General features: G+C 72.2%; 44 protein-coding genes and 4 pseudogenes (1 of these 48 running past the window's edge). 15 read left to right on the top strand and 33 right to left on the bottom strand.

Going from position 1 to position 57,671, the window contains the following annotated elements:
- Positions 1-897: the final stretch of an esterase-like activity of phytase family protein gene (locus tag AB0I77_RS21960; protein ID WP_363284331.1), read on the top strand. The gene continues 2,091 nt to the left of window position 1, outside the view; the window shows 897 of its 2,988 coding nt (coding positions 2,092-2,988); the start codon falls outside the window, past its left edge; it ends in the stop codon at positions 895-897.
- Between the two features lie 14 nt (positions 898-911).
- Here AB0I77_RS21960 and AB0I77_RS21955 read toward each other — a convergent pair whose 3' ends face one another.
- Positions 912-1,475 carry a GNAT family N-acetyltransferase gene (locus AB0I77_RS21955; RefSeq protein WP_363284330.1) on the bottom strand — a complete coding sequence of 188 codons (564 nt, stop codon included), beginning with the start codon at positions 1,473-1,475 and terminating at the stop codon, positions 912-914.
- Between the two features lie 92 nt (positions 1,476-1,567).
- Positions 1,568-1,993 (bottom strand): hypothetical protein, encoded by a 426-nt coding sequence (locus AB0I77_RS21950; RefSeq protein WP_363284328.1) that lies wholly within the window; start codon positions 1,991-1,993, stop codon positions 1,568-1,570.
- Positions 1,994-2,264: 271 nt separating this feature from the next.
- Here AB0I77_RS21950 and AB0I77_RS21945 point away from each other — a divergent pair, with 271 nt between their 5' ends.
- The 5 genes and pseudogenes from AB0I77_RS21945 (at position 2,265) to AB0I77_RS21925 (ending at position 7,568) form a co-directional block, all read left to right on the top strand.
- Entirely contained in the window at positions 2,265-4,100 is a 1,836-nt protein-coding gene (locus AB0I77_RS21945) for an asparagine synthetase B (RefSeq protein WP_363284326.1), read from the top strand.
- Between the two features lie 69 nt (positions 4,101-4,169).
- On the top strand, positions 4,170-5,234 hold the full coding sequence (locus tag AB0I77_RS21940; RefSeq protein WP_363284325.1) for a cysteine synthase family protein: 1,065 nt from the start codon (positions 4,170-4,172) through the stop codon (positions 5,232-5,234).
- Positions 5,228-5,371: pseudogene (locus AB0I77_RS21935) on the top strand (aminopeptidase P family N-terminal domain-containing protein); the annotation flags it as partial. The gene AB0I77_RS21940 and the pseudogene AB0I77_RS21935, both read left to right, overlap by 7 nt.
- Before the next feature lie 211 nt (positions 5,372-5,582).
- Entirely contained in the window at positions 5,583-6,449 is an 867-nt protein-coding gene (locus tag AB0I77_RS21930) for a Xaa-Pro peptidase family protein (RefSeq protein ID WP_363284324.1), read from the top strand.
- Between the two features lie 15 nt (positions 6,450-6,464).
- On the top strand, positions 6,465-7,568 hold the full coding sequence (locus AB0I77_RS21925; protein WP_363284323.1) for a pyridoxal-phosphate dependent enzyme: 1,104 nt from the start codon (positions 6,465-6,467) through the stop codon (positions 7,566-7,568).
- A gap of 157 nt (positions 7,569-7,725) precedes the next feature.
- Here AB0I77_RS21925 and AB0I77_RS21920 read toward each other — a convergent pair whose 3' ends face one another.
- Entirely contained in the window at positions 7,726-8,568 is an 843-nt protein-coding gene (locus AB0I77_RS21920; RefSeq protein ID WP_363284322.1) for an AfsR/SARP family transcriptional regulator, read from the bottom strand.
- 1,200 nt (positions 8,569-9,768) lie between these two features.
- Positions 9,769-11,778: an MMPL family transporter gene (locus AB0I77_RS21915; protein WP_363284529.1), complete on the bottom strand. Its 2,010-nt coding sequence runs from the start codon at positions 11,776-11,778 to the stop codon at positions 9,769-9,771.
- A 246-nt stretch (positions 11,779-12,024) separates the two neighbouring features.
- On the opposite strand from AB0I77_RS21915, the gene AB0I77_RS21910 reads away from it, so the two are divergent.
- A complete protein-coding gene (locus AB0I77_RS21910; RefSeq protein ID WP_363284321.1) occupies positions 12,025-12,357 on the top strand; it encodes a PadR family transcriptional regulator in 333 nt (110 codons plus the stop codon).
- Between the two features lie 352 nt (positions 12,358-12,709).
- Here the strand turns inward: AB0I77_RS21910 and AB0I77_RS21905 are convergent, their stop codons facing one another.
- The 20 genes from AB0I77_RS21905 to asnB form a co-directional block, all read right to left on the bottom strand.
- The gene (locus AB0I77_RS21905) at positions 12,710-13,351 is read right to left on the bottom strand and encodes a permease prefix domain 1-containing protein (protein ID WP_363284320.1); all 642 of its coding nucleotides are present in this window, start codon (positions 13,349-13,351) and stop codon (positions 12,710-12,712) included.
- 260 nt (positions 13,352-13,611) lie between these two features.
- Positions 13,612-20,112, bottom strand: a complete 6,501-nt coding sequence (locus AB0I77_RS21900; protein ID WP_363284319.1) for a type I polyketide synthase — start codon at positions 20,110-20,112, stop codon at positions 13,612-13,614.
- Entirely contained in the window at positions 20,069-23,401 is a 3,333-nt protein-coding gene (locus AB0I77_RS21895; RefSeq protein WP_363284317.1) for a beta-ketoacyl synthase N-terminal-like domain-containing protein, read from the bottom strand. Before AB0I77_RS21895 ends, AB0I77_RS21900 begins: the two co-directional genes overlap by 44 nt.
- Before the next feature lie 103 nt (positions 23,402-23,504).
- Positions 23,505-25,115, bottom strand: coding sequence for an FAD-dependent monooxygenase (locus AB0I77_RS21890; RefSeq protein ID WP_363284316.1), 1,611 nt, complete (start codon positions 25,113-25,115; stop codon positions 23,505-23,507).
- A gap of 134 nt (positions 25,116-25,249) precedes the next feature.
- Complete coding sequence (locus tag AB0I77_RS21885) at positions 25,250-26,791, bottom strand: multicopper oxidase family protein (RefSeq protein WP_363284315.1); 1,542 nt, start codon at positions 26,789-26,791, stop codon at positions 25,250-25,252.
- A gap of 154 nt (positions 26,792-26,945) precedes the next feature.
- Positions 26,946-28,436 (bottom strand): oligopeptide:H+ symporter, encoded by a 1,491-nt coding sequence (locus tag AB0I77_RS21880; protein ID WP_363284314.1) that lies wholly within the window; start codon positions 28,434-28,436, stop codon positions 26,946-26,948.
- On the bottom strand, positions 28,433-29,473 hold the full coding sequence (locus tag AB0I77_RS21875; RefSeq protein ID WP_363284313.1) for a ketoacyl-ACP synthase III family protein: 1,041 nt from the start codon (positions 29,471-29,473) through the stop codon (positions 28,433-28,435). Before AB0I77_RS21875 ends, AB0I77_RS21880 begins: the two co-directional genes overlap by 4 nt.
- A complete protein-coding gene (locus tag AB0I77_RS21870) occupies positions 29,470-29,793 on the bottom strand; it encodes an antibiotic biosynthesis monooxygenase (RefSeq protein ID WP_363284312.1) in 324 nt (107 codons plus the stop codon). Before AB0I77_RS21870 ends, AB0I77_RS21875 begins: the two co-directional genes overlap by 4 nt.
- Positions 29,790-30,134 (bottom strand): antibiotic biosynthesis monooxygenase family protein, encoded by a 345-nt coding sequence (locus tag AB0I77_RS21865; protein WP_363284311.1) that lies wholly within the window; start codon positions 30,132-30,134, stop codon positions 29,790-29,792. Before AB0I77_RS21865 ends, AB0I77_RS21870 begins: the two co-directional genes overlap by 4 nt.
- A gap of 2 nt (positions 30,135-30,136) precedes the next feature.
- On the bottom strand, positions 30,137-30,889 hold the full coding sequence (locus AB0I77_RS21860; protein ID WP_363284310.1) for an SDR family NAD(P)-dependent oxidoreductase: 753 nt from the start codon (positions 30,887-30,889) through the stop codon (positions 30,137-30,139).
- Positions 30,886-31,368 carry an SRPBCC family protein gene (locus tag AB0I77_RS21855; protein WP_363284309.1) on the bottom strand — a complete coding sequence of 161 codons (483 nt, stop codon included), beginning with the start codon at positions 31,366-31,368 and terminating at the stop codon, positions 30,886-30,888. Before AB0I77_RS21855 ends, AB0I77_RS21860 begins: the two co-directional genes overlap by 4 nt.
- Positions 31,365-31,628 (bottom strand): acyl carrier protein, encoded by a 264-nt coding sequence (locus AB0I77_RS21850; protein WP_363284308.1) that lies wholly within the window; start codon positions 31,626-31,628, stop codon positions 31,365-31,367. The genes AB0I77_RS21855 and AB0I77_RS21850 overlap by 4 nt, the downstream gene beginning before the upstream one ends.
- 41 nt (positions 31,629-31,669) lie before the next feature.
- Positions 31,670-32,884: a ketosynthase chain-length factor gene (locus AB0I77_RS21845; protein WP_363284307.1), complete on the bottom strand. Its 1,215-nt coding sequence runs from the start codon at positions 32,882-32,884 to the stop codon at positions 31,670-31,672.
- A complete protein-coding gene (locus AB0I77_RS21840; RefSeq protein WP_363284306.1) occupies positions 32,881-34,152 on the bottom strand; it encodes a beta-ketoacyl-[acyl-carrier-protein] synthase family protein in 1,272 nt (423 codons plus the stop codon). The genes AB0I77_RS21845 and AB0I77_RS21840 overlap by 4 nt, the downstream gene beginning before the upstream one ends.
- Positions 34,149-34,580, bottom strand: a complete 432-nt coding sequence (locus tag AB0I77_RS21835; protein WP_363284305.1) for a cupin domain-containing protein — start codon at positions 34,578-34,580, stop codon at positions 34,149-34,151. The genes AB0I77_RS21840 and AB0I77_RS21835 overlap by 4 nt, the downstream gene beginning before the upstream one ends.
- A gap of 41 nt (positions 34,581-34,621) precedes the next feature.
- On the bottom strand, positions 34,622-34,948 hold the full coding sequence (locus AB0I77_RS21830; protein ID WP_351057945.1) for a TcmI family type II polyketide cyclase: 327 nt from the start codon (positions 34,946-34,948) through the stop codon (positions 34,622-34,624).
- A gap of 82 nt (positions 34,949-35,030) precedes the next feature.
- A complete protein-coding gene (locus tag AB0I77_RS21825; RefSeq protein ID WP_363284304.1) occupies positions 35,031-35,522 on the bottom strand; it encodes a hypothetical protein in 492 nt (163 codons plus the stop codon).
- Positions 35,519-36,454, bottom strand: a complete 936-nt coding sequence (locus AB0I77_RS21820) for a hypothetical protein (RefSeq protein WP_363284303.1) — start codon at positions 36,452-36,454, stop codon at positions 35,519-35,521. The genes AB0I77_RS21825 and AB0I77_RS21820 overlap by 4 nt, the downstream gene beginning before the upstream one ends.
- An 83-nt stretch (positions 36,455-36,537) precedes the next feature.
- Positions 36,538-37,581: a methyltransferase gene (locus AB0I77_RS21815; protein WP_363284302.1), complete on the bottom strand. Its 1,044-nt coding sequence runs from the start codon at positions 37,579-37,581 to the stop codon at positions 36,538-36,540.
- 82 nt (positions 37,582-37,663) lie between these two features.
- Positions 37,664-39,526, bottom strand: coding sequence for an asparagine synthase (glutamine-hydrolyzing) (gene asnB, locus AB0I77_RS21810; protein WP_363284301.1), 1,863 nt, complete (start codon positions 39,524-39,526; stop codon positions 37,664-37,666).
- Positions 39,527-39,833: 307 nt separating this feature from the next.
- Between asnB and AB0I77_RS21805 the strand changes: the two genes are divergently transcribed.
- Both AB0I77_RS21805 and AB0I77_RS21800 read left to right on the top strand, forming a co-directional pair.
- Positions 39,834-40,289, top strand: a complete 456-nt coding sequence (locus AB0I77_RS21805; RefSeq protein ID WP_363284300.1) for a DUF1772 domain-containing protein — start codon at positions 39,834-39,836, stop codon at positions 40,287-40,289.
- The gene (locus AB0I77_RS21800) at positions 40,286-41,764 is read left to right on the top strand and encodes an MFS transporter (RefSeq protein ID WP_363284299.1); all 1,479 of its coding nucleotides are present in this window, start codon (positions 40,286-40,288) and stop codon (positions 41,762-41,764) included. The genes AB0I77_RS21805 and AB0I77_RS21800 overlap by 4 nt, the downstream gene beginning before the upstream one ends.
- Before the next feature lie 92 nt (positions 41,765-41,856).
- Here AB0I77_RS21800 and AB0I77_RS21795 read toward each other — a convergent pair whose 3' ends face one another.
- Together AB0I77_RS21795 and AB0I77_RS21790 are read right to left on the bottom strand one after the other, a co-directional pair.
- The gene (locus AB0I77_RS21795) at positions 41,857-42,753 is read right to left on the bottom strand and encodes a DUF6410 domain-containing protein (RefSeq protein ID WP_363284298.1); all 897 of its coding nucleotides are present in this window, start codon (positions 42,751-42,753) and stop codon (positions 41,857-41,859) included.
- Positions 42,754-42,856: 103 nt separating this feature from the next.
- The gene (locus AB0I77_RS21790; RefSeq protein WP_363284297.1) at positions 42,857-43,327 is read right to left on the bottom strand and encodes a DUF1772 domain-containing protein; all 471 of its coding nucleotides are present in this window, start codon (positions 43,325-43,327) and stop codon (positions 42,857-42,859) included.
- Positions 43,328-43,520: 193 nt separating this feature from the next.
- On the opposite strand from AB0I77_RS21790, the gene AB0I77_RS21785 reads away from it, so the two are divergent.
- The 4 genes from AB0I77_RS21785 to AB0I77_RS21770 all read left to right on the top strand — a co-directional run bounded on the left by AB0I77_RS21785 (position 43,521) and on the right by AB0I77_RS21770 (position 49,023).
- A complete protein-coding gene (locus AB0I77_RS21785) occupies positions 43,521-44,780 on the top strand; it encodes an acyltransferase domain-containing protein (RefSeq protein ID WP_363284296.1) in 1,260 nt (419 codons plus the stop codon).
- Between the two features lie 256 nt (positions 44,781-45,036).
- On the top strand, positions 45,037-47,091 hold the full coding sequence (locus AB0I77_RS21780) for a multicopper oxidase family protein (RefSeq protein ID WP_363284528.1): 2,055 nt from the start codon (positions 45,037-45,039) through the stop codon (positions 47,089-47,091).
- Positions 47,092-47,175: 84 nt separating this feature from the next.
- Positions 47,176-48,174 carry a methyltransferase gene (locus AB0I77_RS21775; protein ID WP_363284295.1) on the top strand — a complete coding sequence of 333 codons (999 nt, stop codon included), beginning with the start codon at positions 47,176-47,178 and terminating at the stop codon, positions 48,172-48,174.
- A 96-nt stretch (positions 48,175-48,270) separates the two neighbouring features.
- Complete coding sequence (locus AB0I77_RS21770; RefSeq protein WP_363284294.1) at positions 48,271-49,023, top strand: TetR/AcrR family transcriptional regulator; 753 nt, start codon at positions 48,271-48,273, stop codon at positions 49,021-49,023.
- 57 nt (positions 49,024-49,080) lie between these two features.
- Here AB0I77_RS21770 and AB0I77_RS21765 read toward each other — a convergent pair.
- The 6 genes and pseudogenes from AB0I77_RS21765 to AB0I77_RS21740 all read right to left on the bottom strand — a co-directional run.
- Positions 49,081-49,920: pseudogene (locus AB0I77_RS21765) on the bottom strand (acetoacetate--CoA ligase); the annotation flags it as partial.
- A 31-nt stretch (positions 49,921-49,951) separates the two neighbouring features.
- Positions 49,952-50,902 (bottom strand): zinc-binding alcohol dehydrogenase family protein, encoded by a 951-nt coding sequence (locus AB0I77_RS21760; protein ID WP_363284293.1) that lies wholly within the window; start codon positions 50,900-50,902, stop codon positions 49,952-49,954.
- Positions 50,903-51,408: 506 nt separating this feature from the next.
- Complete coding sequence (locus AB0I77_RS21755) at positions 51,409-51,543, bottom strand: hypothetical protein (RefSeq protein WP_363284292.1); 135 nt, start codon at positions 51,541-51,543, stop codon at positions 51,409-51,411.
- A gap of 14 nt (positions 51,544-51,557) precedes the next feature.
- Complete coding sequence (locus AB0I77_RS21750; RefSeq protein WP_363284291.1) at positions 51,558-52,409, bottom strand: arylamine N-acetyltransferase; 852 nt, start codon at positions 52,407-52,409, stop codon at positions 51,558-51,560.
- Between the two features lie 64 nt (positions 52,410-52,473).
- Complete coding sequence (locus tag AB0I77_RS21745; RefSeq protein ID WP_363284290.1) at positions 52,474-53,694, bottom strand: metallophosphoesterase; 1,221 nt, start codon at positions 53,692-53,694, stop codon at positions 52,474-52,476.
- Positions 53,695-53,891: 197 nt separating this feature from the next.
- Positions 53,892-55,358 (bottom strand): non-reducing end alpha-L-arabinofuranosidase family hydrolase, encoded by a 1,467-nt coding sequence (locus AB0I77_RS21740; protein ID WP_363284289.1) that lies wholly within the window; start codon positions 55,356-55,358, stop codon positions 53,892-53,894.
- Between the two features lie 97 nt (positions 55,359-55,455).
- Between AB0I77_RS21740 and AB0I77_RS21735 the strand changes: the two are divergent.
- Positions 55,456-55,706, top strand: a pseudogene (locus AB0I77_RS21735) (hypothetical protein); the annotation flags it as partial.
- 238 nt (positions 55,707-55,944) lie between these two features.
- Positions 55,945-56,808, top strand: a complete 864-nt coding sequence (locus AB0I77_RS21730) for a DUF3592 domain-containing protein (RefSeq protein ID WP_363284287.1) — start codon at positions 55,945-55,947, stop codon at positions 56,806-56,808.
- Here AB0I77_RS21730 and AB0I77_RS21725 read toward each other — a convergent pair.
- Positions 56,805-57,671: pseudogene (locus AB0I77_RS21725) on the bottom strand (IS200/IS605 family accessory protein TnpB-related protein); the annotation flags it as partial. The gene AB0I77_RS21730 and the pseudogene AB0I77_RS21725 sit on opposite strands and share 4 nt — an antisense overlap.

Raw genomic sequence — 57,671 nt, 5'->3', positions numbered from 1 at the left:
ATCGACACCGTGGTGACCGGCCACACCCACCAGCCGTACATCTGCTCCCTGCCCGACCCGGCCGGTCATCCCCGTCTGGTCACCTCGGCCTCGTCGTTCGGCCGGGTGGTCACCGAGACCCGGCTGCCGGTGGACCGCCGTACCGGGGATGTCGTACGGGACCAGGTCGCGGCGATGAACCACCTCGTCACGCGCACCGGCGCCAAGGACGCCGACCAGAGCGCCGTCATCGACAAGTGGAAGGCCCTGTCGGCGCCGCTGGCCAACCGGGTCGTCGGCAGTGTCACCGCCGACATCACCCGTTCCGAGACCCGCGACGCCGAGTCCGACCTGGCGAACCTCGTCGCCGACGCCCAACTCGCCGCCACCTCGGCACCGGAGCGCGGCGGGGCCCAGATCGCCCTGATGAATCCGGGCGGTGTGCGGGCGGACCTGGTGTACGCGTCGTCGACGGGCGGTGAGGCGCCCGGGGAGATCACGTATGCGGAGGCTTTCGCCGTACAGCCCTTCGCCGGGTCCCTGGTCTCCGTCGACCTGACGGGCGCGCAGATCGAGAAGATCCTGGAACAGCAGTTCAACGACTCCGGCACCCGGGCACCCACCCTCATGCTCGGCGTCTCCAAGGGCCTGACGTACTCCTTCTCACGCACTGGCCCGGTCGGCGACCGCATCGACCCGGCGTCGATCACGCTGAACGGCGAACCACTGAAGCCGGACGCCACCTACCGGGTGACCGCGAACACCTTCCTCGCCGCGGGCGGCGACGGATTCACCACCTTCGCCGAGGGCACCGGCACCGTCGGCGGCGGGGACGACATCGCGGCCCTCACCGACTACCTCACCGCCCACAGCCCGGTCGCCCCACCCGGCACCGACCGGGTGACCGAGCTGCCCTGACAGCGCTCGCGGCCCTATGCCGCTCCGCCCGGACCCGGACGAGTCGGCACCTTCGGACGGCTCTGGAGGATTCCGCCCGGCGCCCTCGCGGCGTCGGGCGGAATGCGGAACTCCAGCTCGGGGCGGTCCCACACCACGGCGGGCGGGTTCGCGGACGCGGTCCCGGTGTGCACCGCGCCCACGCTGCGGTAGAAGCCCTCGGCGGGAGGATGCGACACCACCCGGACCCGGTCGAGCCCGGCGGCGCGGGCCTCGGACCTCATGTGCGCGACGAGCAGCCGTCCGATACCGCGTCCCTGTGCTCCGTCGGCGACGAACAGCAGGTCGAGTTCCGGTGGGAAGAGGACGAGCGAGTAGAACCCGAGTACCCGGCTCTCGTGCTCGTCGGCGGCGACGGCCAGGAAGACGCGGTGGGTCTCGATGTAGTCGGGACCCACCCGATAGCCCGCGACCATGGCCGCGTACTGCCCCTCGTAGGCGCGTGAGCCACGCACGAGCCGCGTGAGCCGCTTGGCGTCCCGCGCGACGGCCCGCCGTATGGTGGTCGGCCCGCTCCTGGGCGTAACGCTTGCGTTCATTCAGTGAGTATTACGCACCAGGAAGCACCTCAGCCACACCCGCCCGCACGCCCGCCCGCAGGTCCGGGAGCGGCCCCGATCCTGGAGCGTCGTCACGCCCCGCCGGAGCGTGCCCGCAGGCGCAGCAGCCCCAGGGCGACCAGACCGCAGACGGCGCCCTGTGCGGCGTTGAAGACGAGGATGCCGATCATGCCGGGCACCGGAGGCACCTCCGCGCTGTCCAGGAACGGCTGAAGCGAGAGGTTCAGCAGCAGCGCCAGCACGCCGTAGGCCAGGCCGGCGAACGTCAGCGTCGGCACCGGGCGGGGGAACCGGCGCACCATGGCGGTGGCGATCCACACGACGATGATCAGCGTGGTGAAGATCAACGGGCCCACCGGTTTTTTCAGCGGCCCGTCGTCATACGCCCCCACGATGCTCAGCACGGGGCGGACGAGCGCGAAGACGCCCAGCGCGACGATCGTCACCCAAGGTAGTTCGCGCAGGTCATTCCGGGTCATTGTCTCCTTGATGGCCATGCGCTTGCTCCCCTTTCTGGCGCTCGCTACGAGCGCCGAGTCGGCCGACATCCGGACGGGCCGGAAGGGGCCGCCTTCCCCTCGAATATAGACAGCCTACATGTAGGCAATCAAGATGATCACCGGGTGGCCGCCGCGCGGTCCACCGCTCCAGCGGCCCACGACCCGATTTCGAGACCCCGCCGCAAGCGTGAGGAACCGATCCGGTGCCGGCCCCGTCGGCGGCGGACGACGGTGCGGGGACTACGGACGGACGTCGGAGGGCGAACACATGTCAGGTCTGGTCGGCTGGATCGACTTCTCGCGCAACCTGGTCCTGCAACGGCCGGTGATCACCGCGATGACCGCCTCCCTCGCTCACCGGGGACCGGACGGCGAGCGGGTGTGGACCTCGACCCGGGCGGCCTTCGGGCACCGGGCGCTGTCGGTGGAACCCGGGGACACGCGGCAGCCCGTCGTGACCGAGGCCGACGGCCACACGGTCGTCGTCTGCCTCACCGGCGCCCCCGGTGGGCTCCCCGCACTGCGCGAGCGGCTGCGCGGCGTGGGCCGGCCGGCCGCCCCGGACGCCGGTGCGGCCGAGCTCTTCACCCAGGCGTACCTTCAGTGGCGTACCGACTTCGTGCCGTGGCTCAGCGGCGCGTTCGCCCTCGCCGTCTGGGACGGCCGCACCGAGGAACTGGTGCTTGCCCGGGACCAACTCGGCGGGCAGACGCTCTTCTTCACCGAGACCCCCACCGGCGTGGTCTTCGGCTCGGAGCGCAAGGCCCTGCTGGCCCACCCCGAAGTGCAGCCCGTGGTGCACGCGGCCGGGCTGCGCGAGGTGATCTGCCACGCCGTGCCGACCGGACCGCTGTTCTCCGGTTTCTCCCAGGTGGAGGGCGGCGAGATCGCCGTGTTCGGCCGCTCGGGCTGGACCCGTCGGCAGTACTGGCGGCTGGAGAGCCGCCCGCACACCGACGACCTGCCGACCACCGTGGCCAAGATCAGGGCCATGCTGGAGGACAGCGCCCGGGCCACCACGCCGTCCGACCCCGAGCGGGCGGCCGTCACGCTCTCCGGGGGCGTCGACTCGTCCTGCGTCACGGCGCTGATCGCGGCCGAACTGCGGCGCCGCGACCTGGGCCGGCTGAACACGTACACCATCGACTACGCCTACGACGCCTTCCGCTCGGACGCCATGCGCACCAGCAAGGACGAGCCGTACGCCCGCATGGTCGCCGAGCACGTCGCCGCGCGGCACCACGTGGTGCGGCTCGAAGCGGCCGACATCCTCGATCCGGTCGTCCGCCTGGCCATGCTGCGCGCCAAGGACTGCCCGACCCGCATCTACGACATGGACGCCTGGCAGCAGCTCTTCCTCCAGCGGGTGGCGGCCGACGGGCACAAGGTGGTGTTCACCGGGCTCGGCGCGGACAACGCGTTCCTCGGCGCCACCTGGTGCAACGACCGCGGACTCGTCGAGTCCGGCACCTTCCCGTGGGTCGCCCTGGCCCAGCGGCACGGGGCGCGGAACGGTTTCGGCACGGGGCTCGTCAACAAGGACCTGCTGGCGGGACTCGACCTGCCCACCTACTACGCGGACACCTACGCCACCGCCGTCGCCGACGTCGAGCACCTGCCGGAGGAGGACGACTGGGCCCGCAAGATGCGTACGGTCGCCTACCTGGTGCTGACCCAGTTCCGCGGCGACTCCTCGATCTTCGCGGCCACCGGGCTCCAGGTCCGCTCGCCCGTGAACACCCACGAGCTCCTTCAGTACACGTACAACATCCCGGCCGCCCTGCACCGGCACGGCGACATCGAGAAGGGACTGCTGCGCGAGGCGATCGCCGACCTGCTGCCGCAGGAAGTGGTGCGCAGGCCCCGCAGCGCCACCCCGATCAGCCATGACCCCGGCTACCCGGCGCGGCTCCAGGAGGAGTTCAAGGCGATGCTCGCCGATCCCGAGGCGCCGGCCCGGCCGCTGACGGACCTCGCGGCGGCCACCGAACTCGTCGCCCAGCCGGACCGGTTGGTGAAGGACCGGATGGCCCGCGCGAGCGTCGAACTCATCCTCCAGCTCAACCTGTGGCTGGACCACTACCGGGTGCGGCTCGCCCTGTGACGGGCGGATACGCCGCCCCGCCGACCGGAGGACACCCGTGACGGACACCGAACTCTGCGAGGTCAAACCGTGATCCGAGACAGCCTCCTGGAAACCATCGGGCACACGCCGGTGGTCCGGCTGCCGCGCTGGTCGGTCGGCGGATCGGAGATCCTGATCAAGCTGGAGGGCTGGAACCCCGGCCGCAGCATCAAGGACCGCTCGACGCTGTCGATGGTCACCCACGCCGAACGCGACGGGCTGCTCCGCCCGGGCGGCACCATCATCGAGTCCACTTCGGGCAACGTCGGCAAGGCGCTCGCGCTGATCGGCGTGGTCAGGGGCTACCGGATCGTCCTCGTGACCGACCGCAAGGCACCGCGGTCGATGCTGAGTTACGCCACCGCTCTCGGCGCCGAGATCGAGGTCGTCGACAAACCGGATGCCCAGGGGTCCATGCAGGGCGCCCGCATCCAGCGGGTCAAGGAACTGGTCGCGGACATCCCCGGCTCGTTCTGGCCCGACCAGTACAACAACCCCGCCAACCCGCTCGCGCACGCCGAGACCACCGGCCGCGAACTGCTCGACGACGACCCCGACTTCGACACCCTGGTCACCGTGGTCGGCACCGGCGGACACATCAGCGGCATCTCCGCCACCGTGAAAGGCGCCAGGCCCGAGGTGGTCACCGTCGGAGTGGACGTGATCGGCTCCGCGACCTTCGGCTACCCGCACGGCACCTGGGCCACCCGGGGCATCGGACTCGGCTGGCACCCCGGCTGCCTGGACCGGTCGGTCATCGACCGGGTGCACATGGTCGCCGACCACGAGGGGACGGCCACCTGCCGGCTGCTGGCCCGCACCGAGGGCGTCCTGGTGGGGGAGTCCGCGGGCCTCGCCCTGTTCGGGGCGCTGCACCACGCCCACCACCACCCCGGCAGCCGCATCATCGTGGTCGCGGCGGACGACGGCGCGAACTACCTCGGGGAGACCTTCGACGACGACTGGCTCTGGTCGCGAGGCCTGCTCCAGACCATCGAGGAGGCCGGACTCACCACGCTCGACGCACTGGTCGAGGCCGCCCGCAATCCGGTCAGCCCGGCCGTGCCCGAGGTCCGGGCGGGCAACGACGATCTGCCCGCACCGACATGGTGACCGGCCGGAAGGGAGCATCGATGCCGGCGAACCTGGAGCGGCTGACCGCGCGGATGGACGAACTGGGCCTGGACGCCGTGGTCGCCACCACGTACGAGAACGTGTACTACCTCACCGGTGTCTCGAGCGTGGCACTGGAGGTGTTCCCGCACTCCGGGCAGTTCTACGCCGTGGTCACCCGTGACCGGCCCGGGCACGTGCGCCTGGTCACCTCCCGGTGCGACGCCGATCAGGTGCAGGACGTCCTGCCTCCCGTGGCGTCCGCCGTCGGCTACGGGACCTTCTACCGGGAGAAGGGGCGAGGACGTCGTCCTGACCGACGAGGAGGAGGCACTGTGGCGCATCGCGGTGGACGGGCCGGCCCCCGCCACCGCCCTCGACGGCCTGGTGCACACCTTGCGGCAGGCCGGCCTGGCCCGGGCGCGGATCGCCGTCGACGAGGAGGGCGTACCGCACGGTCTCCTCGACGCCCTGCGGGAGGCGGTGCCGGGGGCCGACGTACGGCTCGGATCCCATGTCCTGCGCTGGACCCGCAAGGTCAAGACCGCCGAGGAGATCCGCCGGCTGACGGCGGTCGCCGCCCTGACCGAGCAGGGCATCCGCGCGGTCACGGCCGCGGCCCTCCCCGGCATCACCCAACGTGAACTCGTGCGGGCGTTCGAGGAGACAGTGGTCTGTGCGGGGGCCCGGCCGAAGTTCGCCATGATCCGCTTCGGCCGCGGCGGTGTCGCGGGCCAGGCTGCCTCCCGCGAGCCGCTGCGCCGCGGTGACTCCCTCTGGCTCGACGTCGGCTGCGTCCTCGACGGCTACTGGTCCGACATCGCTCGCCTCTACAGCCTGGGCGAGCCCTCCGAGCGGCTCGCTCGCTGTCACGCGGCGATGGTGGCCGGGGAGGAGCGGGCGCTGGCCGAGGCCCGCCCCGGCATGGCCGGAAAAGAGCTGTTCGATGTGACCGTGGAAGCGGTCCGCGAGGCGGGTGTGCCGCACTACCGTCGGCATCATGTCGGGCACGGCATCGGGGTCGAGATCTACGACCCCGTCCTGATCACGCCCGACAACGACGACCGCCTCGAGGAGGGGACCGTGGTCAACTTCGAAACGCCCTACTACGAGTTCGGGCTCGGCGCGGTACAGATAGAGGACCCGTTCGTGGTGACCTCGCGGGGCAACCGGCTGCTGACCACCCTGGAACGACGCCTGACGGTGATCGACTGACCAGGGGGCGAATCGATGTCCCGGACCGTCACGCAGAACCCGGACCTGCGCTCCCTGGAGTGCGTCCGCTGCGGCGGCCACCAGCCCGTCGGGGACCACCCGAGAGGCTGCCCCTCCTGCCTCGGGAACGGCACGCCGGCCAACTTGGCCTGCGCGTACGCCCCGCGCAACGGCACCGGCGGCGTGCTGCTGCCCTACCAGGGGGCGCCCTCCCTGGGCGAGGGCGGCACGCCACTGCTGTGCGCGGACAACGGCGGTGACGTCGATCTGCGGCTGAAGTGGGAGGGCGCCAACCCCACGGGCTCGCACAAGGACCGATTCAGCGCGGTCGCGGTCGCCCGGGCCCTGTACGCCGGGTACGAGACCGTGGCGGCGGCGTCCTCCGGCAACGCGGGCGTGTCACTCGCCGCCTACTGCGCGCGTGCCGGGCTGGGCTGCGAGATCGCCGTCGCGGACGACACCCCCGCACACGTCGTGACCCTGATGCGCGATCTCGGGGCCGAGGTCGTGTCCTTCCCGGAGGCGGGCCTGCGCTGGCGGCATCTCGCGAGGTACCTGGGCTCCCGGACGGTGCTGCCGGTCACCAACGTGCCCGTGCCGCCGGTCGGCAGCAGCGCCTTCGGGATCGAGGGCTACAAGCCGCTCGCCACGGAGATCCTCGCCGATCTGGCGGACCGCGTCCCCGACTGGGTCGTCGTACCCGCCTCCCGCGGGGACCTGGCGTGGGGCCTGTATCTCGGCTTCCGCGAGGTGTGCGGGACGCGGCGCGTGCCGCGGCTGTGCCTGGTGGAGCCGTTCCCCCGGGTCGCCGCCGTGCTGCGCGGCGACGACCCGCACGGTCGCTTCCCGGGCGCCACCGCCGTGATGCCCTCGCTCGCGGGCAACACCGTGGCGTTGCAGGCCGTGGAGGCCGTACGGCGCTCCGGCGGCCGGGCGGAAGTGGTGGACGACGCCGCGGCGACCGCCGGGACGCGTCGGCTGTGGCGGTCCGGTCTGCCGCTCGAACCGAGCAGCGCGGCCGCCGTGGTCGCGGTCGGCCAGGCCCGCGGATCGGGCGCCATCGCTCCCGGGTCCGTCGTGGTGGCACTGGCCACGGCCCACGGCCTGAAGGGGATGTGAGCGGCACGCTCGTGCCTGCCGGGTACTTCCTGGTCCTGTGATCCGGGGGTATCTGAAGCGCGGCCGCCACGGCAAGGCCCCGGGTGATGTCTCGGGTCCCTGCCATGAGCGCGGTCCCGCGAGTACCCCAACTCACGGATGTGTTCGACCTCTTGGATCAGGATCTGGCCTCGTCCATGTCACGCGCCGCCTGCGGCAGCCACGACGCCTCGAGCGTCGCGTCCCGCGCCGCACCGGATTCCAGGTCACCGGTGAGGATCGCGTGGTGCAGCCGCTGGAGCATCCCGCAGGGGTCCACGCCCAGTTCCTTCACCAGGCTTTCTCTGGTTTGGTGATACACCTGTAAGGCCTCCGAGCGCCGCCCGGCACGGTAGAGGGCGATCATCAGCTTGGCCTGGAATCCCTCGTGGGTGGGCTGGGAGGCCGCCAGTTTGATCAGCTCCGCGAGCAACTCGTGGTGGTAGCCCAGCCGCAGGTCCACCGCGATGCGCAGTTCCAGCACGCTCTTGCGTAACTCCTCCAGCCGCAGTGCCTCCGACACCAGCACGGGGCCCGGGTTCATGTCGACCATCGCCGGCCCGCGCCACAGTTGCAGGGCCTCCCGCAGGGTGTGCGCGGCCCGATCGACCTCGCCGACCGAGAGCTGGGCCCGGCCCTGCTGCGCTCGTTCCTCGAAGCGAAGGGAGTCCAGATCCTGGGGCGGCAGCGTCAGCATGTAACCGCCCGTGTACGTCCGCAGCTCCTCAGGAGCCTGCCCCAGAGCGGGACCGGCTGTCAGGCGCAGGGACTTGCGCAGTTGGTAGATGTACGTCTGCAGTGTCGTCGCCACACTGCAGGGCGGCCGGTCCTCCCACACCTCTTCGATCAGCTGCTCGTTGCGAACCACCTGGTTCGCCGAGGCGGCGAGCAGCGCGAGGATTCGCCGTGGTTTGGGCGCTGTAGGGGTGACGTCCGTTCCGTTCAGCGTGACTGAAAGCGGCCCCAACAGGCTGATCTGCATGGCCTCCACACCCTTCGTGTCAATACGAAATCACTGTCTGTCGCCGGCCGGACGGACGCCCGGTCGGCCCCTTCGGCATGTTCGTCAGTGTGAAATGAGGGAGGTGGTGGTGTGTTGTGGCGAGGCCGGTCGTGCCTGTGGCCGAGCTGCACCCCAGCTGAACGCGCGCACGGCGATCCCGGTGGAACCGGGTGGCTGAATTCACCTGCGCGGCGGGCGGAGTGAGGACGAGGTGGCACCCGCGTGGTGCAGTGCCCGTCCGGACTCCGCTTGCGCGGCCGTCGACCGGCGCTCGGTCTCCTGTGCGTGGTCCCTGGTGTCGGACGCTGCCGGCCCGTGCAGGGGCCGAACGTTCCGTCAGGGCCGGCTCCGCTATGCGGGCAGACTTCGCACCCGTGGCCCGGCGACCGTGGTGAAGGTGATCCCGACGTGTGGCCCTGAGCAGTGGCACATCCTGTCGATCCCCCGATTTGGTGGTGTGGTGTTCCTGCCGCGTCCCTGGCGGGTGTGGCCGATGAGACGCGGCTTGACCATTTTTGCCTAGGACTTTGCCTTGGGAAGGGTCGCGCCACAATGGGGCACTCTTCCTACGGCTGTTGTGCTGTTTGTGCGCAAGTGGAACGGCCGCAACCGGCAAGGGCCCGCACCTGTCCGCGGAACGCCCGGTGCCGGCGGCGACGCTGTCGCATGACCCCGCACGACGACCTCAGCGCAATCGCGACCAGAGCGCCCGTTCCTCGGGGGCCGGCGGAATATGCGGTGTCAGTCGCTCCGGATGTCCTGGCGCCGGTTCTCCCGTGGAGTCCTCGTCGGCCGGATGCGGTGATCCCGCTTTCGGAGTGTGATCCTCTTCCGGTTCGCTCCCCGGGTGCGGGTAGTGCGCGAAGAGTTCGGGCGGCGGGGGCATGCCGATGGCGAGGGCTCCCATGACTTGAGACCCGGCCCCCAGGGTGCGCGCGAGTGACAGAAACATCCGGCCGCACCCTCGCAGTATTCGCCGTACCTTCATCCGCCGACCTCGCCCCTCGTCGTCGATTCGGGTCTTCGCATCCTGTGTGGGGCGCCTCGACTTCTGGTCGAGGCGTGGTGTGGGCGAGGCATGGTCCAGTGGTGACAAGAGGGCTTGGAACGGGCACGGCCGACCCTCCCGGAGTCGGGAGGGCCGGCCTGTTCCTGCCGGGAGACGGGGGATTGCTCCCGTCAGGAGTGTTCGATGGCGACCCGGGGAAGGCGCTTGGCCACGCCGTCGGGCAGCCACCAGGCGTACTTGCCGAACAGGTGCATCACCGCCGGCAGAATGAGGCACCGGATGATCGCGGCGTCGACGAAGACGGCCACGGCCAGGCCGAAGCCGAACTGCATGAGCATCCGGTCGCCGCTGAACATGAAGGCGCCGAAGACCACGATCATGATCGCGCCGGCGGCGGTCACCACCTGTCCCGTGGTGGCCAGGCCCTGCCGGATCGCCAGGGCGGCGTCCTTGCTGCGCTCCCACTCCTCGTGCATGCGGGAGAGCAGGAAGACCTCGTAGTCCATGGACAGGCCGAAGACGATGGCGAAGATCATCACCGGGACGTAGGCCTCGATGGGACCCTTCTCGACGCCCAGGACGCCGTTCTGGAAGACCAGGGTCATGATCCCCATGGCGACGCCGACGCTGAGCAGGTTGAGCACCGCTGCCTTGAGCGGGATCAGCACCGAACGGAACACCAGCAGGAGCAGGAGCACCGACAGGCCCACCACGACGGCGATGAAGGCGGGCAGCCGTTCGGCGACGGCGTCGGAGAAGTCGTCGGCGGTCGCGGTGCTGCCGCCGACCACGAAGGTGGCTCCCGTCTCCTGGGCCGTCGAGGCCAGCACGTCGTCGCGCAGATGGCCGACCAACTCGTTGGTGGAGGCGTCCTGCGGTGCGGAGTCCGGGAAGACGATGAGCGTGGAGAGGTCGTCGCCCACCGACTGCGGCGGGAGCGCGGCGGCGACGCCCTCGGTGTCCTCCAACTCCGCCCGCGCCGTCGAAGCGGCCGCCGAGTCGCCCTCGACGACCACGATCAGCGGTCCGTTGAAGCCCGGGCCGAAGCCCTCGGCGAGCAGGTCGTAGGCCTGTCGGGTGGTGGTGGAGGTGGCGTCGGTGCCGGCGTCGGCGAAGCCGAGCCGCATGTCGAGGGCGGGCAGGGAGAGGGCCGCGAGCACCGCGGTCGGCACCAGGGCGGCCACCCAGGCCCTGCGCTGGACGGCGGCCGTCCAGCCGGCCCAGCGCCTGCCGTCGGCGGTCTTGCCCTGCTCGGCACGGCGGCGCACCTGCTTCTCGATCCGGCCGCCGAAGATGCCCAGCAGCGCGGGCAGCAGGGTCAACGAGGCGATCATGGTGAGCAGTACGGTCAGCGCCACCGCCACGGCCACCCCCTGGAGCGAGCCCAGCCCCAGCACGACGAGTCCGAGAAGGGCCACGATGACGGTGCAGCCCGCGAAGAACACCGTGCGTCCTGCGGTGTCGATCGCCTTGGTGGTGGCCGTTTTCCGGTCGGATCCGGCGAACAGCTCGCTGCGGAAGCGGGAGAACACCAGCAGGGCGTAGTCGATGCCGACGCCCAGGCCGACCAGCATCATCAGCGGCGCGGTGAAGTTGGCGATGGTCGCCACGTGCGAGGCGAGGATGATCAGCCCGAGCGTGGTGCCGACAGCGAACAGCGCGATGGCGACGGGCAGTACGGCGGCGAACAGGGACCCGAAGAGCAGCACGAGGATCACCAGGGCGGCCAGGATGCCGATCATCTCGGCCGATCCGCTGTCCTCGCCCTGGGCGGCACGCACCGGATCGCCCGACAGCTCCACGCGCAGACCACTCGACTCCGCCTTCTGGGCGGTGTCGATGATCTGCTGGGAGTCCTCGGTCGGGATCTCCTCCGACTGTTCGTCCAGCGAGACGGAGGCGTAGCCGATGGTGCCGTCGTCGGAGACCGCCTGGGCGTTCGCGTACGGGCTCATCACGCTGACGACGTGCGGCTCCTGCTCGACCTCGGCCAGCATCGCCTCGACCCGCTGACGGGTCTGCGGCGGGGTGAGCCCGTCCTTCGCCTCCAGCACGATCGTCACGGTGGCCCCGGCCTGTGAGGGCGCCCGGTCCTGAAGGACGTCCAGGGCCTTCTGCGACTCGGTGCCCGGCAGACCGAAGTCGTTGCGGTAGTCGTCGCCGACGGCCTGCGAGCCCATGCTCACCGCCACCAGGGCGACGAGCCACCCCACCAGGGCCCACCAGCGACGGCCGTACGAAACCTGTGCGATGCGTTCGAAGAGGCTCAGCCTCGCCGTCCCCGACGGGTCCCTTGCCTCGGTAAGGCTCTGATTCGGCGTGGCCACCGTAGCCCGACCTCCCTGAAGTCCAGGGGTCTCATGCCCCGATAGATAGATTGCCTACATGTAGGTGGTCGACGCTAGCACATGATGTAGATTGCCTACATGATGTCTGAAGCGCTACGGGGCCATCTGGACGCGCTGATCCTCGCGGTGCTCGAACAGGAGCCCCTGCACGGGTACGCGGTCATGGAGGCTCTTCAGGTGAGCAGTGGCGGGGCGTTGGACCTGCCGACGGGTTCGCTGTACCCCGCGTTGCGCCGGCTCGAGCGGGCCGGGCTCGTGGAGAGCGAGTGGAGCACGGTGAGCGGCCGCAGACGGCGTACCTACCAGCTCACCGCCGCGGGCAGCCGCGCGCTGGCCACCGAGCGGACGCAGTGGCGGGATTTCGCCACGATGGTCGAGGGTGTCCTGCGCCCGGGACCGGCGACGGCCTGACGGCCGCCGGTCAGCACCGCAGGGACGCAGCACCGCACGGACGGGGGGCGGCCGTGCGGTGGCGCCCCGGTGTGCCGACAGAGCCGCGTTCAAGCGCCGCCAGGCGCGTCGGCGGCTGCGGAAGGCCGCGGCCCGTCAGCGCACGTGCCACGTCAGCGCACCCTGCATGGTCTGGTGCCGCGGATCTGGCGGAGCCACCAGCGGGTGCGGGCCCACGTTGCCGGCATCGAGGGCGCCACGGATGGGTGCGGGGCCGGCGGCGTTGTGCCTCGGCACCGGCCCGGCTGCTCCTGGGCGTTGCCGGGACGAGTACGCGTCAAGCGGTGTTGAACTGGCCTGCCTCGCCCAGCGGTTACGCCGCACTCAGGCAACGGCGGCCCGCCACGGCGATACTGATCAGGGGCACGCCGAGCAGGAGCGCGGTGCCCGGCAGCCCGGTGATCCCCAGGAGCGAGTCCGTGGCCGGGCTGTAGAGGGTCAGCAGCAGCCCCAGCACGGCGAACACGACACTGACGGCGCAGGCGAAGACACCGGCCACCCGCACGAGGCGAGACGCCGGCCCCAGATAGCGCACCCCGGCACCCGTCGCGATCACCACCGCCAGTGCCATGACGATGGCACCGGCGCCGGTCCACCGCACCACGGTGTTGATCAGCGCGTAGCCGGTACTTCCGGAGTCGTCCGCGCCCTGCCCGGCGAGATGCAGCAACCCCCACCAGGCCACCGGCTGGACGGTCAGAACGGCGCAGATCAACAGCGCCGTACGACGGCCCTGGGCAAGACCCAGCTCGACCTGGTACTCGGGAGCGATGAGCTGGACGGAACCGAAGTCGTCCACGGCGCACCGCTCGGCTCTCTCGCGGTCGAGGCCGGTCTCCTCGTACACCTCGGCCGCGTCCAAGAGGCTGTCGCGAGCCTCGGCGATCATGTCCGCCTTCACCGCTCGTGGGCCGCGCAAGGCCTGGTCGAGCTCTGCGACGTATCGGTCAATCACCCGGGTCTCCCTGGAGTTCCTCCGTCGCGTGCGGTCCAATTATAGGCAGTTGGCAACAGCTCCCGACCGGGGATGTCCCTGACCTGTCCCTGACCCGGCCATCCTTCTCACGGTCGGGGCACGTGGTCGACCGGCGCTTCGGGTACCCGGAGAAGCGTATTGAACCGGACTCCGAGCCGTCGGCTCCCGGGGTGGAACCGACGGCCCGCCGCCCGTACTGCCCCCTGCGCGGAGCAGGTTCGCAGAGCATGTTCCCGGAGTCAGTCGCCCGCCGCGGGCGAGGGCGGGACGAGGCCGCCGAGCAGGTGGTCGACCAGGTCGGGGACGGTCGGGTGGTCGAAGACCACTGTGGCCGGCAGCCGCAGCCCGGTCGCCGACGTCAGCCTGTTGCGCAACTCGACCCCGGCCAGCGAGTCGAACCCCATGTCCTTGAACGACAGGTCGATGTCGATCTCCTCGCCCTCGCCGTACCCGAGCACGGCCGCCACCTCGGCGAGCAGCAGCTCCGACAGAGTCTCGCGGTGCCGGTCGGCGGACAGCGCCGCCAGCTGCCGGGACCAGGCGGGCCCGCCCCCGGCGTCCGCCTGCCGGGCCGTGCGCCGGGCCGGCGGACGGACGCCGCCGAGCTCCCGCAGCAACGGCGGCAGGCTGTCGCGCTCGGCGAGGGAGCGCAGCGCCGACCGGTCCCACCGCACCGGCAGAACATGAGCCCCGTCCGCCGCCAACGCGGCGTCGAACAGGGCCAGTCCGTCCGCGACCGAGAGCTGCGCGACACCGCCCCGGCCCATCCGGGCCCGGTCGGCCTGCGACAGATGCCCGGTCATGCCGCCCGACGGCGCCCACAGCCCCCAGCCGAGCGAGACGCCCGGCAGGCCCTCGGCGCGCTGCCGGTGCGCCAGCGCGTCCAGGAAGGAGTTGGCCGCCGCGTAGTTCGCCTGTCCCCCGGAGCCGAGGGTGGCGACCACCGAGGAGAAGCTCACGAAGGCCGACAGCCGCATACCCCGGGTCAGTTCGTGCAGATGCCAGGCCGCGTCCGCCTTCGGGCGCAGCACCCGGTCCACGGCGTCCGGCGTGAGCGTCTCGGCGGTGCCGTCCGCGAGGACGCCCGCCGCGTGCACGATCGCGGTGAGCGGATGGGCGTCCGGGATGTCCCGCAGCAGGGCGGCGACCGCCGGGCGATCCGCCACGTCGCAGGCGGCGAAGGAGACCCGGGCGCCGAACGAGGCCAACTCCTCGGCCAGTTCGGCGGCCCCGTCGGCGCCCGCGCCGCTGCGCCCGGCCAGCAGCAGGTGCCGTACGCCGTGTTCGGTCACGAGGTGGCGGGCCAGCAGCCGGCCCAGTGTGCCGGTGCCCCCGGTGAGCAGGACCGTGCCGCCGGGGTCGAAACCGGGCGGCAGGGTCAGCACGATCTTGCCGGTGTGCCGGGCCTGGGCCAGGTGCCGCAGGGCCCGTACGCCCTCTCGCAAAGGCCAGGTGGTCACCGGCAGCGGGGTGAGCGCGTCCCTGTCGAACAGGTCGAGGACGTCGGTGAGCATCCGTCCGACATGGCCCGGCTCGGCCCGGAGCAGGTCGAAGACCTCGTAGCGGACGCCCGGATGACGTCGGCCGACCTCCTGGGGGTCCCTGATGTCGGTCTTGCCGATCTCGATCAGATGGCCACAGGGCCCCAGGAGCCGCAGCGACGCGTCGAGCAGCGGGCCGGTGAGCGAGTTGAGCACGACGTCCATGCCGGCCTCGCCGGTGACCTGCCGGAACGCCGCCTCGAAGGAGTCGGTGCGGGAGCCGGCGATGTGGTCGTCGCGGACGCCCGCCGCGCGCAGCGTGTCCCACTTGGCGGGAGACGCCGTCGCGAAGACCTCCGCGCCCAGGTGCCGGGCGAGCTGGATGGCCGCGAGGCCGACCCCGCCGGCCCCGGAGTGCACCAGGACCCGGTCGCCGGGGCCGACCCCGGCCAGCTCGACCAGGCAGTGGTACGCGGTCAGGTACACCACCGGCACCGTGGCGGCCCCTACGAAGGACCAGCCGTCCGGTATCCGCGCCAGCGTGCGCCGGTCGGCGATGGCCACAGGCCCGAACGCACCCTCGGACATGAGGCCCAGGACATGGTCGCCGGGTCGGAGGTCCTCCACGCCCGCCCCCGTCTCCAGGACGACGCCGGCGCCTTCCAGGCCCATCCCCTCCTGCCCCGCGAGCATGTCCAGCGCCACGACGACGTCACGGAAGTTCACGCCCGCCGCCCGCATGGCCACGCGGACCTCCAGGGCGCCGAGTGGCCGCGTCGCGTGGTCGTCCGGGACCAGGGCCAGCCCCTCCAGCGTGCCCGGCGTACGGACGTCCAGGTGCCGGCTTCCGCCGGGCGGTGCCGACAGCGTCCCGCGCGGCGGTGCCGCCGTGAGACGGGGCGCGTGCCAGGCGGAATCACGCCACGCCAGTTGCGGCTCACCGGCCGACACGGCGGTGGACAGGCGGGCCGTCCAGTCCTCCTCGGCGTGGCCGTCCTCCAGGTCGAGGAGCGTGAACCGGCCGGGATGTTCGCTCTGCACACTCCTCAACAAGGCCCACACGGTGGCGGTCACGAGGTCCGGGGCGGGGGCGGCGGGGCCCGCGGCGACCGCGCCCCGGGTCACGATCACCACTCTCGTGGAGCGCACCCGGTCCTCGGCCAGCAGGTCCTGGACGAGGGCCAGCGCGCGATGGGCGGCCTCGTGGGCGGCCGCCACCGGGTCGCTCCCGTGGGGTGCGGGCTCTCCCGGGCGGTGCGGCCAGAAGACCGCCACCAGGTCGGGTACGGGAGCGCCCGCTTCGAGCGCCGAGGAGAGCGCCGAGGGGTCGGCGTGGGCCGGCGCCTGCGGCAGCGCCGGATGGGCGGCGCCGAGCACCGCCCAGCGGAGGTCGGCATCCGGCGCTGCGACGGGCACCGGCTGCCAGGTCACCTCGAACAGGGCGTCCTGCGGCGGCCGGTCCGTGGCCGGGACCGCGGAACGCGGCGTCCGGCGCAGGGTCACCTCACGGACCGTGACCACCGGCGCACCGAGGGAGTCGGTGAGCAGCAACTGTGCCCGGTGCGGCCCGGTCGGTGTCACCACCACGCGCACCTCGTCCGCCTCCACCGCGTGCGTGCGCACCCCGGTGAAGGAGAACGGCAGCAGGATCTGCCCTTCGTCCGCCGCCTGGCCCAGGGCGTGCAGGACGAGCGCGTGCAACGCCGAGTCCAGCAGCGCGGGATGGACGGCGAATCCGGTGACGTCGGTGTCCGGGGCGAGCCGGACCTCGGCGTACAGCTCCTCGCCGTGTCGCCATGCGGCGCGCAGGTTCCGGAAAGCGGGACCGTAGCGGTAGCCGGCTGCCGCCAGCCGGTCGTAGGCGCCGGCGACGTCCAACGGCTCGGCTCCGGCCGGCGGCCACGACGCGGCTGCCGTCGCGGGCTCCGGCGGGCCGGCGGGCGGTACCAGCGAGCCGGAGGCGTGCCGGGTCCACGGGGCCGGCGTCTCGTGCCCGGGTCCGGCGGCACGGGAGTGCACGGTGAGGGTGCGGCGGCCGGTGTCGTCGGCCCCGGTGGCGGCGAACTGGACGTCCACCGCGCCGGTCGCGGGCAGGACGAGGGGGGCCTCCAGGACGAGATCGTCCAGGACGAGCCCGTCGAGCCGGTCGGCGGCGTGCAGGGCGAAGTCGACCAGCGTGGTGCCCGACAGCAGCACCGTGTCGTGGACGACGTGGTCGGCGAGCCAGGGTTGCCCGGCCGCCGAGAGCCGGCCGGTGAGCAGCAGTCCCTCGTCGGCGGCCGCGTCGAGCGCGGCGCCGAGCAGCGGGTGCCCGGTCGCCGCCACACCGAGCCGACCGGGGTCCCCGGCGGCCGGGGGCTGGGCCAGCCAGTGACGGCGCCGCTGGAAGGCGTACGTGGGCAGCTCCACCGTGTCCGGTCGGCCGGGCGGCAGGAGCGTCGACCAGTCGACGCTCGCGCCGTGGACATGGCCCTGCGCGAGTGAGGTGAGCAGCCTGCGTCGGCCGCCGTCGCCCCGGTGCAGGGTGCCCAGGGCCGTTCCCGCGGCGTCGGCGGAGTCGAGGGTGTCCTGGACGGCGATGGTCAGCACCGGGTGCGGACTGCATTCGACGAACAGCTCGTGACCCGCGTCGATCAGAGCGGTGACGGCGTCGTGGAACCGCACCGGACTGCGCAGGCTGTCGAACCAGTGCACGGCGTCCATGGGCGTGCCGTCGTCGAGCAGAGCGCCGGTGCGGGTCGAGTACACGGGAACCTCGGGCCGGCGCGGGGTGATGTCGGCCAGCACCTCCAGTACGTCGGTGCGCAGCACCTCCATGTCCGGGGTGTGGGAGGAGTAGTCCACCGGGACCACGCGCGCGTGCACACCCCCGGCGTCCCACTCGGCGACCAGTGCGGCCAGCAGCGGCGCCGGGCCCGCGATCACCGTGGCCGCCGGTCCGTTGACGCCCGCGACATGCACCCGGCCGGTCAGCCGGGGGTCGGCGAGCCGGTCGCGTACCCGGTCGGCGGGCAGCGCGACCGAGGCCATGCCTCCCGTTCCCGTGAGCGGGACCAGCGCGCGACTGCGCAGGGCGACCACCCGCGCGGCGTCCTGGAGCGAGAGGGCGCCCGCCACGCACGCGGCGGCGATCTCCCCCTGGGAGTGCCCGACGACCGCGTCGGGCACCACACCGTGAGCGCGCCACACCTCCGCCAGCGAGACCATCACCGCCCAGAGCACGGGCTGCACCACGTCGACCCGGTCGAGCGGCGGAGCCTTGGGGGCACCGGTCAGTACGTCGGTCAGCGACCAGTCGATGTGCGGGGCGAGCGCCGCGGAGCACTGCCGGACCCGCTCCCGGAAGACCGGTGACGCGTCCAGCAGTTCGCGCGCCATCCCGGGCCACTGCGAGCCCTGCCCGGGGAAGACGAACACGGTGCGGCCCGCTTTCGCCCTGCCGCGGACCACCCCCGGCGAGTCCTCCCCGTGGGCCAGGCCGGTGAGCAGCTCGCGGAAGCCGGCCGTGTCGCCGGCGAGCACCACCGCGCGGTGTTCGAGGGCGGCCCGGGTGCCGGCCAGCGCGTGCCCGACGTCGGCCGCGTGCGGCGGGGTCCCGGTGTCCGCCAGGGCGTCGGCGAGCCGCGCGGCCTGCTGGACGAGGGCCGGTTCGGTACGGGCGGACAGCGGCCAGGGCAGGGGGTCGGTGTCTGTCCGGTGGGTGGGTGGGGGCAGGGGGTCGGTGTCGGCCCGGTGGGCGTGCGGGGCCACCGGGTCGGTGTCGGCCCGGTCGGCGGGTGGAGGCACCGGGTCGCTGTCCGCCCGGACGGTGGGTGGAGCCACCGGATCGGGCGCGGGCGCCGCTTCCAGGATCATGTGCGCGTTGGTGCCGCTGATGCCGAAAGAGGAGACGCCGGCCCGGTGCGGCCGGTCGACGTGGGGCCACGGGCGGGCCTCGGTGAGCAGTTCCACGCCGCCCCGCGCCCACTCCACGTGCGGGGTGGGCGCGTCCACGTGCAGGGTGGGCGGCAGTTGCCCGTGGCGGAGCGCCTGGACCATCTTGATGACACCGCCGATTCCGGCGGCCGCCTGCGCGTGCCCGATGTTGGACTTGAGCGAGCCCAGCCACAGGGGTCGGTCGGCGGGCCGCTCGCGGCCGTAGACGGCCAGTAGCGCACGGGCCTCGATCGGGTCCCCGAGCCGGGTGCCCGTGCCATGGGCCTCCACCGCGTCGACGTCCTCGGCGGCGAGCCCGGCGGCCCGCAGGGCGTCTTGGATGACGCGCTCCTGCGCCGGCCCGCTCGGGGCGGTCAGACCGTTGCTGGCGCCGTCCTGGTTGACGGCGGATCCCCGTACCAGCGCGAGTACCCGGTGTCCGTTGCGCCGGGCCGCCGACAGCCGTTCCAGGACGAGCAGGCCCACTCCTTCGGCCCAGGCGGTGCCGTCGGCGGCGGCCGCGAACGGCTTGCACCGGCCGTCCGGAGCCAGCCCTTGCTGCCGGCTGAATTCCAGGAACATCCCCGGCCCGGCCATCACACACGCCCCGCCCGCGAGCGCGAGTTCGCACTCGCCGGCGCGGAGCGAGCGGGCGGCCAGGTGCAGCGCGACCAGCGAGGAGGAGCAGGCGGTGTCGACCGTGACGGCGGGTCCGCGCAGGCCGAGGGTATAGGCGAGACGTCCGGAGGCGACGCTCACGGTGGTGCCGGACAGCAGGTAGCCCTCGACGCCCTCGTCGCCTGTCCGGGTCAGCGACGCGTACTCCTGGGCGGTGAGCCCGGCGAACACGCCCGTACGGCTGTCCCGCAGCCCGGTCGGGTCGATGCCCGCGTGCTCCAGCGCCTCCCAGGCGCTCTCCAGCAGCAGCCGCTGCTGGGGGTCCATGGCCAGCGCCTCGCGCGGGCTGATCCCGAAGAACTCCGCGTCGAACTCGTCGGCGTCGTGCAGGAAGCCGCCGAGGCGGGTGTACGTGCGGCCGGGGGTCTGGGTGTCCTGGTCCGCGTCGTACAGCTCGTCCGTCCGCCAGCCCCGGTTCGCCGGGAACGGCGAGATGGCGTCGGTGCCGGAGGAGACCAGGCGCCACAGGTCCGCCGGGCCGTGCACACCGCCCGGAAACCGGCAGGCCATCCCGATGACGGCGAGGGGTTCGCGGTCCCGGTCCTGGAGCTCGGCCAGCTGCTGCCGGGTCCGGTACAGCTCCTGGGTGGCCCGTTTCAGATAGGCGCGCAGCCTGTCCTCGTCAGGCGTCGAACTCGTGATCGATGAGGGCGAAGATTTCGTCATCGGTGGCGGTTCCGATCTTCTCGGTCAGGTCGGTGAGGTCGGTGACGTCGGCGGGCACGGAGGAAGGCAGGGCGGGCGCGCCCGTGGTGTGCGCAAGGCCGGACAGCAGCTCCCGCAGACCGTCGGCGAGCCGCTCGCCCGCCACGGGATCCGGCGGCTCCTCGCGCAGCGCCGTCCGCAGCCGGTCGAGGGCCGCCAACGCGGGCGAAGGGGTCTGCCGCTCGGTGCGCGACGCCTCGGCGAGGAGGTGTTCGGTGAGGTCGGCGGGGGTGGGACGGTCGAAGACGAGGGTCGTCGGCAGCCGCAGTCCGGTGAGCTCCGCCAGCCGGTCCCGGTACTCCACGCCGGTGACCGAGTCGAAGCCGGTGTCCCGGAAGGAGCGGTGCGGTTCGACGGCGGTCGGCCCCGGATGCCCGAGTACGGCCGCGGCTTCGGACCGCACCAGGTGCAGAGCGGTGCGGTACCGGTCCTGACCGGCACGGCCCGCCAACGCGCGCTGCCAGTAAGGCTGTTCGGTCGTCTCCCGCGGCGGCTGTGACGCTTCCGGCGGACCGTCCGTATACGGGATGGAGGCGGGCGCGGTGCGGGTGGCGGTGGGTCCGTCCGGCAGCCAGTGGGGGCTGCGCTGGAAGGCGTACGTCGGCAGGTCCGCGCGCGGTCCCGGGCCGAACAGGGCCGACCAGTCGACGTGCTGCCCCGCCGCGTGCAGGCGGCCGACCGCGGTCAGCAGCGCCGTGGGCTCGTCGTGGCCCGGCCGGAGCGTGGCGGTCAGCGTCGGCGCCGGGGTCTCCTCGGAGTCGACGGGCGGCAGACCGCGGGCGGCCTGACCGGTCAGGGCGGGCTCCGGGCCCAGCTCCACGTAGGCTCCGGTCCCGTGCGCGTCGAGCGTGCGGACGCCGTCGGCGAACCGGACGGTGGCCCTGATGTGCCGCGTCCAGTAGTCCGGGGAGCACAACTGCTCGGCGGTCGCCAACCCGCCCGTGACGTTCGAGACGACCGGGATCCGGGGCGGGAGGTAGTCGATGCCGGCCGCCACGCGCCGGAAGTCCTCCAGGACCTGTTCCATCAGCGGGGAGTGGAAGGCGTGGCCGACGCGCAGCCGCCGGGCTCTGCGCCCCCGCGCGGTCCAGTGCGCCGCCACCCGCTCGACGGCCTCCCTCTCGCCCGAGACGACCACGGACTCCGGGCTGTTGACGGCGGCGATGTCCCACGCGCCCGGGACTTCCGGCAGCAGGGCCCGCATCTCGTCCTCGGTCGCCTGTACGGCGAGCATCGCGCCCTCGCCCCCGGCCCGCCGCATCAGCCGGCCACGGGCCGCGACCAGCGCTGCCGCGTCCCGTGCCGAGAACACGCCCGAGGCGTGCGCGGCGGCCAGTTCGCCGACGGAGTGCCCGGCGAGCACGGTCGGCCTGACGCCCCAGGTTCCGAGCAGCTTTAGCAGGGCGGTCTGGAGGGCGAACAGGGCCGGTTGCGCGTAGTCGGTGCGCTGGGCCAGATCGGCTGCGGCGGGGTCGTCGTCCGCAGTGGGGAACATCAGGTCGCGCAGCGGTCGGTCGAGGTGGGGGTCGAAGTGGCCGCAGATCTCGTCCAGGGCCTGCGCGAAGGCGGGGAAGACCGCGTACAGTCCGCGTCCCGCCCCGGGCCAGTGGGCGCCCTGCCCGGTGAACAGGACGGCGAGCCCGGCCCCGGCGCCGGACCGGCCGCGCGTCCCCCGTGGGCCGGGGCGCCCCTCGGCGAGGGCCTCCAGCGCCTCCATCGGCGGCAACCCGTCGGTGCTGAGCAGCGCGGCCCGGTGCTCGTGGTGGGTGCGGGCCGTCGCCAGGGTGCGGGCGGCGTCCACGGGCTCCGGCGCGCGGATCCGGCGCAGGTGGTCGAGCAGGGCGCGGGCCTGGGCCCGCAGGGCCGGAGTGGTGCGGGCCGAGAGCAGCCACGGCACGGGCAGGGGAACGTCCGCGCGGGAGGTTTCCGGGTGCGGTGGTGCTTGAGCGGGTGGCGCCGTGACCACGACGTGGCAGTTCGCGCCGCCCATGCCGAACGACGACACGCCGGCCAGCGGCGGTCCGTCGGGGCGGGGCCAGTCGGTGAGCGCGGTCTGCATGCGCAGGCCGAGGCCGGTGAGCGGGATGTCGGGGTGCGGGGTGGTGAAGTTCAGGCTCGGGGCGAGTTGCCGGTGGCGTACGCACAGGGCCGTCTTGAGCAGGCCCACCAGGCCGGCGGCCCCTTCCAGGTGCCCGACGTTCGTCTTGGCCGAGCCGACGCGCAGGGCGTCGGCGGGTGCCCGGCCGCCGCCGAACACGGCACCGAGGGCCGCGGCCTCCACCGGGTCGCCGGCGCGGGTGCCGGTGCCGTGCAGCTCGACGTACTGCACCTGCCCGGGCACGACGCCGGCCGCCGCGCAGGCGCGGCGCAGCACGTCCTCCTGGGCCCGGCGGCCCGGCACGGTCAGCGGGTCGGGGCCGCCGTCGCTGTTCATGGCCGAGCCGAGGACGACGCAGTGGACGCGATCACCGTCGGCGAGCGCCCGGGCGAGCGGCTTGAGCACCAGCAGGACGCCGCCCTCGCCCCGCACGTATCCGTTGGCGCGCGCGTCGAAGGTGTGGCAGCGTCCGTCCCGCGACAGCGCCCCGAACCGCGTGGTCGCCAGCACGCTGCCGGGTGCGAGGTTGAGGTGCACCGCTCCCGCGAGCGCGATGCCGCTGTCCCCGCGCGACAGTGCGGCGCAGGCCAGGTGCACCGCGGCCAGGCCGGAGGACTGACCGGTGTCCACGGTGAGGCTGGGACCGCCCAGGCCCAGTACGTTGCTGAGCCGATTGGCGATGACGCCGCGGCTGATGCCCGGAAGTGTGTGCGGGCTGACGGCGAAGGCGCCCCGTGCGTGGGTCAGTTGCGCGTAGTCGTCCGCCATCGCTCCGACGAAGACCCCGGTGTCGGTGACACAGGCTCTGAGGCTGCCGGGCACGACGAAGGCGTCCTCCAGGGCCTCCCAGGCCAGTTCCAGTGTCAGCCGCTGCTGCGGGTCCATGGCGGCGGCCTCGCGAGGGGCGATGCCGAAGAAGCCGGCGTCGAAACCGGCCACGTCGGTGAGGAATCCGCCCCTGGGCGGAGCGGACGGCACCAGTTCGCCGTAGCGCTCGGCGGGTGCGTCGGTGATGGCGTCACGGCCGGTGCGCAGCAACTCCCAGAAGGAGCCGGGGTCCGGGGCACCGGGCAGTCGGCAGGCCATGCCGATCACCGCGATCGCGTCGGAGCGTGCGGCGGGTGCCGCCGGCCCGGCTGCGGCGGTGCTCATGGTGATCTCCCTCGCTGGGTCGGATCGCTGTGGTTGCCGATCGTGCGGGCGGGGCGTGGAAAACGTCTGAAGGACCGCTGGTGGGGGAGGGGCTCGTCGCCGCTCAGGCGGTCGCGCGGGCGAGGATCCGGGCCACGACGGTGTCCAGGACCCGGTCGGGGGAGGGCTGGGCAGCGGATGCGCGCCAGCCGACGAAGCCGTCGGGGCGGACCAGTACCGCTCCGTTCTCCGTGACCCCCAGCGCGTCGTGCCAGGACCGTTCCCGCTCTCGCACGCCGTCGCCCATCCGCAGGGCGTCGAGGCGGACGCCGGTGCGTCGCGTCACGGCGAGCGCGCTGTCGTACCACTCGGTGGCCTTGGCGCCGGCGATGAGCAGGGGGCGGCGGTCCGCCAGGGAGAGCGTGGACACCATACGGCCGCCGTCCGTGTCCAGCCAGAGGTGTGGGACGCGGGTGCCGGGGGCGCCGGACAGGGTGTGGGGATCGATGAAGTCCGGTGCGTCGCCGTCCCGTTCGTCGTCATCGGCGATCACCGCGGGGGAGCGGTAGCGGTACCCGAACATGACGCTGAGGGGGTCGGCGACGGACGTCTCCCGCGGCCCGTCGCCGGAGCCCGCCCGGGCCGCGAGCCGCAGCGCCGCCTGGCGCATGGTCGCCCGGGCGACCGGCCCGCGTTCCGCGTCGTAGGTGCCGAGCAGCGCTTCACCGGCCTGGCCGGCGAGCACCGCGGCGAGTTTCCAGGAGAGGTTGTGCGCGTCCTGGATGCCGGTGTTGGCGCCGTAGCCGCCCACCGGCGGAATGACGTGGGCGGCGTCGCCCACGAGGAACACCCGGCCCTCTGTGTACCGTTCGGCCACCAGCGCGGCCATCTCCCAGGGCAGCGTGCTGAGGACGGTCACGGGCAGGTCGGGCACGCCGACGGCGGCCCGGACCAACTCGGCGCAGCGCTCGGGGGTGTACGTGTCGAACGGTTCGGTCCGCGGGTCGTGGGTGACGATGAGCGTGCCGCGTTCCAGCGTGTCGTCGTGCCCGAACACGCCGTCCACCTCAGGGCCCGCGATCCGGCAGACGGCGAACCGGCGCCCGCGCAGCGGGCCGCGCAGATCGGCCCGGAAGACGATGCTGATCTGGTGGCGGAGTGTGCCCCGCCCCTGCCGGGCGATGCCGAGGCGCTCTCGTACGGGGCTGTGGGCGCCGTCGGCCGCGATCAGGTACCGGGCGGTGACGCGCCGTTCGGCGCCGGTCTCCCGGTCGCGGAGGGTGGCGGTGACGCGGTCGGCGTGTTGTTCCAGCGCGTGCAGTTCGGTGCCGAAGCGCAGCTCGTTGCCGAACTCGCGGGCCCGGCGCAGCAGGATCGGCTCGATCCGGTCCTGGCTCAGGGAGAGGATGCGCGCGACGGGTCTGATGTCGCTCACGTCCTCGGGCTCCGGGACGCGGGTCATGGACAGCTCTCGCCCGGTCAGGGACTCGACCTTGCCGTTGAGGGTGTGTCCGGCGAAGCCGGCGGCCTCGGTCAGCAGGTCGTCACTCACGCCGAGGGCGTCGAACAGTTCCAGGGTGCGTGGGTACAGGCCCCATGCCCGTGGGTGGATGGACGTCCTGGCGTGCCGCTCGACCAGGATGTGGTCGACGCCGTGCCGGGACAGGAACAACGACGTGGACAGACCGACCAGGCCGCCGCCCACGACCAGGACGGATGTGGTGTCGTCGCGCACCTCGGACCCCTTCCGTGAGTGCCGGGCCCCCGACCGGGGCCCGCGATCCCGGGGAGCGTGCCAGGGCGCCGTGAAGGACGGCTCGAACCACGCTCGGGCGCCTGGGGGGGCCGGTGCCTCGCCTCGCGGCGAGGTCACTTCACACGGAAGTTCGCCATCATGCCCATGTCCTCGTGCTCCAGGTTGTGGCAGTGGAAGACGTACCTGCCCCGATAGCCGGTGAAGCGGGCGATGATCTCCATCTCCTTGCCGGACTGGAGGTCGATGGTGTCCTTCCACCCGGAGTCGTAGGGACCCGGGGCGTTCTGGTTGCGGCTGAGGACCTGGAAGTGGGCGAGGTGCAGGTGGATCGGGTGGTGGGCGTCGCCGTCGAAGCGCCAGATCTCCGTCGCGCCGAGTTCGGGCACGGCGTCGTCCCGTTGGGGGTCGTACATCTGCCCGTTGATGTCCCAGCCGTCGTCGCTGCGCTGGTTGAAGTCGAACTTGCGGGTCACGGTGGCCGAGGAGCGGCTGAGCGGTTCGAAGTCCACCAGCTTGCTGGGCACTTGGCTCTCGTCCGAGGCCTTGCGCACCACATGGAAGCGCATGACCTTGCCGGCGTCGCCGTCGTCCAGCTTGTTGATCATGTCGATCTTCGTGCCGACGGGGAACTTGGAGAAGTCCACCACGACGTCGAAGCGTTCGGCCGACGCCAGCTGGATCTCGTCGTGCCCGATCGGCCGGCCCAGCAGTCCCACGTCGCTGCCGACCTGTACGAAGGCGCTGCCCGACTGCGGGCCGGGGTCGAGGGCGAGCCGGTAGCGGCGCGCGTTGGAGGCGTTGAGCAGGCGGAAGCGGTAACGGGTGTTGGTGACCTCGAGGACGGGCCAGGGCGCGCCGTTGACGAGGATGACGTCGCCGAGCACGCCTTCCATGAAGTCCTCGGTGACACCGTGTTCGCCCTTGAGGCCGGGGTCGAGGGACGGGTAGTCGAAGGCGCCGTCCGCCGTGAACGACCGGTCGCAGATCATCAGCGGGATGTCCCGCTCGCCCTTGGGGAGCGGAAGGGCCTCCTCCTCGTCGTCGTGGACGAGGTGGAAGCCGGCGAGGCCGAAGTAGACCTGCGGGCCGGTGAAGTCCATCCGGTGGTCGTGGTACCAGAGCGTGGCGGCCGGCTGCTGGAGCGGGTAGCGGTACTCCCGGCTGCCCTGGGCGGTGTCGCCGCCGTGAGCGTCGTGACCGCCGCCCTCCCAGCCGCTCCTCGGCAGGATCAGGTCGGTCGGGAAGCCGTCGTGCTCGGGGGGAGTCTTGCCGCCGTGCAGATGGACGGCGACCGGCACTTGAAGTTGGTTGGCGTGCCGCACGACGATCGGCCGGCCGCTGCGGGTGGAGAGCGTGGGCCCGGGGAACAGGCCGTTGTAGCCCCAGATCTCCGTCTTCGTCCCGGGAACGATCTCCACCTGGGCCGGCCTCTGGACGATGTCGTAGTAGTCGACGCCCCCTTCGGTTCTCGAGGGCTCGAGTACGGGCGGGAGGGGCAGCGGGACCTTGAACGGGGTCGGTGCCTTGCCCCCGCTCTTGCGTAACGCGCCGGTGCTCCCTCCCTCGTCCTGGCAGCCGGTCAGGGCGGACGCGACGGGCAGCGCCAGGGCGGCGCCCGAGGCGAGCCGCAGCAGCTTCCGACGGGTCAGGGACATCCCAAACTCCTCACTGATGGTGGGAGCGGCCGCCGGTGTGCCGTGCCGGGCGTACTCGCCCTGGGCGACCGACCCTCTTTTCCTTGACAGGCAGCCTACATGTAGGGCTTCTACCTATGGGGAAGAGTAGGCGATCTCCGTACCCAACTTCCCCTCACCGCTTGCTCCTTGTCGGTGCGCGTGCCCCCGCTTCGGCCTGGGTCGCGAGACGGCCGTGCAGTGGCCTCGACGCCAGGGTGAGCCCCGTGCCCGCCAGCAGCCCCAACACGGCCAGCAGCGCGTAGTACACGGAGTCGGGGACGACGTCCGCCAGCCGGGCGAGCTGGCCGCCGCTCGCCGCACCGACAGCCGCGAACAACCAGAACAGGCCCAGCAACCGACCGGTGAAGCCGGGCGGGGCCACTTCGGCGGCGAGGCTCAGCCCGATCGGCGCGACGGCCAACTCCCCGCACACGAGCAGCAGATAGACCACGACCAGCCACAGCGGCGACACCCTTCCCTGCGTGGCGCCGGTTGCCGCCAGGGCCATCACCACGAACGCGCCCCCGCCCAGCAGCAGCCCGCCGGCGAACTTGGCCGGCGCGCCCACCCGGCGCCCCATACGCACCCACAGGGCCGCCGCGAGGGGTGACAGCACCAGCAGGAACAACGGCTGCACCGACTGGAACCAACTGGCCGGAACCCGGAACGCCCCCACCGTCCGGTCCACCTCGTCCCGCGCGAACAGATTGAGCAGCGCGGGCCCTTGGGCGAACAACAGCCAGAACACGGAGGAGGCCGACAGCATCCATGCCAGGGCCCGCAGCCGCACCCGCTCCGTCGGCCCGACCGCCGGGGCCCGCAGCAACGCGCGGAAGTACAGCACCGGGGCGGTCAGCACGACCAGTCCGACCAGCATCAGCACCCGCTGAAGGGGCAGCGCGCCGGTCACCGCGCCCACCACCACGGCCAGCGCGGGCAGTCCGCCGAGCAGCCCGGCCCGGCGCAGCACCCGCCGCAACTCCCCGGGGGCCGTGGGACGTTCCGGCCGCGCGCCCACCTCGCCGAAGCCCGACCAACCCGCCACGTAGCAGACCACGCCGACGATCATGCCCAGGGCGGCGGCGCCGAACCCGAGGTGCCAGTGGACCGTCTCACCGAGGAAACCGGTCACCAGCGGGGCGATCAGCGCACTGACCTGGATGCTCATGTAGAAGAGGGAGAACGCCGCCTCCCGGCGCTCGGGGCGCCCCTCGTACATCCGGCCGACCATCGCCGCCATGCCGGGTTTGACCAGGCCGCTGCCCGCGATCACCAGGCCAAGACCCGGATACAGCCACCCGACGGCCGGCACCGCGAGCAGCGCGTGCCCCGCGGTGATGAGCAGCCCGCCGTACAACGTGGCCCGGCGGGCGCCGAAGACGCGGTCGGCCAGCCAGCCGCCCGGCAGCGCCGACATGAAGACCAGGGCCATGTAGAGGCCGGACAGCGCCGCGGCGTCCGCCTCCGGCAGGCCGAGGCCGCCCTCGTCCGGGTCCGCCACGAGATAGAGGTAGAGGATCGCCAGCATGCCGTAGAAGCTGAAGCGCTCCCACAGGTCGACCACGAACAGCGTGCCGAACCAGCGGGGCTGACCCAGGAAGCCGGTACGACCCCGCCCCCTCACCGCCCGCTCCCCGCGCCCTCGGTCTCCGGCCGGCGCAGCAGCTCGACGACCGCGCAGGTCCACGAGAAACCGGCGCCCACCCCGGCCAGCAGACACAGCTGACCGGGGGCCAGCGCGCCGGAGTCCACCAGGTGCCCGAACCCCGCGAACTGGTCCCCGGCGCCCAGATGACCGACCCGACGGCCCCACGACCACGTGGTCCGGTCCACGTCGATGCCCAGCGGCCCCAGGAAGTGCGCCTGAAGCCGGGGCCGTCCCAGGTGCGGCAGAACGAACCAGTCCAGGTCCGCCGACTCCACCCCGGCCTCGGACAGACAGCGCTTGAGCACCGCCCGCTGGCCGTCGTCGATCCTGCCGAGCACGGTGTCGAGGCCCGTCGCGGCCACGAAGTCACGCCGCGGTGGCTCCAGGTCGACCGGTTGGCGCACCGCGAACGGTGCGTCGCCGAACGGGTCGTCGCCCCGGTGCATCCGCTCCAGGCCCGGATCGGCGTACGTCACGAGGGCACGCACCCGCGCGAAACCGCCACGCCGCGACAGCACCAGGGCGGTCCCGCCGTCCCCGTAGGCGGTGCCGGCGTCGCTGCGCCACCGGTCGAAGCCCGGCGGGCAGAACCGGTCCCCCGTGGTGATCAGGGCCTGCCCACGAGCCGGCCCGCCCCGCAGGTAACCGGCGGCGAGCTCCAGGGCGGCCATACCGCCGTTGGACATCTGGCGCACCTCGATCGCCGGACAGGCGTTGCCCAGGGCCACCTGCTGGACGTAGGAGGCCGGCGCCCACATGTCGTGGCCCTGGTAGTAGGTGGTGGCGTGCAGCAACAGGTCGATTTCGGCGGGGGAGGCACCGGACTGCCGAAGGGCCGCCCGGGCCGCCCGCGCCGCCATCTCGGGCCCGGAGTCACCCGGTGAGACCCGGACCGCCTCGACCTCGGTACGCCACAGCGCCCGCCGCCGGCACAGGCCGGCGGCCTCGGCCACGGTCAACGCCGGGGGGAGCCAGCGGCCGGTGCCGGCGATGTAGAGGTCGCCGTAGCTCACGGGGGAGCCTCCACGAAGGCCGCGGCGACCTCGTACACCTCGAAGAAACGGTCCCGCCCGCGGTCCTGGTACGGGCGCAGGGGTGAGGTGGACGGCCGGTGCTGCGTGGTCCTCTCCCAGCTCCGGAAGGCCGCGAGGCTCTCCCACTCGCTCATGACGACCAGGCTCCCCGGATCGTCGGCGGCCCTGAGCAACTCGTTGCCCAACAGGCCGGGCGTGCCCGCGAGATGGCGGCTGATCCGCTCGTACGCCCGCTCCACCGCCCCGGGATCGTCCGCCGGGGCCCGGTGCCACAGCAGCACCCGGGCCCGCGCGGTCATCGCGCGCCCCCGGTGGGGGCGGCCGAGCGGGCGGGCAGGAAGTGGACCCCGCGCATGATGTGCATCGCGCCGCCGCGCCGGAACGGGTGCAGCTTCGTACGGTGCTCCACATGGGCGTCGCTGTGCTCGAACTCTCGGAAGCGCTCCTCGTCCACCCAGTCGCTGATCACGTAGTAGACCGACTCGTCCTCGGCGCTGCGCATCAGCCACTGGCCCAGGTTGGCCGGATGGCCGGTGATGACGCTGCCGATGGAGAGCCAGGTGCGCTCGAAGTCGGCCTCCATCCCCGGGTTGATCTCGAACCGCAGGAGCACCCGGAAGCGCTCGTCGTTGTCCGCCATCCTCAGATCCCTCCGTCCACCGCGATGGCGGTTCCGGTCACGTACCGCGACAGGTCGCCGACGAGGAACAGCACCACGTCCGCCACCTCGTCCGGCGCGCCGAGCCGGCCCAGTGAGGTCAGCGCCCGGTAGCGGGCCTGGAGCGCCTCGTACTGCTCGGGCGGGAGTTCGGCCGCCGCCTCCGTCTCGATCACCCCGGGGTCGACCAGGTTGACCCGGATGCCCCGGCCGCCGAGCTCCTTGCACAGCGTCCGGGTCAGCCCGATCAGTCCGGCCTTGGCGGCGGTGTAGTGCGCCCGCTGCGGAAGGCCGACGGTGGCCACCCGGGAACCGACGTTCACCACCGAGGCACCCTGTCCGAGCAGCGGCAGCGCCTGCTGCGTCACCAGGTAGGCGGCCGTGAGATGGGTGTCGATCACCCGGTGCCACTCCTCCTGCGGAAGGTCCTCGAAGGGGATGTGACTGATGACGCCCGCGTTGTTGACGACGGCGTCCAGCGAGCCCAGCCGGGCGCGCGTCTCCTCCAGCAGCCGCCGCACCTGCGCCGGGTCGCCGACGTCCGCGCGGATCACCTGGTGCTCGCCGGGTATCTCCTTCAGCTCGCGGGCCAGCGACGAGGCCGCCTCGTTCTCCTGTCGGTGGCAGGTGACGACGTTGGCGCCGGCCCGCGCCAGGGTGAGCACGATCGCTCGCCCGATGCCCCGGGTACCGCCCGTCACCAGCACGTTCCGATCGGTCAGTTGCGCACTCGTCATCGCTTCTCTCCCGTCCGCGCGGTGGCCGTGCGCCGAGCGGCCGCTTCGACGCGTTCCTTGATGTGCGCCATCTGGACGGGGCTGTTCTCCTCCAGGTGCGCGGCCATGGCCTGGTCGTCGAAGGGCATCTCGTCCCTGACGTGGAATTCCTGGACCCAGCGCATCTCCACGCCGCCGTCGGCCTCGCGGTAGTCCCAGAAGAGGCGCATGAAGGCGAACGGGCCGGTCTCCACCCGGTGCGCCCGTACGGTGCGGGTCGCCGGGTCGGCGGTGCGCACGGAGACCCAGCTCCAGACCTTGCCGTTCTCGTCCGGGTGCATCGTCAGCCGGAACCGCACGGTGTCGCCGTCCCGCTCCAGGACCTCCACCTTCGCGTACTCCGTGAACAGTTCCGTCCAGGACTCCAGGTCGTTCGTCATGTCCCAGACCAGATCCATCGGCGCCTCGACGCGCACCGAGCACTCGGTACGGGCGCTCATGACGCCACGGCCCCGGAGAGCTGCCGGCGGACGTACTCGGCCAGTTTCGCGGGCGTGGTCAGCTCCTGGACCGCCTCCTCCGGGACGGACGTGCCGTACTCCTTCTCGATCTTGCCGACGATCTCCAGCAGGGCGAGCGAGTCGTAGCCCAGCTCGGTGAACTCGATGCCGGAGATGTCCGATTCAAGATCGACGGAGTCGTCGACTCCCACGGCTGCGCGCATCACGCGGCGCAGGTCGTCCAGGGTGAAGTCCTGCATGGATTCCTCCAGTTGAGTCCAGTTGGAGTGTGAGATGTCGTTCAGTGCGTCAGGGCGCGGACCACGACGGCGGAGTTGAAGCCGCCGTGCCCCCGGGCGAGCACCAGCGCGGTACGGACCGGCGCGGGCCGGGGCCGGTCGAGCACGAGGTCGAGGTCGTAGCCCGGGGCGGGTTCGGTCACGTTGGCGGTGGGCGGGATGATGCCGTCCCGGACCGAGAGCAGAGCCGCCACCACGTCGAGGGCGCCGGCCCCGGCGTACAGGCGCCCGGTCATCGACTTCGGCGCGGTCACCGGGACGCCGCAGGGACCGAACACGGCCGAGATGGCCTCGGCCTCCGCCCGGTCCAGTGCGGGAACCCCGTAGGCGTCGGCGAACACGACGTCCACGTCCGCCGGGCTCACCCCGGCGTCGGCCAGGGCGCGTTCGGCGCACACGCGCAGCGTCGGCGGCCGGCCGAGCCCGGGGGCCGGGTCGAAGGTGGCGGCGTAGCCGGCGATCTCGCCGTACCGGTGAGGGGCTCCGCGCTCGGCGGCCCGCCGCGCGTCCTCGACGATCAGGATGGCTCCGCCCTCGCCCGGCACATAACCGCACGCGTCGGCGTCGAAAGGCAGGTAGGCCCGGGCGGGATCGTCACGGCGGCTGAGGTGCCCGGGCAACTGGGCGACCAGGCCGGCCGGTGACATCGCCGACTCGGTCCCGCCGGCCATGACCATCCGGTGGCCGCCGCGCAGCAGCCGGCGGCCCTGTCCGACGGCGTCCAGACCGCCCGCCTGCTCGCTGACCACGACACCGCACTGCCCGCGCAGCTTGTGCCGGATCGACAACTGCCCGGTGGTCGCCGCGAAGAACCACGCGATCGACATGTACGCGCCCACGTCCGAGGGTGTGCCGCTCCACAGGTTCTGCAGCTCCCGCTGACCGAACTCCACGCCACCGGTGGCGTTCGCCGTGACCACGCCCATCTCGTACTCGGGCAGTTCGGCCGGCACGACTCCGGCGTCCGCCATCGCCCTCTCCCCGGCCGCGAGCGCCAGATGACTCATGGTGGAGGTCTCCACCAGCAGCCGGCTGGGCACATGGTCCGCCGGGTCGAAGCCGGTGACCTCCCCGGCGAGCGTGACCGGATACGCGGTGGGGTCGAAACGCCCGATCCGCCCGATGCCGCTCTTGCGGTCCAGCGTCGCCGACCAGTACGCCTCGGTGTCCGTCCCGTTGGGGGCCATCACACCCAGCCCCGTGACCACGGCCGTCATGCGGGCACCGCCTCGGGGTCGGCCACCACGATGGCGCTCTGGAACCCGCCGAACCCGCTGCCGACGGACAGTGCCACGTCCGTACGGTGCTCCCGTGCCGTCACCGGGACGTAGTCCAGGTCGCATTCGGGATCGGGCCGGGTCAGGTTGGCGGTCGGCGGCACCACGTCGTGCGCGATGGCCAGGGCGCACGCGGCCACCTCGATCGACCCGATGGCGCCCAGGGAATGCCCCACCATCGACTTGATGGAGCTCATGGGCACCCGGTACGCGTGCTCGCCGAGCGTCGTCTTCACGGCCGCGGTCTCGTGCCGGTCGTTCTGCCGGGTGCCGGAGCCGTGCGCGTTGACGTAGTCGACCTCGTCCGGGTTCAGCCGCGCCTGGTCCAGCGCCACCCGGATCGCCTCCGCCATCTCCCGGCCGTCCGGCTTCAGCCCGGTCATGTGGTAGCCGTTGGCGCGGCCGCCGTACCCGGCGATCTCGCAGTAGACGTGCGCACCGCGGCGGCGCGCCGCCGCCAGCGACTCCAGGACGAAGAAGGCGGCGCCCTCCCCGAGGATCAGCCCGCGCCGGTCCCCGGCGAACGGGCGGCACGCCGATTCCGGCAGGTCGTTGAAGGTCGAGGTGGCCTTGATGGCGTCGAAGCAGGCCAGGGTGATGGGGGAGATCGGCGCGTCGGTGGAGCCCGCGATCACCACGTCCGCGCTGCCCTCGCGCAACAGCCCCGTCGCGTGCCCGAGCGCGTCGATGCCCGAGGTGCAGCCGGAGGAGACCACCGCGGTCGGACCCTCGGCCCCGCACGCCCACGCCACTTCGCGGGCCAGCGAACTGGGCGCGAGGTAGTCGTACAGGTGCGGCACCGCGTACTCGTGGTCGACGAGCCATTTGCGGCCGCCGTCGCTGACCACCCGGTACTCCTGCTCCAGGCCCATGGTGCACCCCACCGCGTTGCCCACGGTGACCGCGGTGCGGGCGGGGTCCAGAGCGGCGGGGTCGAGCCCCGAGTCGAGCAGCGCCTCGCGGGTGGCGACGACGGCCAGCTGGGCGGCACGGTCCATGCGCCGGATCTCCTGCGGGCCCAGCCCGTGTGCGGCGGCGTCGAAGTCGGCCTCGGCGGCCACCTGGCAGCGGAAGCCGGCCGGGTCGAAGAAGGTGATCCGGCGGGTGGCGGTGCGCCCCGCGGTGAGCATCGACCAGAACGCCTCCCGGCCGACGCCCCCGGGCGCGACCACGCCGATCCCGGTGACGGCGACCCGTGGCGCGCTCATCGGGCACCGCCGACGGGCGGGGCCGGCGCGTCGGACCGGTCCGGCAGGAACTCCGTGTCGATATGGCCCAGTTCGGGCCGCGGTGCCAGCGGCGCCAGGTGGAAGATCACCTGTGCCCGCTCACTGCCGAGGTTGACCATGCGGTGGCGCACTCCGATGGGGACCATGACGGAGTCGCCCTCGCCCAGGTCGATCAGCTCCTCGCCGATCCGGATCCGCAGCTGCCCGCCGACGACGTACACGAACTCCTCGGAGTACGGGTGGATGTGCTCGCACACGTACTCCTCGGGCTCCAGCGTCAGGGACCCGCCGAATCCCGACGTCGACTGGACGGTCCGCGGGCTGAGCAGGATGCGGACGTCTCCGCCGCGCCGCCGGTTCGGTTCGACCTCGGCGCGGCTGACCTTGCGCACAGGTGGGGCCGTCACTCTGTTCTCCTCGTGGCCGGGAACGCCGGCACCGGTCTCGCTCACCGGCTGGGCGTCCAGGTGTAGAAGGCCTGGGCCATGGCGTCCTTGGGCTCGCGCCAGTCGGGGTCGTACGGCGTCATGAACCGGGCGAGTTTGGTGTGGATGTCCTGGTACAGCGGGTGGCTGCGCGCCCGGTACAGGTTCTCGGTGATGTCCTGCTCCGCCTCGACGAGCTGGAAGTACAGCCCGTGGAACCTGAAGAGGGTGCGGCGTGAGACGCCGACCATGTACGGCAGTTCGGTCGCGTCCGACTCGGCCCAGACCTCGGCCACCGCGTCGGCATCCTCGGGTTTCATCTTCGCGACGACGAGCGTCCTGTGTGCCATCGGTGCCTCCTTGTTCGCCATGGGTCGATCGTTCTGGTGAGGCCTCGAGTTCTCGTGCAGACCGGCTCGAAGCCGTCAGCCGTCAGCCGGTGAACCGGAACCGTCCGACCCGCACGCGGGTGCCGGCCAGCAGCAGCTCGTCGCGGGTGGGCTGCCTGTCGCCCGGCAGGCCCACGCGCAGTGTGGCGACCGCGCGGGGACCCTGCCGGGCGGCCAGGTCGCCGAGCAGGTCGGCGACCTCCTCCGGGCGCTCCACGACGGTCGGCTCGGCCGTCCGCCAGCGCCCTCGCACCAGCAGCCGTACCGGCCGGCCGCCGCGCAGGTTGACCGGCCAGCCGGTGCCCACGCTGGTCGCGAGGACCTGCTCGCCGTCCTCGCCCCAGGGGCGGTAGGCCACCGGGATCCGGTAGCGGTTCCCGGTGCGGCGGCCGGTGTACTCCAGCAACATCAGCCGGCGGCTGACCAGCGCGTGCAGCGGGGACAGCAGCAGCGGCCGGACGATCCGGTTGGCCGCCCGGGCGACCGCGATCGGCGGCGGTTTCCAGTCGTCGACGGTGTCACCTGCGCGGTTCACGCCAGCGTCACCAGCTTGTAGAAGCCGTCGAACACGCGCGGCCGGCCCGTCGTGCTGCTCGTGATCCACGAGGACAGCACATAGCCGCCGGGCGGCAGCGACGCCGCCACCCGCGCGGTACGGCCGGGGGACAGCGGCGGGGATCCGGTCGCCCCGCCGATGATCGGGTTCGACGGCGGTGTGGTGCCCTCGCGCAGCGCCGCGAAGAACGCGTCCACCTCGGCGGCGGTCGTGCCCGGCCGCACCGGGAGCAGCACGGCCTCGTTGAGTACGCCCGAGTCGTTGATCACCAGGTGCGTGCCGTCCGCGTGCAGCCGGTCGTCGGGCACGAAGAAGCCGGACCGGGTGTGCCGGATCACGTCCACGGGCTCGGGCGGCTCCCCGGTCCCCGCACCCTGGACGGTCAGCGCGTGCGCGACCGGGCGGGCCGCGCTGTCGAAGTCGTACGCGAGGAAGTAGTACCGGCCGGGCCACAGGATCTGGGTGTACGTCGCGCCGACACCGGGCTGCACCGCCGCCCCGCCCAGGTTCACCGACTCCCCCTCCACCACCTTGGCGGCCGCGGCGGCCTCGGCGGGCGTGGGCGCGTTGTTCATCCGGGTCAGGTCGTCGAGGTACGTGTCGATCGGGACGCGGATGGCGACGAGGGGGAGCCCCATGCCGCCCTCCGTGGGGGTGGTGACACGGAAGGTCACCGGACCGCTGGGCACCGTGCTCGGCGCGGTGATCGAGTCCTGGGTCACGACGACGTCGAAGGCGGCGGCCGGGCCGACGGGGCGGCGCGCCGGTGACGCGGTCGCAGGGGACGCGACGGGCAGCACGCCGAGCAGGGCGCCCGCGGTCACGCCGGCGCCGAACAGCATCCGCCGCCGGGACAGGCTGTCGCTGGGCGAGGCGTCCTGGGCTGCGGGGGGCAGGGGTACGGAGGTCAAGGTACGGGTCTCCTTATACGGACGGGTAGGCGTGGCATACGAACGGGTTGCGAGGGGGTGCGGGGCGCGGCTCGGCCGTACCCTCATCCGGTCGCGGGCCCCTTGTGGCCGACGACCAGCGTGTCGGCGGCGGTCAGCGGCACCGTCTCGGTGCGGCCGAAGCCCGCCTCGGCCAGCCAGGAGAGGCAGTCGGCGCCGGTGTACTCCGAGCCGCCCGCCGTCACCAACTGCATGTTCAGGCTGAGCAGCAGGTTCTTCGGGTCGCGCCGCCCGTCGTCGATGAGGGCGTCGTAGATCAGCACCGCACCGCCCTCGGGCAGCGCGTCGTAGGCCTTGCGCAGCAGCGTCAGCCGCTGGTCGTCGTTCCAGTCGTGCAGGACGTGACCGAAGATCAGCACGTCGGCGGAGGGCAGCGGGCCCGTGAAGAAGTCGCCGGCGTGGAAGTCGAGCCGGTCCGCGAGACCGAGCCGCTCGACGTGCTCGTCGAAGAACGGCTCCACCGGCGGCAGATCGAAGCTGCCGCCCCGCAGATGCGGCTGGGCCTTGACGATCGCCGCGGCGAGGTTGCCCCGGGCCCCGCCGACATCGATGAACGACATACGGCCGCTCCAGTCGAACTCCTTGGCCAGCGCGGGCCCGACCAGGGCGTTGGCGCCGTCCATGGCGACCATGAACCCCCGCACCGCCTCGGGCTTGGAGTAGAAGTCGTCGAAGTGCGTGGGCCCCTTGGTCTGCGGCGCGCCGGTGCGCAGCAGCTCCGTCAGCTGCGCCCACAGGTTGAACTGCCAGTTCAGCATCTTCAGGAAGCCGCCCCGGTAGGGGAGTTTGCCCTCGTCGAGATAGAGGTCGGCGGCCGGGCTGTTGCGGTAGACCTCGCCGTCACGCTCGAGGGCGCCGAGGCCGACCAGGGCGTCCAGGAAGTCGCGGGTCGCGCGCGGGTGCAGCGAGAGGCGCTCGCGGATCTCCGGCTCCCGGGCCGGCTCCTTGGCGAGCAGGCTGAACAGACCCAGTTCTACGGCGCTGAGCAGTGTCTTGGAGGCCCAGTAGCTCTGCCCGAGTTCCAGCAGAGCGGCGGCGTCGGGGGTGTCCGAGGCGTCGGAGGTGCCGTGGGCGTGCGTGTCGGGCATGCGGAACTCCCTGGAGGAGGACGAATGGAACATCGGAAGGCGCGTTAGCGGGAGGTGCGTTGCGGCGCGGCGGATGCGGCGCTCAGAGGTCCAGCCGCACCCCGTACCCGTCCAGCCACGCGTTCAGCTGGAAGAGCATCTCCACGTGGGTGCGGGCCACCCAGGAGCGCGGCCCGGTGACCAGTGCCTCGGGGTCTTCGGCGAACGTCCGCGCCGCCTCGGTGTCGATCAGCCCCGCGGCCGGCGCGTCCCGGTCGGCGGCCAGCCGCCGCAGCCCGTCGCACAGGGCGCGGGCGTAGGCGACGTCCTGGGTCACCGGGTACGGAGACTTGCGGCGTTGCAGGATCGACTCGGGCAGGACGTCCGCGAGCGCCGCGCGCAGCAGGCTCTTCTCGCGGCCGTCGAAACCCTTCATCGACCAGGGCGCGTTGAACACGTACTGGACCAGCCGGTGGTCGCAGTACGGCAGGCGCAGTGCCAGACCCAGCGACTGGGCCATCGACTCGCTGTGCGGCAGCAGGGTCTCCAGCCAGCTGGTGACGTTGAGGTACCAGATCTCCCGCATCCGGTGTTCCTCGGCGGACTGTCCGGGCACGTGCGGTACGCGCCGCATCGCCTCCTGGTAGCGGTCCGAGCAGTAGCCGGGCACGTCCAGCTTGCCGAGCAGGCCCGGCTCCAGCAGGTCGGTGCCCATCCCGTGGCGGCCGCCGCTCCAGTGCGCCATCGCCGTCCAGGGGAACGTCTTGGCCTCCAGCAGCGGCGGCATCGACATCCACATGGTGCCGCCGAAGACGCCGTCCGCGGCGTCGCCGAGCACCGCGACGTCGGCATGTTCCTTGATGGCCCGTAACAGCACGTAGAGGGAGGTGTTCATGTTCCCGAGCGGACTGGGGACGTCCTTCGCCCGCAGGGCGTTGGCCTTCACCACGGGGTCCAGCAGGTCCTCCGTGCCGAGCACCACGTCGGTGTGCTCGGCGCCGACGCGCTCGACCAGCTCCCGCGCGTAGGGGGCGTCGGGCGTGGACCACACCTCGTCCGCCCGGAACTCCGCCTCCTGGCGGAAGGAGGCGGTGAAGGTGCGCAGGGGCGCGGCGCCGCGCTCGCGCAGGGTCCGGGCGGCGAGCGCGGTGACCCCGCTGGAGTCAAGACCGCCCGACAGCATCATGCACAGCGGCACATCGGCGTCGAGCTGCTCGGAAACGGCCTGGTCCAGCAGCTCCCGCACGGTGCGTACGGTCGTGTCCAGGTCGTCGGTGTGTTCGTGGGCCTCCAGCGCCCAGTAACGGTGCTCGCGCGGCCCCTCGTTGGTGACCTTGACCAGGTGCCCGGGGCGGACCTGGTGCATCCCGCGGAAGACGCCGTGCCCGGGTGTGCCGGCGTACGACAGGATCTCCCGCAGGCCGTCCATGTCGACCACCGGCTCGACCAGCGGATGGGCGAGGACCGCCTTGCGTTCGGAGCCGAAGATCACGCCGTCCGCGGTGGGGTGGTAGAACATCGGCTTGTTGCCGAGCCGGTCACGGGCCAGCAGCAGCTCCTGGGACCGGTGATCCCAGACGGCGAGACCGAAGATCCCCACCAGGTGCCGCACGCAGTCGGCGCCCCAGCGCAGATACGCCGCGAGGACGACTTCGGCGTGACCACGGCCGCGGAACCGGTGCCCCGAGGACTCCAGTTCCCGGCGCAGTTGCTCCGCGTTGTAGATCTCGCCGTCCAGCGCGGCGACCGCCACCGTCCGGCCGTCGGCGGCAAAGGCGACGGGCTCGGGCAGAGCGTCGGGGGCGAGGACGATCTGACGGCGGTGACCGAGCACCGCGCGCTCCGTGGCCCACAGACCCTCTCCGTCGGGACCGCGGCAGGCCAGGGTCGCGGTCATCGCGCGGACCGTGGCCCGCTCGCGCGTCAGGTCGCGACGGTGGTCGACCCACCCGGCGATACCAGACATGTGCCCTCCTCGTGTCGGTCCTTCTCGTCGTGTCGGGGGTACGGCCCGGGTACGGCTCGGCGCGACCGGTGCCCGCCAGGCTGTCCCGCCCCCCTCGGGCGTTTCTCAAGCCTCGATGGAGCGGGCGGGAGCACCCCGGAGCGCGGCCCGCGTGCACCCGGAGCACGGCCTTCGTGTCGAGCCCGCCTCGAACCGGTCTCGAGGCCGCACCGGCACCGTCCAGCTACGTCCGAGGTCCGACGTCCTGTCATGCGTCGTCCGTTCATGCGTCGTCCGTCGCGGAACGCGAGGAGAAGGTGAGGGGCCCATGATCGAGTTACTGGGCACGGCTGCCGTCATCGGCAGCGGCATTGTGGCGGGCGTGTTCTTCGCCGTGGCGGTCAGCGTGCTGCCGGCGGTACAGACGCTGCCCGCCGACCGGTACGTGGAACTCCACCGCAAACTCGGCGAGGGCTATCACCCGGTGATGCCGCTGGTCGTCACGGTGGGAGTGCTGGCCGACCTGGTCCTGCTGTTCCTGGCCGACGAGGCGGGCGCCCGTGCGCTGTTCGCGGTGGCGTTGCTGGCCATGGTGGGGGTGCAGGTGGTCTCCCAGTTCGGCAATGTGCCGATCAACAAGCGCGTCCACGCCCTGGACCCGGCGGCCATCCCGCCGGGCTGGCAGGACCCGCGTCCGCCCTGGCGGAACTGGCACCGTCTGCGCACCGCGTGCGCGCTGGCCGCGCTGGCCGCGAACGCCCTCGCCCTGGCCTTACTGCCATGAGCGCAACGTCAGAGCCCACGGCGGTCCCGGCGGGCCGGAAGACCGCGTCCGGCCCCCGGCACCCCCTGCGCGCGCTCGCCGTGGTCCTGCTGGCCACGTTCATGAACCAGTTCGACGTCATGGGGGTCAACGTCGCGGTCCCCGAGATCCAGCGCGACCTCGGCGCCGGAGAGGCAACCGCCCAGTGGGTGCTCGCGGGTTACGCCCTGCCGTTCGCCCTGCTGCTGGTCACCGGCGGTCGCCTGGGCGACCTCGCCGGCCGCAGACGCGTCTTCCTGGCCGGGACCATGGGCTTCACCCTCGCCTCGATCCTGGCCGCAGCGGCCGGCACGGTGCCGCTGCTGGTGCTGGCCCGGGTCCTGCAAGGAATCTCGGCCGCCATGATGGGACCTCAGGTCCTCACCGTGCTCCAGGTGACGGTGCCGCCCGCGCGCCGGGGACCGGCGATGGGCCTGTACGCCGCCGTCATCGGCCTGGCGAGCGTCGCCGGCCCTGTCCTGGGCGGAGTCCTCGTCCAGGCCGACCTGTTCGGCTGGGGCTGGCGCTCGCTCTTCCTGGTGAACATCCCGGTCGGTCTGCTGGCCGTCGCCGGCGGCCTGCGCTACCTGGACGAGTCCCGGGCGGCCGACGGCCGCCGGCTGGACCTGGCGGGAGTGGCGCTGGCGGCGCTGGCGCTGCTGCTGTTCCTGTGCCCCCTGACGTACGGCAGGGAGCTGGGCTGGCCCTGGTGGGCCTGGGCCGCGCTGGCCGCCTCGGCTCCGGCGCTGTGGCTGCTGGTGACGCACCAGCGGCGGCGGGAACGCGCGGGCGGCGCTCCGCTGATCGCCCTGCACCTGTTCGGCGGACGCGTCTTCACCGCCGGCGTCCTGGTGACGTTCAATCTCGCCGCGCTGATGACCGGGTTCTTCTTCGTCTTCGTCCTGTTCCTCCAGCACGGCCTGGACTTCGGCCCGCAGCGCGCCGGACAAGCCCTGTTGCCCTGGGCACTCGGCACGGCGCTCGCCTCCTTCCTGGCGATCCCGCTGGCCCGACGGCACGGCCGCCGGGTGCTGATCGCGGGCTGCCTCGCCGCGGTGGCGGGCGTGGTGCTCGTGACGGTCACCGTCGTGGTCGCGGGCCGGTCCCTGTCGGTACCGGCGCTCGTACCGGGCCTGCTGCTGTTCGGCATCGGCGTCGGCCTGGTCAGCACGCCCGTCCTCAACGTCACGCTGAGCGGGGTGGCGCACGCCGACGCGGGGTCCGCCTCCGGGGTGTTCTCCACGTTCCGGCAGGCGGGCGCCGCCGTCGGAGTCGCCGTCACCGGCGGTGTGTTCTACGCCCTCCTCGGCGACACGGCCGCCGCGAGCGCCGCCGACTACGCGGACGCCGTCCTCGTCACCATGCTGGTGCAACTCGCCGTCGTCCTCGGCACGCTCTGCCTGCTGTTCCTGCTGCCCCGCGGGAGCGGCAGTGCGGCTGCGGAGGACGCGCACTGAGCCATAAGGCAGGGACAACACCGCGGGGCGTACGTCGGTCCCGGCCACCGGACGAACCGGTGGCCGGGACCGACGCGACAGGCCAGGACGCGTCAGCCCGTCGCCGGGGTGCGGCGCCGCAGCCGCCGCACCCCCTGGATCACGGCCGTGACGATGCCGATGAGCATGATGCCGCCCCACAGCATGTCCGGAACGTTCGTCCCCGCCGGGATCGCGCACAGCAGGAACAGGGCCGCCAGCCCCCAGGTACGCCGGTGAGGACCCGGCGCACTCCGGCGGGCCCGCAGCGCCAGGCAGGCCACCGGCAGCAGCAGGACCAGGGCCCACCACATGGGCGCTTCGTAGCCGCCGACCGCGTCCTCCACCGGGGTGATGACCAGCAGCAGAGGCACCACCCAGACCGCCACGAAGTAGCAGCCGGTCACCACCGCGCAGAGCACCCACCACGCCGGCCGGCGCTCGCCCGGGGAGGTACGGAAGGCCAGTTCGGCATGGTCGGCGATGTTGAACGGCGAGTACAACCGGTGCCCCCGCCGTCCGGTCAGCAGGGCCGGCAAGGCCGTGACCTCGGCCCCCGCGTACCGGGCCAGCGGGCACAGCACGAACCCGAGCAGCGTGTACAGGCCCAGCCCGTCATGGAGGGCGGAGGGTCCGAGGTCCAGCGGGTAGAGCAGCGAGGGGAGCAGGAACAGCGCGGTGCCGGTCCACGGGCTCACCCGGTCCAGCACCAGCGCGGACAACAGCCGGTACGCCGCCGTGTACACCGCGGCGACCAGGAGGAAGCACAGTACCGTCCGCAGGAAGTAGGCCCCGTCGAACCGGCTGTCGCGGTCCACCCGGTACCAGACGGCGACGGCGGCGAACAGCAGCCGTAGCGCCCGTCCGGCCGGAGGCATGTCCAGCCCGACGACGGGACGGCCGCCCGGCACGGGGACGGGCCGCCGCGGCCGCACGGCCGCCCTTGATTCGCTCGTCGATTCGCTCGTCATTGCGCACACCTCCGAGATTGGGGATCGGGAGGTCCCTGCGTCAGGGCGCGTCCTGCCGGGCCGGATCGCCCTGGGGCCCTCTGGTGGCCGTGGAAGCAGGGCCCTAGACCAGGACGCCGATCGCCACGCCGTTGACGCCGACGGCGACGAGGGTGAAGGAGGCGCGTACCAGGTTCCAGTTGCGCCACCGGACCCGGCGGTGGATCAGCCGGTCGAAGTCGGGCGGCAGGGACTCGGGGTCGAGCGTCTTGAGCCACTTGTTGATCGGCACGTTCCGCCGCAGCGAGACGAAGACGGTGCCGGCCAGCAGCACCACGGCCACGGCGTACAGCGCCTGCGCGGCGCCTGGGGACACGAGCAGCGCCAGGGCCAGGTTCGTCGCCAGCGCGGTGAGCAGACAGACCGGCATGAACGGGTCGAACCGCGTCACCAGCAGCTGGTGCAGGGCGACGTACCGCTGCGGCGGCAGGGTCAGCAGCAGAGGAGCACCGAGTACGGCGATCATCAGGCCGCCCGCCGCCATGCCGCCGGTGACCGCCGCCACCGGTACGAGGATGTGCGTCAACCAGTCCATGACTCTCCGCCCTCCCGGGCCTCACGGCCGCCGACCTGGGGCGCCCAGCGTCGACGGGCGCTCTCGAGCGCGCGCGGAGAATCGCTGGAGACAGCGCCCCGGACCGGGACCGAGCCAGGGTTTCAGGGCGACTCCACGGGTTTTCGAGTGGTCATGCCCAGGCTTCGTTCGGTCGAGCCCGGAGGTGAGCGCTGTGGAACCCACGCCCAAGGCCCCGTACCTGCTGCTGTGGTCGGCGTCGGACGAGGAACGCGAAAGTCGCCGGCGGCACGCCCTGCGCCGGTATCTGACCCTGGACGACGAGCCGGACCGGCTGCCGCGCGCGGTCCGGCTCGCCCGTCGCCGCCGGGGCCTGGACCCCGTACGCGGCGCCGTCGTCGCGGACAGTGTCGACGAGGCCGTACAGGAACTGGCCGAGCAGCCGCGGCACCGCAGGCCCCAACAGCGGCCCGTGGCACTGCTCTTCCCCGGTCAGGGCGCGCAGCACCGGTCGATGGCCGCCGGGCTGTACGGCTACGAGCCACTGTTCACCCAGGCCCTCGACCAGGTCTTCGCGGCGTTCGGGCGCGAGGGACACCGGCTGCGCGACGAATGGCTGTCCGGTGACCCCGACGCGCCCCTGGACGACGCCACCCGGGCCCAGCCCCTGCTCTTCGGCGTCGGATACGCGCTGGGCCGCATGGTGCTCGGCTGGGGTGTCGTGCCGACCGCGCTCCTCGGGCACAGCGTCGGCGAACTGGTGGCCGCCACCATCGCCGGAGTGTTCACCCTGCCGGACGCCGTACGGGTGCTGGGCGACCGGATCGACGCCGCCGTGGCCACCGGGCCGGGCGGCATGCTCGCCGTCGCCGCGCCCGCCGACGAACTGGAGGGATACCTGCCGACCGGCGGCCAGGTGGCGGTCGCGGCCGTCAACGCGCCCCGCCAGACGTTGCTGGCCGGTCCCGATCCGCAGCTGCGCGAGGTCCAGGAGAAGCTCCGCGCCGCCGGCTTCACCTGCCGCCGGGCAGCCGCGCGGCAGGCGTTCCACAGCCCCGTCATGGACCGGGCCGCCGAACGGGCCCGCCCGCTGGTGGCCGCCGTACGGCCCGGCGCACCGGCCTGGCCGCTGTACTCGGCGTACACCGGCGCGGCGCTCGATGCCGCACACGCGGCCCGGCCGGATTTCTGGGCCCGGCAGCTGGCGGACCCCGTGCTGTTCTGGCCGACGCTCGACGCGCTGCTCGGCAGCGGACGCCACCTCCTCCTGGAGGCCGGCCCCGGCCAGGGCCTGACCACCATCGCCCGCCAGCACCCGGCCGTCCGGTCCGGTGACAGCGCCGTCGTATCCCTCCTCCCGGCCCGGCCGGGACCGCCCGACCGGGACCGGCGCACCGCGCTGACCGCCGCGGGCCGCCTGTGGCTGGAGGGCCACGTCCCGGAACTGACGGGCCCGTGTGCCGGTTGCCTGTGACTCTGCGGCCCACCGCCGCGCGACTCCTGCACCGCTCCCGGAGGACCCGATCGTGTTCGAGATGTTGCTCAATGCCGATGTGCAGGCGGCCGGGCTCAGCGTCCTCATGTGGACAGGGGCTGCGGTGTGGGTCGGCCGATGGCTGGTGTGGCGGACCGTGCGGAGCTGACGGGCCCGCGCGCCGACTGCCCGTGACCCCGCGGCCCACCGCCGCGCGACTCCCGCCCCGCTCCCGGAGGACCCGACCGTGTTCGAGATGTTGCTCAATGCCGATATGCAGGCCGCCGGGCTCAACGTCCTCGTCTGGACAGCGGCCGCGGTGTGCGTCGGCCGATGGCCGGTGCGGCAAACCGCGCGGCGCGGGCGGGCCCGGGCGGTGACGTTGCTGACCCTGCTCGGGCTCGGCACGCTGCTCGTCCTCGGCAGGATCACCACCGTCGTGCTCATGGGACGGGAGAGCATGCTGTTCGTCATCGACCGGGTCGCGGTGGCGCTGCCGCCGCTGGTCCTGCCGGCCCTGGCGGCGCTCCTCTGCACGGTGCCGCGCTTGCTGGACTGGGCGCGCCGGCCGTCCCTGGAGACACGAACGGCAGCCTTCTCGCCGACGGCCGTCGTGCCCGTGCAGGTGGCCGCCGTCGGCGCGTTCCTCGGGCTGTGGACGGCACTGGTCACGGTGGTGGCCCCACCGCTGCTCAGGCCGGCGCTGCTGATCCACTCGGCGGTCGTGCTGCTCGCGGCCCTGGCCTGGTTCTGGCAGACCCGCAGATGGCTGGCCGCCCGGTCCGGGCCACGCTCGCGGCGTTCCGTCCCGGTACGAGCCCTGCGCGCGGTGGCCGTCGTGACCGCCGTCGCGGTCGCCGGCACCGGGCTGGCCACGCTGGCCGCCGCGAGCAGCCGACTGCCCGCCAGCATGAGCATGGCGCCCTCGGATGTCACGGCCGGGGGGCACCACGGAAAGTCCGTGGCCACCGCCGGCGGCACGACCTCCGTCACCGCGCTGACCGGGCCGCGCGACGAGCGCCCCGACCGCCGGTTCACCCTGGTCGCCAAGGAGAAGACGGTCCGGCTCGCCTCCGGCCGCACCGTCCGGGCGTGGGCGTTCAACGGCCAGGTCCCGGGACCGGAACTGCGGATGCGTCAGGGCGAACTGGTCGAGGTCACCGTACGGAACGAACTGCGCGGCGCGAACCTCGCCGTGCACTGGCACGGTGTGGACGTGCCCAACGCCGAGGACGGTGTCCCCGGCGTCACCCAGAACGCGGTCCGCCCCGGGGGCACCCACGTCTACCGCTTCCGCCCGCAGGAGTCCGGGACCCACTGGTACCACTCCCACCAGCAGACCTCGGTCCAGCAGATGAAGGGACTCTTCGGCGCGCTGATCATCGACCCGCCGAAGCCCCGCCCGGTGGACCACGACTGGTTCCTCGCCATGCACTCATGGGACACACGGGACACACAGGACGCCGACACCGTGCCCGCCCTGGGCCTCGCCGACCGGCTGGAACGCCGTCGCGCCGCACCGGGCAGCCTGGTACGGCTGCGCCTGCTCAACTCCGACCGCCTCACCCACGAGTTCTCGCTCACCGGGACCTCCTTCCGGGTCACCGCCCTCGACGGCAACGCCGTGCACGGGCCGACCCCGGTCAGCGGTCAGAAGCTGGCCCTGGGCGTGGGCGCCCGCTACGACGTGGAGTTCGTCATGCCGGACCGTCCGGTGCGGCTCACCGAGGTGCGGGACTTCGTCGGCGCCCGCGGCCGGGGTCTGCTGATCAGCGCGGACGGGCGCGGCGAAGTCACCCCGGACATCCCCTCCCGGGAGTTCGACCCGACGACGTACGGCACGCCCGCCACCACGCCCTTCGGGCCCGGCAGCCGCTTCACCCGCACCCAGTCGATGGTGTTCGACAACGAGATCGGCTTCTACGACGGCACATTCCAGGTCACCTGGACGGTCAACGGAAAGGCGTTCCCCGACGTCCCGCACCTGACGGTGCGCGAGGGCGACCTGGTACGGCTGCGGTTCGCCAACCGCAGCCACTTCGACCACCCCATGCACCTGCACGGACACCACGTCCTGGTGCTGAGCAGGAACGGCCGCCCGGTGACCGGCAGCCCCGTGTGGCTGGACACGGTGAACGTCCGCGTCGGTGAGGTCTGGGAGGTCGCCTTCCGCGCCGACAACCCCGGCATCTGGATGGACCACTGCCACATCGGCGACCACGCCGTGCTGGGGATGATGACGCACCTGTCGTACGAGAACGTCACCACCCCCTACCGGGTCGGCCGAGGCACCGGCAACCGGACCGAATGAAACGGCCGGGGAGCGAGGACGCGCGGCCCCCGCGGTCCACGACACGAGGACGGGAGAACGACCATGGAGGACGGGAGAGCGAACATGACGGACACACCCGACAAGCCCCAAGGGACCGGCGGACAGCGACAGTTCTCGCCGGGGGCGCTGCCCGGGATGTCCCCCGGCCACCAGCTGATGTTCTTCTCGGTGGTCGGCTCGGTCAGCCGCGCGATCTGGGCGCTGACCCGGCTCGGTGTCGCCGACCACCTGGCCGACGGCCCCCGCGAGGCGGCCGGGCTGGCCGAGGCCGTCGGCGCCGACGCGGACGCGCTGGCCCGGGTGCTGCGGGCCGCCGCCGCGCTCGGCGTCTTCGCCCAGCGGCCGGACGGGCGCTTCACCCTCACCCCGGCCGCCGAACTGCTGCGCTCGGACGTGCCCGAGTCGCGACGTGACCTGGTGCTGCTGTACGGCGACGACCTCACCTGGCTGCCGTACCGGGACATCCTGGAGACCTTGCGGACGGGAGAGCCGTCCTTCGCGAAGATCTTCGGACGCCCCTACCACGAGCACCTGCGTACCGATGCCGACGCCGCCGGACGCGTCGCCCGGGCCGTGGCCACCACCCACCGGGGTGACCTGGGTTACCTGACCTCGCTGATCGACCTGACCCCATTCTCCCGGGTGGCCGAACTGCGGGGCGACGGCCTGTTCCTCCAGGCGCTGCTGCGCGAACACCCGCACTGCTCCGGGACCGTTGCGGCGGACACCGCGACCCTGCCCCGGGACGCGCAGGCCCATCTGCTCAAGCAGGTGCTGCACGAGCTCCCCGACGCCGAGGCGGTCCAGGTGTTGCGTGCCGTGCGGCAGGCGATGGGAGACGACCCCGAGCGGCGGCTGTTCGTCCTGGAACGGGTGGTCGGCGCGAGCTCGCCGGACCTCGCGGCCGTGGTCGACCTGGACATGTTGCTGATCACCGGGGGCCGTGAACGTACCGCCGCCCAGTGGCGCGACCTGCTCACGACCGCGGGCTTCGACCTGCTCGCCGCCCCGTCCCGGGGCGCCTGGACCGCTTTCCGATGCCGCCCGGCGCCCACCCCGTAACGGATACAATGGCACCGAAAACCTTGTTCCGGAGTTCCGGAGTTCCGGAGTCCCGGAACAGGGGTCAGCGAGTCCGGCGGAGAGGATGATCGCTTCATGGCTTCGGAGATGCCGCCGGTACCGGGCAGTCCTGCCTGGTGGGCGAGCCGGCCACCGGCCCCCGCGTACCGGCGCGGGCGTCCCCCGATGGACGTCGGGCGGATCGTCGACACCGCCCTGAAACTGATCGACGAAGTCGGGATCCAGGCACTGACCCTGCGCATGCTCGCCGATGCCCTGGAATCGGGCACGGCGACGCTCTACCGGCATTTCGACGGCAAGGACGAACTCCTCGCAGTCGTCGCCGACAGAATGCTGGGCGAGGTCCGCGTAGACCCCGAGGAGGTGGTCGGCCGGTCCTGGCGCGAAGCCGTGACCGCCACCGCGGCCGCTTTGTACGACGTCCTGTGCCGGCACCCCAGAGCGGTGCCCTTGCTGGCCGCTCAAGTGCCCGTCGGCCCCAACGGCCTTCGCGGCAGGGAACGGCTCATCGCACTGTTCCTGAGCCATGGATTCTCGGTCGGCCTGGCTGCCCGCGCTTTCACGGCCATCGGCCACTATGTGATCGGCTTCGCCATTCAGCAGCACGGCCCGGGCACCCCGCGGCCCGAGGACCAGGCGCACCTGCGGGACTACTACCTGTCTCTCGACCCGGCGGAGTACCCCGCCACGACGGCCGCGACCGACGAGCTGACCTCCGTACCGCTTCAGGAGGAGTTCCGGTTCGGCCTGGACCTGCTCCTCGACGGCCTGGAACAGGCCAGGCGCGAACAGTCCGCCGGGCCGCCGGGCGTGGGATGCCGGAAGTGAACGCCGCTGAGCCTGCGCGACGCTGCCAACGCAGTACGCCGGACGCCCAGTACCTGGTCATTTGTTTCTCGCCGCCCGGCGTTCGCCGCCCAGGCGGGTGAAGTACGCGAGGAGGTCGGGGCTGTCGACGGCCGCGGGGTCGACGGCCTGGTCGGCGGGGGTGCCCTGGAGGAGGCGTTTGACGGGGACTTCGAGTTTCTTGCCGGTGCCGGTGTGGGGGATGCCCGGGACTTCGAGGATCTCGTCGGGCACGTGCCGGGGTGAGGCGCCGGTGCGGATGGCGTGGCGGATCGTCTCGCGCAGCGCCTCGTCCAGTTTCACTCCGGCCGCGGGGACCACGAACAGGGGCATCCAGTAGCCGCCGTCCGGTTCCTCGGCGCCGATGACCAGGGCCTCGGTGATCTGAGGGAGTTGTTCGACGACGTCGTGGACGTCGGCGCTGCCCAGGCGTACGCCGTTGCGGTTGAGCGTGGAGTCGGAGCGGCCGTGCACGATCAACGAGCCATGTCCGGTGAGCGTGATCCAGTCGCCGTGGCGCCACACACCCGGGTACGAGCCGAAGTAGGCGTCGCGGAAGCGGGTCCCGTCGGGGTCGTTCCAGAAGTACAGCGGCATGGACGGCATGGGCCGGGTGATGACCAGCTCGCCGATCTGGTCGACCACCGGGCATCCGTCGGCGTCGTATGCCGCCAGGGCCACGCCCAGATGAGGCGCGGACAGTTCCCCGGCCCAGCCGGGCGTGGTGGGGGCGCTCCCGGCGAAGCCGGAGGCGACGTCCGTGCCACCGGTGCTGGAGGCGAGCTGGACGCGTTCGCCCACGTGGTCGCGGACCCAGGGGTAGGCGGAGGCGGGCAGCGCGGAGCCGGTGCAGCCGATGGCGCGGATCGAGGACAGGTCGCTGGGAGGCTGGGGAGGCTGAGGTGGCCGATCAGTCGGCGATCAGGACGGGGCGGGGGCCTGCGGGGTCCGTCCACGCGTCGGTGATCCGGGAGAGCGGGTAGGCGTGGGCGTCCACCTTCACCTTGCCGTCGGCGATGAGCCGTACGTAGGCGGCGACCTGGCCGATGTAGCGGCGCATGTCGAATGAGCCGATCCCACTGCCGCTGAGTCGGAAGGGACGGCTGCGCAGCAGCGAGGCGGGCACGGCGGCCTGTTCGCCGGCCGCGGAGCCGATCTCCACGTAGCTGGTGGCGCCCGTGCCGGGAGCGTCCGCCAGCGCCTGGAAGGCGGACTCGGCCGCACGCCCCCACAGGAAGTCCAGAACGAGGTCGGGCGCCCTGCCGTCGAGGGCCGCACCGATGGCCGCCGCGTCCGCGTCCTTGGCGCCGACGATTTCGACGGTCTCGGCGCCGAGGCCGGCCACGCGCTTGAGGTCGTCCATGCCGCGGCCCACGCCGATGACGCGCCGCACGCCGAGTGCTCGGGCGTTCTGCACGGCGAGACCGCCGGCCGCTCCGGTCACCCCGAGGATCATCACGGTGTCCGGCGTGCCGTGTTCGTCCGCGTGGGTGGTGAGCGGCATCCAGGACGACATGCCCGGGTTCACTCCCGCTGCCACGGCGACGGGATCGGTCCCCTCGGGCAGCGGGAGGGCCATGGTGACCGCCATCCGCTCGGCGAACGTACCCCAGGGCTCCTCGACGTCGCCGGTGTACACCAATGTGCCGTCTGCGGTGCGGGCCACCGCGTCCACGCCCGGTACCAGCGGGAACTGCCCGGTGCTGCTGTAGTGCTCGCCGGATGCCTTGGCGCGTACGACGGGGTGGATCGCGCTCGCGACCAGGCTGACGATCTGCTGTCCCTGGCCGACCTCGGGCTCGGGGAAGTCCAGGTACTCGGGCACGGTACCGCCCGCTGTCGTCACGACTGCTGCCTTCATGGTTGCCTCCACGGCTCAAGAGATCGAACTGCGGTTCCGCACCGCTCCGGACCTGTGATCCGGACGCTCACGACCGAGGTGGGAAGTCGGGCGGCGACCGCTTTACGGATACATCGTAACCACAAATACGAGAAGTGTGCACCTCCGTCATGGCTTCGGGAGGCTTCGGGTGCGAGTCATGCGGCTCGCCATCACCCGGACTGGCTCGGCCGCCTGCCGGATTCTTGGATCCGTCCGGGCGGCAGGAGGTTACGCCTGCGTCGCCCCGCTCCGGGTGGCGGCGTGCCTGGTCACAGGCGGGTGGTGAACCGGCCGTCGGGAAGCTTCCGCAGCCGGCCGCGGTCGGCCAGTCTGACCAGCTCCCGCGCAGCGGTTCCAGCTTGGTCGCACGCTGACCTCCACCCCCAGTACTTCGCCGACCTGCCGGGCCATGACCGGTCCGGCAGCCTGCCGTACAGCTGCGAGGACCGCTGGTAGTCCGGCGGGAGCGTGGCCTCCTCCACGCCTTACGCGCGGTGCGAGACCAGCATGACCGCCTGCCCGCCCACCTGCCCGGCCGAGGCGCGTTCGTCGACGAACTGGTCGCTCACCCGCTCAAGAACGCGTTCGGCCCTGGCGAGTTCGTCCCGTTCGTCCCGCACCTCCGGCCGTCCCGTCAGAGCGTTGTCGCACGCTGCCCCGCCGCCTCCCGCTCCTGGTGCGCGGTGCGGACGCGGTGCCACAGCGCCGCCCGCGCGGGGGCGTCGACGTCGGTCAGGTTCAGATGGAACACGTCGGCCAGTACGTCGTACCAGTCGTCGGCCGAGTCGACGGTCCGCTCGTACGTTCCTTCGGCGTCGATCCGGCGCAGCACACAACCGCGCAGCATGTCCACGCCCTTGGCGTCGCGGAGCTGGGCTTGGAGGACCCGGACGAATCCGGACTCGGGGGAGGTGGACAGCCGGTGGTGCTCCGCGGCGAAGGAGGACAGCTCCACGGGCTCCGGCGCGAAGGCCATCGCCGTGAAGGCGCCGCGGGGGTCATGGGTGAACCGCCAGCCGCCGGGCACCACCACCGACGGGGCCATCGCGTAGGTGAACGGCCCCTGGGTGTAGGTGCCTTCGCGCAGCGGCAGTGGCTCGTACATTCCACCGGCGAGCCCGGTGTCGACCAGCCACCGCTCGCCGTCGAGCCCCACGGTGAGCGCGAGATGGTCGCCGCCCGGGCCCTCGGGGTCCTCGACCTCGTCCTGCACCCCGGCCCGGTGCAGGGTCACGTCGTAGCCGAGGGCCGTCAGCAGCGCGGCGAAGGCCCCGTTGAGGTGGAAGCAGTAGCCGCCGCGCCCGCGCAGGATCCGGGCCACGGATTCCGCGGCGCCGATGCCCGTCGGCCGTCCCAGTTGGTTGTCGAGGGTCTCGTAGGCGACCCGTTCCACCTGCGCCCGGTGCAGTGCTCGCAGCGCTTCGGCGGTCGGGGCCGTCGGCCGGTCCACCCCCAGCACGGCCAGATACCCGTCAACGTCGATCATGCTCCCCCTCACCCGTTCGAACGGATGATCAGCCTAGTCGCCGGTACCGCCCGTTCGCCCGGTGCTACGGCGAGGTGGGCAGGTGCGGGGAGCGGAGCACGAGCAGGGTGATCTCGCTGGGGGCGAAGACGCGGAACGGCGGGCCCCAGAAGCCGGTGCCGCGGCTGGTGTAGAGGAGGGTGCGGGTGCCGTGGTGGCTCAGGCCGGCGAGGGCGGGCTGGTCGATGCGGACCAGGTGGTGGAAGGGCCAGATCTGGCCGCCGTGGGTGTGGCCGGAGAGTTGGAGGTCGATGCCGTCGGCTGCCGCGCGGTCGACGAACTTGGGCTGGTGTGCCAAGAGCAGGACGGGTAGGTCGGGGTCGGCGCCGTTCAAGGCTCCGGCGAGGTGGGCGCGGTGGCCTGCCAGGCCGGAGGACTCGGCGGTGACGTCATCCACGCCGGCGACCACGAGGGTGTCGCCTCCGCGTTCGAGCAGCAGATGGCGGTTGCGCAGCGGCTCCCAGCCCAGCTCGTCCATCAGGTCGACCCAGCCCTGGGCCTCGCTGTAGTACTCGTGGTTGCCGGTGACGTAGACCCGGGCCCGGGTGGCCCGCACGGTAGCGAGCGGGGCGGCCTGGGCGCGGCGGCGTTCGGCCGTGCCGTCCGCGATGTCGCCGGTGTGGCAGACCAGGTCGGCTTCCAGCGTGTTCACCGTCTCGCACACCCGCGCCGACCAGCGAGCGCGATCGAGTGGGCCGTAGTGGGTGTCGGTGATGAGGACGACGCGGATGCCGTCCAACCCTGCACCCAGCCGCGGGAGTTGCACGTCGAGTCGGCGCACGCGCGGCACGCGGCGGGCCTCGGCGTACCCCCAGGCGAGCAGTACGGCGGTTATGCCGAGGACGGCCCAAGTGACGATTCGGGCCCGGTCCTCGCCCTCGCCGACGCCGGCCACGGTCAGGGCGAGCCGTAGCAGGACCCCGAGTAGAACGGACCAGGTGAACAGGACCCAGCTGGTGCCCAGCAGGGTGTCACCGACGATCGCCGCCCGGTCCTGCTGGCGCCGGCCGTGGCCGCGCATCATCGCGAGCGGCATGCCGACGAGGCCGAGGGCGAACAGGGCGGTGCCGGCGAGTGTGACGGGCAGCGGCCAGTGCTGGCCGGTGTGCAGGAGCACCCAGTACGGCACGGCCCACAGCAGGACGGGGGCGATCAGGGGGATGTAGCGCATCAGGCGGTGCAGTCCGCTTTGCCGTGGAGCTTGCACCTCGCTGTCGGCGGGTCGGGTGTTGCTGGTGTCGGTCACGCTTCCCCTCCCTGATCATGCTGCCGTCTCGCGCACTGTATCCGGTCGCCCTCGGGCCGGCCGGACCGGCGTTCATGAGCAAGGCCCCTTGGGGCGAAGGGTTCTGTGCGGGAAGGCAGGACTCCGGCATCGGTGCGGACCGGGGAGGCCACTGTCCTCCCCGGACTTGTTACCGGAGCCGGACTCGTGTCACGCCGTCAGCGCCGCAGTGTCAGCAGACCCGGACGGTAGGGCAGGAGGCCGTAGTCGCCGCCGGAGTTGGGGCTGCGCCCCTGGTAGAGCATCTGCAGATTGCAGGGATCGACGGTCATGGTCTGATCGGCGCTGGTGCGGAGCAGTTCGCCATGGCTGATGTCGTTGGTCCAGGTGGCGGCGCTGTTGGCCTTGCCGGCGAAGGGGTTGCTCTCGGTCGCGGCCTGGGGTGTCCATGAGCCGTTCAGACTGGTGGCGGTGAACGAGCGGAAGTAGCGGCCCTGCGAGCCGATCGCCTCGACGATCATGAGGTAGCGGTTCTGGCCCTGCAGCTTGTAGACCTGCGGGGCTTCGAACAGGTTGTTCGTCGTATCGCTCATGACCACTGTCGCGGTCGAGCCGAAACTTCCCGGGAAGTTCCCGATCGGCATACTGGCCCGGTAGATCTTGCCGTTGTCACCGGCGAAGAACAGGTACATGTTCGTCCCGTCACCGATGAGTGTCTGGTCGATGGGTCCTGTCCCGGAGTCGCCGATGCTGGCGGTGGAGAGCACCTGCTGGGATGACCAGCCATTCGGGTTGGTCGGGTCGCTCGACGTCCGGTAGGAGAAGGCGGTCCCGCCCCACTGGTAGGCGAGCACCCAGATGTTCTTCGGCGCGAAGTAGAAGAGCGTGGGCGCGACGGTGGAAGCCGACATCGTGTTCTGGCCGGCCGAGGCCATCTCCGACCAATTGGTGAACAGGCCGAAGTTCATCGAACCCCAACTCGTCCCCGTGTCGTGCGTCGTCGCGTAGACGAGTTGCCTGCCGTTGTAGGGGGCGACGGTGAAGTCCTTGAGCGAGACCCACCCCGGCTTGGGCTGTGCCAGCGCGCCCGTTGATGTCCAGCGGTAGGTCGACGGAAGATCGCACGTGCCGGGGGTGTCGCTGCCGACCTTGACGAGCTTCCACTGCTGGTTGGTGCCGCTCCAGTCGTCGTACTGGACGATGTTCGCGTTGTCGGCGGTGGCGGCGCCTTGTACTTCGAGGGCCTTGTTGCTGTGGCGCGAGATGAGCCTCACGTAGCCATCCGAGCTGTCGGCCAGCCGCCACTGCTGGTTGGTGGCGTTCAGGTCGGACCACTGGACGATCGAGCCGCCGTTCGAGGTGGACCAGTTGTGGACGTCCAGCACCTTGCCCGAGTGGCGGGACTTGATGCGGTAATAGCCGCCTCCGGAATCGACGAACTGCCACTGCTGCTGGTTCTGATCGTTCCTGGTCCACTGGGTGATGCGGGCGCCGTCGTCGGTCGCCATGTTGTAGACATCCAGGGCCTTGCCGCTGTTGCGGTTGACCAGCACATACGAGGCGTTGGGGTCTATGGTCGCCGCGCCGGCGGGCTGGGCACCGAGGAAGGTAGCCATGAGCAGCAGGGGCGCAAGGACGGCGAGTAAGCGTCTCAGACGGACCGGGGACGGGTGGCGAAACCACATCAGAGGGCACTCCATCTCGAAATGTTTCGAAGGATTCCCGGAAGCTTTGACGCCACAAGCTAGGAATGTGGGTCTCTCTGGTCAAGGCCTGTCGCTGATCTGTCCACAAACATGTCTACCTTGGAGGCACAGTCATGGGCTCCGCGGCCTGCTGTCGGCGCTGGTCGTCGGCGTCCTCGGTGCGGTATCCGCACTGGTCGCGCCGCCGGCCGCACACGCCGCCGAGAACACGCTCGGCGCCGCGGCGGCGCAGAGCGGCCACTACTTCGGCACCGCCATCGCCTCGGCAGGCTGGGCGACTCGGCGTACACGACGATCGCGGGCCGTGAGTTCAACTCGATGACGGCCGCCAAGCTCTGCCGGAGCACACGCCGTTGCAGGACGGTAGGGGGCCGGCGGCACCTACCGATCCCAGGTCGGGAGCCGTGGAGTTCGCGATTGATGCGCCGGTTCGCATGACCCGGGCCCAGAGCGATCGGTGCTGTGATGAGCTGTTGCCTCGCGTCGGCCGGCCGGATCGAGAGAGATGGCCGGCCCGGCCCGAACCTGGGATCGGTAGGAGTCCCGGCAGCGAGAGCCTCGCCGCATGGACCTGCAGAAGATGCTCGGGCTGTGGTGGACGGTGCCCGCGGGGCTGGCGTTGGTGGGTTACGTGTGTTCGCTGGCCGGGCTGACCCGGCCGCAGCGGGCGGTGTGGGTGACGGCTCGGGTCGTGGAGGTGGATCCGCCGGGACACGGTGAGTCGGGGAAGCACGGGATACCGGTGACGATCGTGTACCAGGACCCCGGCACCGGGCGGGAGTTCAGGCTGCGGCACGAGAACAAGCGTGGCGACCGGGTGCAAGTGGCCTGGGTGGGGCAGGAGTTCCCGGTCCGGTTTCCGCGGCGGCGGCCGGAGCGGTTCACTCTCCTGCTGGACAGCGAGGGGCGGACCTCCGGACTCGGCGGGCCGAACTGCATGGTGATCCTGCTGGTGTTGGGACTGGTCGTCCAGTCGTTCTTCGCGTGGGGCTGGCAGTGGGGGCTGATCTGCGTCGGTGGCCTGCTGCTCCTCGTCGTCGCGCTGAGCCGGGACGGCGAGTACGCCCGCGCCCGCGCCGCTCAACTGGCCGAGGGCGTCACCGTCCAGGGGCGCGTGGTCGCCGTCACCAGGGACGTCTACTCCGACGAAGGCGGCGAGCACGTCAGCCATGCTTCCGTCGTCGCCTTCACCACCCACGAGGGCGTCGAGGTCACCGCGCTGTGCGCGGAGGGCATCCGGAACATCGCCGGGTCCCTCGGCCGCGACATCCCCCTCCGTTACGCGCCCGCCGACCCGTCCCTCCTCACCGCCGACCCCGACCACGAACGCCGTGAGCGCACGTGGAACATCAGGTTCATGGCCACCCTGCTGGTCACCGGGATCGCCGCGATCGGGGTGGGCGGATACTGCCTCCACCACCGTTCCTAAAGACTGAGCGGGAGTGAGTCCTGTTGCCAGAACCCGTGCTCAGCCGGGTGTCCCGAACGGTGTTGGGCACCCTGGTCGCCCGCTTTCGCTCCACGGCCCGGTGGCGCGCATCCGGTGCGCGGTCCGGGAAGGTGGGGGCGGGTTTCCTCACGCCTGCGGGTGTCCGGTCGGGCCTGGACGGTCCGATGCCCATGACGATCGCTCTGGTCGTCGTGGGGCGGTGTCGTCCGTCGCCGGATCGGATGTCCGAGGGCGCGTCGCCCGATCGCGATGCTCGCCGCATCGTGCCGGGTGGTCTTACGTCGTGGGTTGGTCAGTGGTTTCTGCCAGTGCTGGGCGCCCCAGCGGCTGGTGTAGGCGGGGTCGACCGCGACAACGGCGATGTCCTGTTCGGCGGCCATCGACACCAACCGGGCCTTCAGCTTCGCGGTCGGGAAACGGGAGATGAGGCGCCGGAACCGCTTGTTGCGGCCGTGCTTCTCCCGGCCCTTCTCCGTCGCGAAGTCGAGGTCCTCGATGGCGATCGCGGCGGCGCCGCACCGGCGGGTGTGGTGCAGCAGCCGGGTTAGCGCGTGCCGGATCTGCGCATCCCGGTGCTCGGCGCTGCCGGTCAGGTCGTAGAAGTAGCGTCGTGGCTCGCCGACCGGGTTGCCGTGCACGTCCAGGTACCAGGCGGCAAGGTGGTCGTCGTTCATGTCCACCCCCACCACACCCCGGGCCAGGGCCGTCTCCAGCGGCAGGACCGGGGCGGCGGCGCGCTGCCAGGATGCGGTGAGGTACCAGCGGCCGCGTGCTGTGTCGTGGTGGATGCGGTAGGCCACCGCCCGGTTGGCGGTGATCCGGTCCCGCCACTCCTGCCCCCG

The sequence above is a fragment of the Streptomyces sp. NPDC050619 genome (assembly GCF_040654815.1).
GTDB lineage: Bacteria > Actinomycetota > Actinomycetes > Streptomycetales > Streptomycetaceae > Streptomyces.
The sequence above is the reverse complement of the archived record's forward strand: the minus strand, read 5'-3'. Positions and strand labels throughout refer to the sequence as shown.

Bases quoted from the DNA above. Each gene is read 5' to 3' on its own strand.
- AB0I77_RS21955 (WP_363284330.1), bottom strand. From the start codon at position 1,475: ATGAACGCAAGCGTTACGCCCAGGAGCGGGCCGACCACCATACGGCGG.
- AB0I77_RS21950 (WP_363284328.1), bottom strand. From the start codon at position 1,993: ATGGCCATCAAGGAGACAATGACCCGGAATGACCTGCGCGAACTACCT.
- AB0I77_RS21945 (WP_363284326.1), top strand. From the start codon at position 2,265: ATGTCAGGTCTGGTCGGCTGGATCGACTTCTCGCGCAACCTGGTCCTG.
- AB0I77_RS21925 (WP_363284323.1), top strand. From the start codon at position 6,465: ATGTCCCGGACCGTCACGCAGAACCCGGACCTGCGCTCCCTGGAGTGC.
- AB0I77_RS21920 (WP_363284322.1), bottom strand. From the start codon at position 8,568: ATGCAGATCAGCCTGTTGGGGCCGCTTTCAGTCACGCTGAACGGAACG.
- AB0I77_RS21915 (WP_363284529.1), bottom strand. From the start codon at position 11,778: ATGGGCTCGCAGGCCGTCGGCGACGACTACCGCAACGACTTCGGTCTG.
- AB0I77_RS21910 (WP_363284321.1), top strand. From the start codon at position 12,025: ATGATGTCTGAAGCGCTACGGGGCCATCTGGACGCGCTGATCCTCGCG.
- AB0I77_RS21900 (WP_363284319.1), bottom strand. From the start codon at position 20,112: ATGACGAAATCTTCGCCCTCATCGATCACGAGTTCGACGCCTGACGAG.
- AB0I77_RS21895 (WP_363284317.1), bottom strand. From the start codon at position 23,401: ATGAGCACCGCCGCAGCCGGGCCGGCGGCACCCGCCGCACGCTCCGAC.
- AB0I77_RS21885 (WP_363284315.1), bottom strand. From the start codon at position 26,791: ATGTCCCTGACCCGTCGGAAGCTGCTGCGGCTCGCCTCGGGCGCCGCC.
- AB0I77_RS21870 (WP_363284312.1), bottom strand. From the start codon at position 29,793: ATGACCGCGCGGGCCCGGGTGCTGCTGTGGCACCGGGCCCCGGCGGAC.
- AB0I77_RS21865 (WP_363284311.1), bottom strand. From the start codon at position 30,134: ATGGCGGACAACGACGAGCGCTTCCGGGTGCTCCTGCGGTTCGAGATC.
- AB0I77_RS21860 (WP_363284310.1), bottom strand. From the start codon at position 30,889: ATGACGAGTGCGCAACTGACCGATCGGAACGTGCTGGTGACGGGCGGT.
- AB0I77_RS21855 (WP_363284309.1), bottom strand. From the start codon at position 31,368: ATGAGCGCCCGTACCGAGTGCTCGGTGCGCGTCGAGGCGCCGATGGAT.
- AB0I77_RS21850 (WP_363284308.1), bottom strand. From the start codon at position 31,628: ATGCAGGACTTCACCCTGGACGACCTGCGCCGCGTGATGCGCGCAGCC.
- AB0I77_RS21845 (WP_363284307.1), bottom strand. From the start codon at position 32,884: ATGACGGCCGTGGTCACGGGGCTGGGTGTGATGGCCCCCAACGGGACG.
- AB0I77_RS21840 (WP_363284306.1), bottom strand. From the start codon at position 34,152: ATGAGCGCGCCACGGGTCGCCGTCACCGGGATCGGCGTGGTCGCGCCC.
- AB0I77_RS21830 (WP_351057945.1), bottom strand. From the start codon at position 34,948: ATGGCACACAGGACGCTCGTCGTCGCGAAGATGAAACCCGAGGATGCC.
- AB0I77_RS21815 (WP_363284302.1), bottom strand. From the start codon at position 37,581: ATGCCCGACACGCACGCCCACGGCACCTCCGACGCCTCGGACACCCCC.
- asnB (WP_363284301.1), bottom strand. From the start codon at position 39,526: ATGTCTGGTATCGCCGGGTGGGTCGACCACCGTCGCGACCTGACGCGC.
- AB0I77_RS21805 (WP_363284300.1), top strand. From the start codon at position 39,834: ATGATCGAGTTACTGGGCACGGCTGCCGTCATCGGCAGCGGCATTGTG.
- AB0I77_RS21800 (WP_363284299.1), top strand. From the start codon at position 40,286: ATGAGCGCAACGTCAGAGCCCACGGCGGTCCCGGCGGGCCGGAAGACC.
- AB0I77_RS21795 (WP_363284298.1), bottom strand. From the start codon at position 42,753: ATGACGAGCGAATCGACGAGCGAATCAAGGGCGGCCGTGCGGCCGCGG.
- AB0I77_RS21790 (WP_363284297.1), bottom strand. From the start codon at position 43,327: ATGGACTGGTTGACGCACATCCTCGTACCGGTGGCGGCGGTCACCGGC.
- AB0I77_RS21780 (WP_363284528.1), top strand. From the start codon at position 45,037: ATGTTGCTCAATGCCGATATGCAGGCCGCCGGGCTCAACGTCCTCGTC.
- AB0I77_RS21775 (WP_363284295.1), top strand. From the start codon at position 47,176: ATGACGGACACACCCGACAAGCCCCAAGGGACCGGCGGACAGCGACAG.
- AB0I77_RS21770 (WP_363284294.1), top strand. From the start codon at position 48,271: ATGGCTTCGGAGATGCCGCCGGTACCGGGCAGTCCTGCCTGGTGGGCG.
- AB0I77_RS21760 (WP_363284293.1), bottom strand. From the start codon at position 50,902: ATGAAGGCAGCAGTCGTGACGACAGCGGGCGGTACCGTGCCCGAGTAC.
- AB0I77_RS21750 (WP_363284291.1), bottom strand. From the start codon at position 52,409: ATGATCGACGTTGACGGGTATCTGGCCGTGCTGGGGGTGGACCGGCCG.
- AB0I77_RS21740 (WP_363284289.1), bottom strand. From the start codon at position 55,358: ATGTGGTTTCGCCACCCGTCCCCGGTCCGTCTGAGACGCTTACTCGCC.
- AB0I77_RS21730 (WP_363284287.1), top strand. From the start codon at position 55,945: ATGGACCTGCAGAAGATGCTCGGGCTGTGGTGGACGGTGCCCGCGGGG.